This window comes from Streptomyces triticisoli, assembly GCF_003270085.1.
Classification (GTDB): Bacteria; Actinomycetota; Actinomycetes; order Streptomycetales; family Streptomycetaceae; genus Streptomyces; species Streptomyces triticisoli.
In genome coordinates this window covers 1-41,949 of record NZ_QFDQ01000278.1, presented here as the reverse complement: position 1 = coordinate 41,949, position 41,949 = coordinate 1, and the positions used below count along the sequence as shown (strand labels likewise).

Sequence of the window (41,949 nt, the reverse complement as noted above, 5' to 3'; positions counted from 1 at the left end):
TCGGTCGTGATGATCGCCTTCTCGGGCTCCATCATCTGGGCCCTGTGCGTGGCACCCCCCGAGGAGCCCCCCGCCTCCGCCGGCCCAGCGCCGCGCGTCCCGTGAGGCGCAGCACGTCGACGGCCGCCGCGGCCGGGGCGCATCGGGCCGATCCCGCAGGGGCCAGGAGAGGGCACCAGGAGACGGAACGGAGAGACGGTGGACGCGACACGGGCGGGGGATGCGGGCTCCGCCAGGGAACGACCGGCGGAGCAACAACCGGCAGGACACCGTGGAGCGCAGGCCGCATGGGCCCGTCTGGCCCTGCTCGCACTGCTGGCCGCCGTCCTCCTGCCGCTCGCGGCCGCGGGTGTGAAGAGCGTGTTCTGGCTGTTGGCCGGAGTCGCCGGACTGACTCTGACCGTCGTCGCACTGTGGTGGACCGTGGCGTATGCCCGCGTCGTCCGGGCAACGGGGCTGCTGCTGGCGGTGACGTCGCCACTCGCCGTACTGGCCCTGTACGCCGCGAACGGCATGCTGGCACCGGCCTGCCTCTCGCTGGGCCTGCTGGTACTGGCCGTGGCGGCCGCACGGATCGCGGTGACGCCAACGGGCGCGGCTGCCGCGCGCGCCTGTACACCGCGCCCCACCGAGGCACCTCGGCACCCCTGGATCCTGATGAACCCGCGCTCCGGCGGCGGCAAGGTCGACCGGTTCGGGCTGGCGGAAAAGGCCGGAGCGTCCGGCGCCGACGTCGTCCTGCTGGACCCCGGGCTCCACCAGGACGTGGCGGAACTGGCCCGGCGTGCGGTGGACGACGGAGCCGACCTGCTGGCCGTGGCGGGCGGGGACGGCACCCAGGCGCTGGTCGCCGAGGTCGCGGCCCGGCACGACCTGCCCTTCCTGGTGATTCCGGCCGGTACGCGCAACCACTTCGCCCTCGACCTCGGCCTCGACCGCGAGGATCCGGCTGCCGCTCTGGAGGCGCTCACCGACGGCGTCGAGGTCCGTGTCGACCTCGGGTACGCGGCCGATCGGGTGTTCGTCAACAACGCCTCCTTCGGCACGTACGCGGCCGTGGTCCGCGACCCGGCCTACCGTGACGAGAAACTCCGCACGACCCTGCAGGTGCTGCCCGGACTCCTCACGGGTCCCACGGCGCCCAGGCTGCGGATACGGGCCGGAGCGTTCCGGGCCGACGGTCTGCAGGCGCTGCTCGTCAGCAACAATCCCTACCGGCGTGCCGTCGACTCGTTGCACCCGGGGCGCCGGGAGTCTCTGAACTCCGGACGGCTGGGCGTGCTGTGCGTACGTGTGGACAACTCCGCCCAGGCGGCAGATCTGCTGCGTGGCCCCCACTCGTCGGGCGTCACCCGGATCACCGCGCCGGAGGTGGTCGTCGAAGCGGATGCGGCCACGGTTCCCGCCGGCATCGACGGCGAGCCGGTCCTCCTGCCCGCCCCCGTGGTCTGCCGCATCGCCCCGGGAGCCCTGCGGGTCCGCCTCCCGCGCCGGCACACCCCGACCCCCACGAGCAGACCACCTGCCGACTGGCCGCGCGTGCTCCGGCTGGCGCTGCCCCGGTGCGGAGCGACCGGGCGAGGACCGGGCCCGGTCGACGGGGAACGCGGATAGGCCGACGCGCGTGGCCCCCACGAGCATCCGCGTCCGACGACTGGGTCGGCACGGTCGCGGGCATCAGCACTGGGAGCGAGCGGCGCGGTGCTCGGCGTACTCGCGGCCCACGACGGCTCCGAGGTGGATGACCACGCCCACCGCCACCAGCCACGACAGGATGACCATGACCACGCCCACGGGACCGTATTTCTGGTCATTGGCCACGATCGTCGCGGAGAAGTAACGGGCGGAGAACAACCCGAGGCCTGTCCAGCCGACACTGGTGGCCAGGGCCGCGGGCAGCAGGAAGCGCCAGGTGGCCGTTCCGTCGAGCAGTAGCCGCATCGTCCCCCACCAGAAAAGCAGCGCCATGACAAAACCGGACAGGCCCCTCAAGGGCAGCGATGCGAGCGCCGAGCCGACCCCGGCCTGTGCCGCGCCGTACGCGACCAGCGCCGCCAGCCATGCGAGCCGAGCCGCGAGGTCCCGCCACCACCGTGCAGGGACGTCGAAGAGGACCTGGTACCAGCTTTGAAGGGTGCCGGCCACGGCGACCGCCCCCACGATCAACAACAGCGCGCTCACCAGGGTGAGGGTGCCCGAGCCAGGACCTGGTTTGAAAAGGGCGGACACGGCCTGGGCCGCCTGTTGGTTCAGCCCGAGCCATCCCGCCAGGACCTTCGCCGCGTCCTGGCCGACCGCAGCGGTGATGAGGATCAGAAACGGGAAGAAGCAGAGGAAGGCGAGCGCCGACAACTGGAATGAATGACCGAAGAAGTCCGCCGCGCTGAGACGCCCCCACAACCGTCCCGCCGCACTTGCCGCAAAGCGCCTGCCTTGCGCGTGCCATCTGCCGGCCGGCCCGGTCAGCCACGTGGCCCTGCAGCCGTCTTTGCCGGATGTTGTCGTGCGCCTGCGCATACCAGGAAGTCAACAACGTCGGGCGCGCAGCGGCGCGCCGACGCGGGGAGCGTCCGCCGAGGCCGTCCGTGTGGAGATCGCTGCCGATGCCGATCGGTGCTGCGCGGACCATTGACGTGCAAGTGGTTCGATCGAAACACGCCCTGGGCGCCGGTATCGTGCCACGAGCCCTGCGGGGTCGGTCAGAGCGCGTCCACGGCACTCACCTTCCAGCCGGACGCGGTACGGGTCAGTGTCATCCGCACCCGGTTCAGATCCACGCGGGACCCGGACACCTGGGTGCTCCGGGTGACCTGGTTGACGAACAGCAGCACGACGGCCCGGTCCGGCATGGCCGACACCACCGAGGCAGCCGGGACACCGCCGTCCGGGGGTGCCGCCACCGTCGCCTTCACCACCGCGTGGTACTTCCGCGCGGTCGGTCCGACCACCGTCCTCGTGGTCTTCAGGTACTCGTCGCGGAAGGTGCCGGTCAGGTGGGTGCGGGCCCGCGCGAAGTCCCGGTCCAGATGACGATAGTCGTACGACAGCACCACCGGGGCCGCCTGCCGCGCGGTCGCGAGCGCTTGTCCGCGCGCCTGCTGCGCCCGCCTTCCTTCCTGGTACCGCCCCCCCAGCACTGCGACCGAGACCAGGCCCGCCACGAGGAGGACGCACAGCGCCACGGTGAGCAGTCTCCGACCGGACCACCACGTCGGCTCCCGCTGCTCCGGTTCCTCCTCGGCGGTCTCGGGGGACGGCTCCAGCGGGTCGTCCCAACCGTCCGGCGGCGGCTCGACGGGCAGCATGCGCCCGGAGGGGACCTTCTCGACAGGGGTACCCTGCTCCTCCTGCTCCCGCTTCTCCTCCGCTGTCGGCCGCTGGGCGCGCTTGGCCGCCGCACGGGCTGCCGCGGTCAGGGTGCGGCGGGCGGGGGAGCCTGCACCGCGGACTCGGGTGGTCGGGTTCGCCACGGTCTTTCTCCTCACTGGTGGTGCCTGGTGGTGCGCGGCAGGCGATGATGCGCGACGCGGCCGGGCGCGGTCATCCCACGAACTCGACGTCGGAGGTCAGCCAGCGGCCGCCCTGACGCACAAGGTCGAGCTGGAGCCGGTAGGTGCGCGCCTGACCCTCGGGTACGGCGGTGTTGGTCACCTTGCTGTCGGCGACGACCAGGACCCGGGCCGTGCGCTCGTCGCAGCGCACGATGCCCGCATCCAGGACCTGCCCTTCGGACACCGACTTGTTCTGGGCGACGAGCTTCGTCAGTTCATCGGTCTGCGCGGCGAACTGCTTCTTGAACTCGCCGGTGGCGCCGCGCAGCACGTTCCGGCTGTCCTGGGCGTAGTGCCGGTAGTCGAGCGAGGTGAAGTTCAGCGCCGACTGGCGGGCGGCGGCCAGGACGTCCTGCCGGCGCTGCTCCGCCGCCCGTTGGTCGGCCACCCGCAGCCCCAGCCAGACGGACAGCGCGGTCACCAGGACGGTCGCGGCGACCAGCCCCGCGCGCAGCAGCGCTTCACGGCGCCCCCGGTTCATGCCATCGGTCCCACGAGCAGCCATTGCCACGAATCCTTTCCGAACACGGCCCGTTCGCCGCCCGTCGAGCCGATCTCGACGGGCGTCCCGTCCGGGCCGGCGGCGGTGCCGGTCTCCGGGTCGTACGGGGCGACGTGGACGGCCCGGTCGGCACCGCCCGAACCGGCCCGCGCACCAGGGGCGTTCTGCGCTCCGCGCACGGACGTCTTGCCGCCGCGCGGCGCCGTGCAGCGGGCGTCGGTGTTCGCCGGACGTCTGCTGGTGTCGGCGGGGTCGCGGTGCCGGGTGCCGTAGCCCTGGGTGCAGGCCGGAGGGTCGTCGACGTTCACCACCAGCCCGAAGTGGGTGGTGCCGTCGCCGGGCACGACTGTGTGACTGCCCGCCACCGTCACCGGGAGGGTGACCAGGGCCTGCTCCACGCCTGGCAGCCGGGCCAGAGTGACCTGGCCGCCGCTGATGAGGTTGGCCAGCAGGACCGGCAGGTGCGGCCGGGTGGACTTCAGCAGGGAGTCGATCTGCTCGGCGGCGGGCGCCGCGTTGCCGATCAGCCGCCGCAGGTCCCCGTCGCTCGACTTCAACTGCTCGGTGAGCGCTGCCAGGTCGCGGGAGAACGACTTGATGGCCGAACCCTGGTCGGCCTGCGTCTTCAGCACCGTTCGCGAGTCCTCGATCAGGGAGACCGTCTCCGGCAGGGAACCGGACGCCGACTCGACGAGCGCGTTCCCGGAGTCCACCAGGCGGCTCAGGTGCGGTCCGGTGCCGGCGAAGGCCTTGCCCAGCTCGTCCACGGTGGTGCGCAGATCCTCCTTGCCGACCGAGTTGACCAGCCGGTCCAGGCTGAGGACGAGGTCGGTGACAGGCAGCGGGGTCCGGGTGCGGCTGCGCGGGATGGGGCTGCCGTCCCGCAGATACGGCCCGTCGGACCGCCTGGGCTGCAGGTCGACGTACTGTTCTCCGACTGCCGACCGGTTGGCGACCACCGCCAGAGTGTCGGCCGGGATCCGCGGCGCGCCGTCCTCGATCCGCAGCGCCACCGACACCCCCGATCCGGTCAGCCGCAGATCACCCACCCGGCCCACCGGCACCCCGCGATAGGTGACCTCGGCGCCCGGGAAGACGCCCCCGGAGTCGGCGAAGTCGGCACGGACGGTGTAGCCGCGGCCGAGGACGCTGTCGACCAGGCCCGTGTACGTGGCGCCCACGTACGACACCCCGACGGCGGTGATGGTGGCGAAAGCGAGCAGCTGGGCCTTGACCGCACGTGTGATCACGGCTGTATCCCCTTCAGCATGAGCTCGGCGAGCGCGAGGTCGACTCCCGGCGGAAAACGGTGCGCGGTGCCCGGGGCGCTGTGACGCACGGTGCAGACCGGCGGACACAGCACATCGCCGCCGCCCGCGGGCGGCGAAGACCGGCCGGTCGGCTTCGGCGCCTTCGGCAGGCCCGGGGCGCTCGGCAGCGCGGTGGGCACCGCGGTGGGCACCGGCACGCCTGGCAGGCTCGGCAGCGCCGGCGGGCTCGGCAGGTCCGACAGCGAGGGCGCCGGGCCCGGCTGCTTCCCGGAGCCACCACCCTTGCCGGACTCGTCGGTGAGGTTGCCGTAGATGCCCGCCAGGTCGAGATCGGCGGTGATCATCAGGTTGACGTAGTCGCCCTTCACCGCGTCCGTCGCGTTGCGCGGGAACGGGTAGGTGGTCAGCAGCTCCAGCGAGTCGGGCAGGTCGTTGCCGGCCTTGTTCAGCTGCTCCAGGATCGGGCGCAGCTGCTTGAGGTTGGCGACGGTGTCGTCCCGCGAGGCGTTGACGACCTTGGTGCCGGTGATGCCCAGCCTGGACAGTGCGGTGAGCATCCTCGTCAGGTCGCGGCGCTGGTCGGCGAGGACCTTCAGCGCGGGCGGGATCGCCTCGACGGCCTCGGCGATCGTCTTCTTCTCGTCCCCCAGCCGTTTGGCCAGCCGGTCGATGCCCTCGAGGGCGCGGACGATCTCCGCGCGCTGCCCGTCCAAGCCGCCGAGGAACGTGTCGAGTTCCTTCAGCAGGGACTTGACCCGGTTCTCACGGCCCTCAAGGACCTTGTTCAGCTCCACGGTGATCGTCTTGAGCTGCGCCACTCCGCCGCCGTTGAGGAGGGCGGACAGGGCGGAGAGCACCTCCTCGATCTCCGGGTTGCGGCCGCTGCGGGACAGCGGGATCACGTCGCCGTCGCGGAGCCGCCCGGTGGACGGGGTGTCCGCCGGAGCGGACAGTGCCACGTACTTCTCGCCGAGCACGCTGGTCTGCTCCAGGCCGGCGACCGCGTTGGCCGGCAGCCTCACCGAGTCGGCCACGCGCAGCCGCACCCGCGCGTGCCAGCCGTCCAGCTCCACCTTCTCGACCGCGCCCACCGTCACGTTGTTCGCCTTGACCGCGGACTGCGGCACCAGATCGAGTACGTCCCTGAACTCGACGGTGACGTGGTAGGCGTGGCCGTCCGCCGCGGCTCCGCCGGGAAGCGGGATGTCGTACCAGCCGTTGAAACCACAGCCGGACAGCAGCAGTGAACCGGCCGCCGTCCACGCCGCCACCACGCGGCCCCGGCACGGCCCGCTCATGCCCGGGCCCCCAGGATTCCACCGAGTGTCCGGTCGACGGTGCCCTGGCCGGCCGGGACCGCCGGGGCGGCCGGCAGATCGGGCAGCGAGTCGAAGAGCTTGTGCAGTTCCTCGCAGTCGGGGTTCCGGCCGCCCTCGTCGCCGGTCGTCCGCAGCAGGGAACACAGCAGCGACGCCGGATCCTGCGGGTTCTGCGGGTTGTTGCGGGTGTCGAGGGTGCCGGCGGCCGAGTTGTAGGCGTTGGCCAGGTTCGACAGGCCCGTGGGAGCGACCGTCAACAGCTCCTCCAGTGCGGCGCGTTGGGTGACGAGGACCTTGGTGACCCTGCTGAGGCCCCGGACGTCCTTCGTCAGCGATTCCTTGTTGTTCTTCACGAAGTCGGACACGTCCCCGAGCGCCTTCGCCAGGTGCTTCAGCGCCGCCGCGAGGTCGGCGCGCTCTCCGGAGAGCTGCCTGGCCACCCTGGCGAGATCGGCGTTGAACGACCGCACGTTCTTGTCGTCGGCGGCCAGGGCGGCGGTGAACACCTGCAGGTTCTGTACGGTGCCGAACAGGTCGCCCCGCCCGTCGGACAGCGTGGTGACCGCCTGGGAGAGGTCCTCGACCGTCTGGTTGAGGTCCGCGCCCTGGCCCTGGAGGTTGTCCGCGCTCACCCCGAGCAGCCGGGACAGGGAGCCGTCCTTGTTCGCGCCCTTCGGGCCGAGCGCGTCGGCGGTGGTGTACAGGCTGTCGAAGATCCGGTCCAGTTCGACGGGGACGGCCGTGCGGGAAGCGGGGATGACGTCTCCGTCCCGCAGCACCGGGCCCTTGCGGTACACCGGCAGCAGCTGCACATAACGGTCACTGACCACCGAGGAGTTGATGATGGCGGCCTGAGCGCCCGCGGGGACCTTGCGCCCCGCGTCGTACGACAGCTCCACCCGCACCCGGCCGCCCTCCGGGGTGATCTCCTCGACCTTTCCGATGCGCACGCCGAGGACGCGGACGTCCGAGCCGGGGTAGATGCCGACGGTGCGCGGGAAGTACGCCGTGACGCGGACAGTCTCGGCGCGCGGCCACAGCACGACGGCGAGCGCGGCGAGCACCGCGAGCGCCGTGAGCAGCGCCAGGGTGCGCCGGACGGGGAAGCGGCGGAAGGGGAAGCGTGCGGTCATCGTGAGCCTCCCGTGCGCGGCACGACCGGGGCGGCGACCAGGTTCTGCACGTAGGAGTCGAACCAGCGGCCGTTGCCGAGGGTGTTGGTGAAGACACGGACGTAGGGCGCGAGCAGTTCGACGCTGCGGTCGAGACTCGCCTGGTTGCGTTCGAGCATCGTGACGAAGGTGTTGAGGTTCTTCAGGGCGGGCCCGATCTCCTTGCGGTTGTCCTGGACCAGGCCGGACAGTTCGATGCCCAGCCGGGCGGAGCTCTTGAGCAGTGCGTGGATCGCCGCGCGCCGCCTGGTGATCTCCTGGAACAGCTTGTCTCCGTCCTTCACCAGCGCGGAGAAGTCCTTGGTGTGGCCGGCCAGCACCTTGGTGACCCCGTTGGCGTGGTCGAGCAGGTCGCGCAGCGCCTTGTCGCGCGAGGCGATCGTCTTGGAGATCCTCGACAGTCCCCTGATGGAGGCCCGCACCTCCGCGGGCGAGTCCTGGAAGGTGGTGGAGATGGTGTCCAGCGCCTTGGCCAGCCGCTGGATGTCGACCTGCTCCGTCGTGGTGGTCAGGTCGCTGAACGCCTGCACGACGTCGTACGCCGACACCGTCCGCGCGATCGGGATCTCGCTGCCGGGTTTCAACTGGCCGGGCCCCTTCGGCTGCAGCGCGAGGTACTTGGCGCCGAGGACGGTCTTGACCCTGATCGCCGCGCCGGTCCCGGTGCCGAACGCGGGGTCGCCCTTGACCTTGAACGTCACCTTGACGTGGTCGCCGTCCAGGTCGACGTCCTCGACCTTGCCGACCTTGACCCCGGCGATCCGCACCTCGTCGCCCGGCTTGAGTCCGCCGGCCTCGGAGAAGGCCGCGCTGTACGTCCGCCCGCCGCCGATCAGCGGCAGGCTGTCGGCGTTGAACGCGGCCACGGTCAGCAACGCCAGCACGGTGAGCCCGACGGCACCGATCACGACGGGATTCCGTTCACTGAACGGCTTCAGCCGTGGCCGTCGCCACCGGATCGCCGGCAGCTTCGGTGGCAGCACGCGCACCTTGAACAGGGGTTCGGGGCGCCGGCCCCTTCGCGGGACACGGATGCTCATCGGCCGCACCTCGCCTGCGCCACGTGCATCTCCGGGGTGAGCACCTGCCGCGTCTTGGGCAGCACGATGCGGCCGTCGAAGTCGCAGAGGTAGAAGTTGAACCACGAGCCGTAGGACGCGGTCCCCGTCAGCGTGTTGAGCTTGTTCGGCAGCCGCTTCAGCACACCCTCCACGGTCTTCTCGTTCCTGTTGAGCGTTCCGGTGAGCTCACTCAGCTCGGCGATGTCGTCCTTCAGCGGCCCACGCGCGTCCTTCAGCAGCCCCGAGGTGGCCTGGGCGAGGCCGCCGATGCTCACCAGGGACTCCCCGATGGGTTTGCGGTCGGCGGACAACCCGGAGATGACCCGGCGCAGCTGGGTGAGCAGCGCGGAGAAGCGGGCCCCGCGCTTGTCGAGCGTGGCCAGCACGGTGTTGAGGTTGTCGATCACCGAGCCGATCAGCTGGTCGCGGTCGGCGAGGGTCGAGGTGAGCGATGCGGTGTGCGCGAGCAGGCTGTTCACGGTGCCGCCCTCCCCCTGGAGGGTTTTGACGATCTCGGTGGCGAGCTGGTTGACGTCGTGGGGGCTGAGCGCGGCGAACAGCGGCTTGAAGCCGTCCAGCAGCACGTTGAGGTCCAGCGCCGGCTGGGTCCGCCGCAGCGGGATCGTGCCGCCGGGCGGCAGCCGGGTGCCGTCGCCCGCGCCCTCGGTCAGCGCGATGTACCGCTGCCCGACGAGGTTGCGGTAGCGGACCACCGCGTGGGTGCTGGTGAGCAGGGGACGGTTCGCGGCCACGGTGAAGGTGACCTCCGCCAGCGTCCGGTCCTTGATCCGGATGCCCTCGACCTCCCCGACCCGCACCCCGGCGACCCGGATGTCGTCGCCGTCCTCCAGACCTGTCACATCGCTGAACACCGCGTGGTACGTGTGCTTTCGAGTGAAGGAGACGTTGACGATGGTGGCGGCGAGCAGGGCCGTCGCCACCATCGTGACCAGCGCGAAGAGGCTGAACTTGAGCAGCGGGGCGGCCGTCTGCCGGGCCCGTGTGGTCCTCATGCGACGCTCACCGCCGTTCCGCGGGCCAGCGGCCCGAACAGCAGGGTGGCGACGGGCGGCACCCGGTCCGCGGACACGCCCATGACGGGGGCCAGGAGCAGGTCGACGGCCCGCTGTTCGGCCGCGGTGGCGGACATGTTGACCCCTCCGGGCGGGCCGCCGCCCGAACCACCGGAGGACGTACCGTCGTTGAGTTTCGGTTTCGTTCCGGGCACTTGCGGATGGGGCAGGCCCCGGCAGTTCGGCCCCGACCGCTCGGCGTACCGCGGCTCCTCGCCGGGCCGGTACGCGTCCTGCGGGCGGACGGCCTCCAGGGTGATCCGCATCCGACCGCCCCGGAACGCCTCCTGAGAGGCCAGATCCTGGCGGACCAAGCCGTTCAGCAGGCAGGGGTACTCGGGGGAGTAGCGGGCGAGGAGCTCCAGAGTGGGGCGGGAGACCCGGCCCAGGGTGATCAGCCGGTCGCCGTTGTCGTCGAGGTAGCCCCGCCCGGTGCCCGCGACGGTCGCGGTCGAGCGCAGTGCCGCGGCCAGCCGGTCCTGCTTCTCCACCAGGGTGCGGCTGGTGGTGACGGTGTTGCGCAGGACCCTCAACAGGTCGGGGGCCGCGTCGCCGTACACCTCGGTGACGTCGGCGAAGCGTGAGATGTCCTCCTGGAGGGAGGGCAGATGCGGGTTCAGCTGCCGCAGGTATTCCTCGACCCGGGTGAGGTTGTCGCCGATCCGGTCGCCGCGGCCCTCCAGCGCGGTGGCGAACGCCGAGAGAGTGGCGTTGAGTTCGGCGGGCCTCACGGTCTCCAGCAGCGGCAGCAGGTCGTTCATCAGCTGCTGCACCTCGATGCCGGCCTTCGTACGGTCCTGGGTGATGACGTCCCCGGCGCGGATCGGCCGCACCGTCGACGGGGCGGCGGGTACCACGAGGTCGACGTACCTCTCGCCGAACAGCGTCTTGGGCAGCAGCCGTGCCCGCACGTCGGAGGGGATGTCGGGGACGTGCTCGGGCTTGAGCGCCAGGTCGAGGGTCGCCTTCGCACCGTCCGCGTGCACCGCGCGCACCTCCCCGACCAGCAGGCCGCGCAGTTTCACATCGGCGCGCGGATCGAGCTGGTTGCCCAGGCTGTCGGCCTGGAGCGTGACACGGACGACGGACGTGAACGCCTGCCGGTAGACGGCCACGGACAGCGACAGCAGCAGCGCCAGCACGGCGATGAACGTGATGCCGTACAACCTCAGTCTCAGTGCTCGCACCGGCCTCACCCCGCGATCCGTACGGTCGTGTTGGCGCCCCAGATCGCCAGGCTCAGGAAGAAGTCCAGGATGTTGATGGCGACGATCGACGTACGCACCGCGCGGCCCACCGCGACGCCGACACCCGCCGGTCCGCCGCTCGCGTGGTAGCCGTAGTAGCAGTGCACCAGGATGATCAGGACCGCGAACACGATCACCTTGCCGAAGGACCACAGGACGTCGACGGGCGGCAGATACTGGTGGAAGTAGTGGTCGTACGTGCCCGTCGACTGCCCGTAGTAGCCGGTGGTGATCGTGCGGGCGGCCAGGTACGAGGACAGCAGCCCGACCACGTACAGAGGGATCACCGCGACGAACCCGGCGATCATCCGGGTCGTCACCAGGAACGGCAGTGAGGGGACACCCATCACCTCCAGCGCGTCGGTCTCCTCACTGATCCGCATCGCGCCGAGCTGCGCGGTGAACCCGGCGCCGACCGTCGCGGACAGCGCCAGGCCGGCCACCAGCGGGGCGATCTCCCGGGTGTTGAAGTACGCCGACAGGAACGCCACGAAATTGGAGGTGCCGAGCTGGTTGAGGGCCGCGTAGCCCTGCAGGCCGACCTCGGTGCCGGTGAAGAACGACAGGAAGGCGATCACACCGACCGTGCCGCCCACCACGGCGAGTGCGCCCCGGCCGAAGCTGACCTCGGCCAGCAGCCGCAGGACCTCCTTCTTGTAGCGGCGCAGGGTGCGGCCCGTCCACGCCAGCGAGCGGCCGTAGAAGGAGAGCTGGGTGCCCAGCTCCTCGAGCGAGCGCAGAGGGCGCTCAAGTGGCTTCATTCTCAACCCCTCTGCGGGACGACCTGGAAGTACACCGCGGTCATCACGAAGTTGGTCACGAACAGCAACATGAAGGTGATCACCACCGACTGGTTGACGGCGTCGCCGACGCCCTTCGGGCCGCCCTTCGCGGTGAGCCCCTTGTACGAGGCGACGATCGCGGCGATCGCCCCGAACACCAGCGCCTTCACCTCGGCCGCCCACAGGTCGGACAGCTGGGCGAGGGTGGTGAAGGACGCCAGATAGGCACCCGGCGTGCCGTTCTGGAGGATCACATTGAAGAAGTAGCCGCCCGCGACACCGACCACGGACACCAGCCCGTTGAGCAGCACGGCCACCAGCATGGAGGCCAGCACCCGGGGCACGACGAGCCGGTGGATCGGATCGATGCCGAGCACCTGCATCGCGTCGATCTCCTCCCGGATCTTGCGCGCCCCGAGGTCCGCGCAGATCGCCGTACCTCCCGCGCCCGCGATCAGCAGCGCGGTGACGATCGGCGAGGCCTCCCGCAGCACCGCGAGCACCGAGGCCGCGCCGGAGAAGGACTGGGCGCCCAACTGCCGCGTCAGGCTGCCGATCTGCAGCGCGATGACCGCCCCGAAGGGGATCGACACCAGGGCCGTGGGCAGGATGGTGACGCTGGCGATGAACCACGCCTGCTGGATGAACTCCCGTGCCTGGAAAGGCCGTCGGGGCAGCGTCCGGATGACGTCCAGCGCCATCGCGAACAGGCTGCCCGAGTGCCGCAGCGCACCGGTCGGGGACAGGCTCATACGTCCGCCACCTCACTTCGGTGCAGCGCGGCCTCTCGTCTCGCGATCGCCTCCCAGCGGGGTGGCCGGGTGATGCCGGGGCCCGGCAGCAGGCGGGGGGTCAGCGGCCCGCTGCCGGGGGTCTGTGCGGTGGCGCGGTCACCCAGTTGCGCCAGCTCCTGCTCGACCTGGGCGGCGTCCTTCTCCTCCGCCATGCCGATCGGCCCCTGCATCCGGCCGTTCAGGAACTGTCGTACGACCGGTTCGTCGCTGGTCAGCAACTGCTCACGGGGGCCGAACATCACCAGCTCGCGCCGGAACAGCAGCCCGATGTTGTCGGGCACCTGGCGGGCCGAGGCGATGTCGTGGGTGACGATCAGGAAGGTCGCGTCGATCTGCGCGTTCAGGTCGACGATGAGCTGGTTGAGATAGGCCACCCGGACCGGGTCGAGGCCCGAGTCGGGCTCGTCGAAGAGGATGATCTCCGGGTCGAGCACCAGCGCGCGGGCCAGGCCGGCCCGCTTGCGCATACCGCCGGAGATCTCGCCGGGCAGCTTCCCCTCGGCGCCGATCAGTCCCACCATGTCCATCTTCTCGAGCACGATCCGCCGGATCTCGCTCTCGGACCTGCGGGTGTGCTCCCGCAGTGGGAAGGCGATGTTGTCGTAGAGGTTCATCGAGCCGAACAGCGCGCCGTCCTGGAACAGCACGCCGAACAGCTTGCGGACCTCGTACAGGTCGCGTTCACGCAGCTTGGTGATGTCGCGGCCGGCGATGGTCACCGATCCGCGGTCCGGCTTGAGCAGCCCGACGAGCGTCTTGAGGAACACCGACTTGCCCGTCCCCGAGGGGCCGAGCATGACCGAGACCTCCCCGGCGGGCAGCGTCAGCGAGACGTCCTGCCAGATGACCTGGGGGCCGAAGGACTTGGTCAGCCCTTCCACACAGATCTCGACACCCATCCGGTCCACCCTTCGCCCGTGCGAGCAGCTCCCACACCTGCTCTACGGGGAGGAGCGGGGTGTCCGTCGCGGGAAGGCGAATGTTTTTTCGCGGACGGGTTCGCTGGGGTTACGGCAACTTCACGGAGGACGCGCTCGGCGTCGGTACCGGGTGCGGAGCGGATGGTACGGCGGACTTGACCGGCAGGTCCGGCGCGGTCGGCAGATCAGACGTCGTCGGCAGGCCGGGCGCGGTCGGCAGGTCGGGGATCTCCGGCGCAAGCAGCCGGACCGACGGGACCGCCGGGAGTGACGGCACCTCGGGTGCGGTCGGCACCTCGGGCACGGTCGGCACGGACAGCGGCAGGAACGTTCCGTCGGTGGACGGGCCCGTCGGGCCGGCGCCCGTGCCCCGACCGGGGGCCGCGGACGTCGGGGCGGCGGCCTTGCGCGTCGCCGAGACACCCACCCTCTGGCCGGTGTCGTCGGCCCGGACCGCCCGCGCATCGCTGGACGGGGCCGGCTTGGGGACCGGAGTGTGCGCGCCGTCCCCGCTTGCATCGAGCGTGTGCGGCAGCACGAACCCCGCCACTGCCAGGGTCGCCGCCGCCGAGGTGACGGCCACCGTCTGAGCCTTGCTGCCCGCGCCCGCCCGGCCGCGTCCGAGGAGGAACAGCGCGAACCCGAGCGTCCCGGCCAGTGAGGCGCGCAGCGTGCGCCGGGCCCGGGCCAGCAGCGACTCGACGGTCCGGTAGCTCAGCCCCATCCGCGCCGCAACCTGGCCGACGTCCAGGTCCTCGGACTTCAGCCGCAGTGCCTCGGCCTGGCGGGCGGGCAGTTCCCCGCTCCGCACGGCCAGCCACCTGGCCTCGGCCCGGTCGCACACCGCCTCCTCGACGGGCACCGGGCCCGGCGCGACGAGCGTGGGGTTGCCGTGCACCTCGGCTTCCCGGTTGACCTGGCGGTGCCGGTCGACGCACAGCCGCATGGTCACGGTCGTCAGCCAAGCGCCGAGGCGCTCGTCGTCGAGGTCCGGGCGCTCGGCGGCCCGCAGCATCGCCTCGTGCACCGCGTCCTCGGCGTCCTCCAGGCTCATCGACCGCCGCCGGGCCACCTTGAGCAACTGCTCGCGGTGGCTCCACATGAGCTGCCAACGATCGTGGACCGCCTTTATGTCCGCCTGTATCTCTGCCTGTATGTCTATCTGTATGTCCGCGGATGTCTCCGCGGACTTGTCCGTCGCCATGAGGACCCCCTCGCGCTTACCCGCCGGTCTCGTGCCGCCCGACGGATGGCGACATTACCGCCGAGTATCAGCGGTTGTGGAGGGGGAGGCGCCCATCGTCACCTCACTGTTGCTGGTCAGCGGCACATCGCTGGGCAGCGTGACGCTCAGCGTGGGAAGGGGCAGGGGCGGCTGCCGGGTTCCCCCGGACTCCTGAGCCGTACGTGTGGGCGACGGGGTGGGGGAGGGGGTGGGCCGCGGCGTGGCCGGCGCGGGGGCCGCGGACCGCCCCGTTCCGGGGTGGCCGGCCGACGGCTTCGGCACGGACTTCGGGCGTCCCGGCCGCGGTCCGGACGGCTCGGGCCGCACCACGGGCCCGGCCGCCGGGTCGGGCACGACCCGGTGCCCCGCCAGGAAGTAGGCGTACCAGGCCCTGACCGTCCGCAGATACGCCCGCGAGTGGTTGTAGCCGAGGACCGCCCGGTCCAGGTCGGCGGGGTCGGACAGGTCCCGTCCGCCCGCGCACAGATAGCGTCCCGCGGCGAGTGCCGCATCGTAGATGTTGTTCGGGTCGGCCCGGCCGTCACCGTTGCCGTCCGTGCCCCAGCGGGCCCAGGTCGACGGGATGAACTGCATCGGGCCGACCGCGCGGTCGTACACCACGTCCCCGTCGTACGCGCCGCCGTCGGTGTCCCGGATGGACGCGAAGGCACCGCCGTCCAGCCGGGGGCCGAGGATCGGCGTCACCGTCGTCCCGTCCGGGGTCACCCGGCCGCCGCGGGCCTGCCCGGACTCCACCTGACCGATCGCCGCCAACAACTGCCACCGCAGCCGGCAGCCGGGCGCGGTCCGCGCCAGCTCCGCCTCGGCGCGCCGGTATGCCGCGTACACGGTCGCGGGCAGGGCGTCGCCACCCGTGTCTTCCGCCGCGGTGTCCGCTGTCGCCTTCCCGGCCCGCAGCGGCGGGAGTTCGGTGCGGTACGGCGTGTCCCCGGACACACTGGGGCCGGTTGCGGCGGGTGCCGCCCGCCGGGGGGCCTGCGCAGCCCCGGCCGGGAAAGCCCCCGGTGCCTGAGAGGCGGTGAGAACCGCCATGGCCGCCGCCGCGATCGCCGTACCTCTGGTCCCTCTGAGTGCACCCTTGACTGCGCGCCCTGCCATGGTTGCCTCCCCTTCCTGCGCGGACTTCGTCGTCTGCTCTACGCGGACGGGCGGGACGTCCGTCGCCCCTCGGCGCGACTTTCCGGGCGAGGGCCCAGGGCGCGTCCGTTAGGGTCTCACCGAGTGATGGGGCGGTCCGGCCCCGGTCGACGGCCTGGCGCAGCGCGCGGGCCGGAGCGAATGCCGTGGGGGCACAGTGCGACTGAAAGTGGAGTTCACAACCGAGCCCTTCGACCTCGACGAGACGCCGGCGCATGCGCGGGTGGCCCGTGAGGTCATCGAGGCCGCCGAGCTGGACGCGGTGGACGTCGGCCCGTTCGGCACCATGGCCGAGGGGGACGCCGACGCCGTCCTGGACGCCGTGGACGCCCTGCTGCGCAAGGCCTTGGCCGTCGGCGCCACCCGCATCTCGGTCCAGGTCAACGTGAGGGAGGAGGGCGGGCGATGACCGGCGACGAGCCGTTCGCCGCGGCCGTGAAGCCGCTGGTCGACGCGATCGGAGGCACCATGCTCCCACTGGACGAGGCGGGCCCCGACGACGTGGTGCTCACCTGGCAGGGCGCCGACGCCGTCGCCGTACGCCTGCCCCGGCTCGCCGACTCCCTCGACCGCATCCTGGCCGCCATGGAGCGCGGGAAGGGCATACCGCTCGCGGATCTGGACCGCAGGGCCAAGCAGGAGGTCGTACGGACCCTGGAGGCGCGCGGCGCCTTCTCCGTACGGCACGGGGTGGAGACCGTGGCGAGCGCGCTGGGCGTCAGCCGCTTCACGGTCTACAACTACCTCAACCGCGAGAGGGAGGGCTGAGAGCGCCGCCGGGCCTGGGGGCCCGGATCTTCAACAAAGCGTTGACGGGCTGTCGCGGAGGGTGTTGGCTGTCCACAGCCCGTTCAGCACGAAAAGTCCGTACGCGGCCCGTGGAGGCCCCGTGACTTCGACGCCCATGCCGCCGGGCCTCGCCCGATTCAACGTCCTTCCGGACGACACGGTCCGCGCCGCCCTTCTGGAGGCGTGCGCCTCCCCGGTGTGGGCCGAGCGGCTGCTGGCCGCCCGCCCCTGTGCCATCCCCGACGACCTCTACGCCGCCAGTGACGCCGCCATGGCGGAGCTGACCGGTGCGGACCTGCGGGAGGCGATGGCCGGCCACCCGCCGATCGGCCGCCCCGAGCCGGGTGACTCCGCCTCGGCCCGCGAGCAGCGCGGAATGGCCGGCGCCTCCGACGCACTCCAGGCCGAGATGCTCGACCTCAACCTGGCCTACCAGGAGAAGTTCGGCCACGTCTTCCTGATCTGCGCCACCGGCCGGACCGGCGAGCAGATGCGCGACGCCCTCAAGGAGCGGACCGGCAACACGCCGGAGCAGGAGTACGAGATCGTCCGCACCGAACTGGGGAAGATCAACCGTATCCGCCTCGCCCGACTGCTCGAAGACACGTTCGAAGACATGAGCGGCCGCCTGAACGCGTGAACGCTCCCGGAGGAAACGTATGAGTCCCGAGCCCCCCGCCTCCGTCTCCACGCACATCCTGGACACCTCCGCCGGCCACCCCGCCGAGGGCGTCACCGTCCACCTCTCCGCCCGCCAGAGCCGGGACGCGCACTGGCAGGCACTCGGCGGCTCCACGACCGACGCCGACGGACGGTGCAAGGACCTCCCGGCCGTGCCGGAGGGGACCACCCACGTACGGCTCGACTTCGAGGTGGAGCCGTACTTCGGGAAACCCGCGTTCTTCCCCGAGGTGGCGGTCGTCTTCGCCGTCGTACCCGGCGAGCACTACCACGTACCGCTGCTGCTCAACCCGTTCGGGTATTCCGTATACCGAGGGAGCTAGCCGGAGATGCCCACGATTCTGGGACAGAACCAGTACGGCAAGGCCGAGACCCGAGTCGTCGGGATCACGCGGGACGGCGCCACCCACCACATCAAGGACCTGAACGTGTCCGTGGCGCTGAGCGGCGACCTGGAGGAGGCCCACCACTCCGGCTCCAACGCCAACGTCCTGCCGACCGACACCATGAAGAACACGGTGTACGCCTTCGCCAAGGAGCACGGCATCGAGTCCGCCGAGCAGTTCGGCATCCACCTCGCCCGCCACTTCGTCACCGCGCAGGAGCCGATCCACCGGGCCCGCATCCGCGTCGAGGAGTACGCCTGGGAGCGCATCGGGACCTCCGCCGCCACCGAGGGCACCGGGGCCGGGCACTCCTTCGTCCGCAAGGGCCAGGAGACCCGACTGGCGCAGATCACCTACGACGGCCGGAGGTGGGAGGTGGTCTCCGGGCTGAAGGACCTCACGGTGCTCAACTCGACCGACTCGGAGTTCTGGGGCTACACCAAGGACAAGTACACCACCCTCCAGGAGACGCACGACCGCATCCTCGCCACGGACGTCGCCGCCCGCTGGCGGTTCCACTGGACCGACGACGAGCAGGAGACGCCCGACTGGGAGAAGTCCTACGAGCAGACCAGGAAGCACCTGCTCCAGGCCTTCGCCGAGACGTACTCGCTCTCGCTGCAGCAGACGCTCCACACGATGGGCGCACGCGTCATCGACCACCGAGGCGAGATCGACGAGATCCGCCTCTCCCTCCCGAACAAGCACCACTTCCTGGTGGACCTGGAGCCGTTCGGCCTGGAGAACGACACCGCCGACGGAGCTGTGTACGTCGCCGCCGACCGCCCCTACGGCCTGATCGAGGCCACCGTGCTCCGGGACGGCTGCGAGGCACGGATCCCGGTCGACTGACCGGCAAGGAGAGAACCATGACAGCAGCCCAGCGCACCGTCATCGAGAACTGCGCGATCGCGACGGTCGACGCGCACGACACCGAGTACGCCGACGGCCACCTCGTCCTCGCCGGCAACCGCGTCGAGACGCTCGGCGCGGGCCGGGCCCCCGAGGGCCTGGAGAACGTCGTACGCCGCATCGACGCCTCCGGCCACCTCGCCACCCCGGGCCTGGTCAACACCCACCACCACTTCTACCAGTGGCTCACCCGGGGCCTGGCCACCGACCACAACCTGTTCGACTGGCTCGTCGCGCTGTACCCGGCCTGGGCGCACATCGACGAGGAGATGGTGTACGCGGCGGCCCGGGGCTCGCTGGCGATGATGGCCCGCGGCGGCGTCACCACCACCGTGGACCACCACTACGTCCACCCGCGCGGCTCCGGCGACCTGTCCGGCGCGATCATCCGCGCCGCCCGCGAGACGGGCGTCCGCCTCACCCTGGCCCGCGGCTCCATGGACCTCGGCGAGTCGGACGGCGGCCTGCCACCGGACTTCGCCGTGGAGAGCCTGGACGACGCGCTGGCCGCCACCGAGGCGACCGTCGACGCACACCACGACGCCTCCTCCGACGCCATGACCCAGGTGGCCGTCGCCCCCTGCTCACCGTTCTCCGTGACCACCGACCTGCTCAAGCAGAGTGCCGAACTGGCCCGCCGGCTCGGCGTGCGGCTGCACACGCACGGCTCGGAGACGAGGGAGGAGGCGGAGTTCTGCCACGAGCGGTTCGGCATGGGCCCCACCGACTACTTCGAGTCCACGGGCTGGCTGGGTGAGGACGTGTGGATGGCGCACTGCGTCCACATGAACGACTCCGACATCGCCGCCTTCGCCCGCACGCGGACCGGCGTGGCGCACTGCCCCTCCTCCAACGCCCGCCTCGCGGCCGGCATCGCACGGGTGCCCGACCTGCTGGCGGCCGGCGTTCCGGTCGGTCTCGGCGTCGACGGCACCGCCTCCAACGAGTCCGGCGAACTCCACACCGAACTGCGCAACGCACTGCTGATCAACCGGCTCGGCCCGCACCGCGAGGCCGCCCTGAACGCCCGTCAGGCACTGCGTCTGGGCACCTACGGCGGCGCCCAGGTCCTGGGCCGCGCCGGCCGGATCGGCTCCCTGGAGCCGGGCAAGCTGGCCGACCTCGTCCTGTGGCGGATCGACACCCTCGCCCACGCCTCGATCGCCGACCCGGTCACCGCCCTGGTCCTCGGCGCGGCCGCACCGGTCACCGCCTCCTTCGCGAACGGCCGGCAGATCGTCGAGAACGGCCACCTGCTGCACACCGACGAGGACACCCTCGCCCACTCCACCCGGGCCCAGGCACAGCGCCTGGCCCGGATCACCGCGCAGGGCTGACAGGTTCCGGTGCCGGTCCGGGAGGACCCGGCCAGGCCATGAGGTTGGCGAACAGTTCGGCCTGCTCGACGGCGTCGTCGAGGGCGTGATGGGTGTGCCGGCGCCTGGAGAGCAGGTGGCGGGGCATCGTGCCCTTCGCCACCGCCCGCAGCGGCAGCCCGGCCTTCGTCGCGTACAGCGTCTTCATGTCCATGCAGCCCGAGTGCCCGAAGGGGCTCGAGCCGGTGAAACGGATCAGGTACCAGTACAGGAACGTCCAGTCGTACGAGGCCGGGTAGCCGCACATCACCGGCTGCGCGCCCGCGCCGACCTCCCGCACCCAGCCGGTGAACTCGGCCATCGCGGCGGCCGGTTCGGTACCGTCCCGGCTCAGCCGCTCCCGGTCGAGGCCGCTCACGGCCAGCGCCTCGGGCACGAACTCCTCGCTGATGGGCCGGAGCTCGCAGTAGAAGGTGTGCTGCTCGGGGTCGGCGGCCGTGAAACCGTCGGCGTCCTGCACTCCGGCGACCGCGGCACCGAGGCTCAGCATGGAGTACGGGCCGGGAATCGGACCGTCGGCCTCGATGTCGACGGAGACGTAGAGGCTGGGCTTGCTGCGTCGTACGGCCATGGAACCGCAGCATCGCAGGCGACCGGGACGGTGCGCGACCGAATTCCCGGCGGTCGCGCACCGGCGGTCTCAGCCCCGCCGTCCGGCCGTTCGGCTCAGAGCCCGAAGAGGCCGGGGTCCGACGTCAGCTCCTTGAAGAGACCCTGGGGATTGGGGACCAGCTTCCTCGCCTTGAGGTCCATCAGCCCGCCGACCGCCGCGATCTCGGCCGCCACCGTGCCGTCGGCCTTGCGTATCTCCTGCTGGATCCGGAAGGTCTTGCCGTCGCTCCACTCGAAGGCGCACGTCACATCGACCTCGTCACCGGCCAGCAGCTCCCGCCGGTACCGGATGGTCGTCTCCAGCGCCACCGGCCCCACGCCCCGGGCGATCAATCCCGCCTGGCTGATCCCGGCCGCCTGCAGCAACGACCAGCGGGCGTGCTCCGCGTAGTTGAGGTACACGGCCTGGTTGAGGTGCCCCTGCACATCGGTCTCGTACCCGCGGACGGTCACCCGAACGGAAAACGGCTCACTCACGGCATCCCCTTCTTTCCACCGGCTCTCGAATCACCGATGTTGGCACAGCCCTCATACCCTGCGCGGTGACGCCAGCAGGTACCGGGCCCTCGTCCGTGGCTCCGTGTGCTCCCCGACCTGCCAGCCCGCCCGCTCCAGCGTGGCCGTGCACGCCCGCAGCGCAGCACCGTCCGGCCCGTACACGGCGACCGCCTCCGGCTGCGGTGTCGCGCGCACCCGATAGCCGTCCGCGTCAGGCCCGGCCGGAGGGTGCCCCGCCGCCTCCAGGGCGAGCGCGGCGGCCCGCACCAGGTTCGCACGCTCCCAGCCGCACGGCCGGTCGGTGGCCCCGTCCGGATTGGTCATCCGGCGCAGCTCCAGCAGCCCCTGCCAGGCACTGTGCACCTCGCGCATCCGCGTGGAGCGGTCGTACGTCTCCTCCTCACCGCCGACGCGAGCGGAGAACACACCGCTGCCGGGGGACGTATCCCCGGCCGCGGGAACCTCGGCCTCCTCTTCCGTCTCCCGTATTCGATGCCCCGCCGGAGTCAGGAAGTGGTCGTGCGGCGGGCGCGGGTGCCGGAAGGCGAGCCCCCGCTTCACCAGGGAGGTGAGCTGGGCCTCCGTACCTCTGAGCCGCCCGGTCACGGGGTCGGCGGTGTCGATGACGCGGCGCTGCGCGGCGGTCGGCGGTCGTGTCACGCGTACTCCTCCCCGAATCGTCTCGTCGATCAGCTCGGATCAGCTCATTCGAAGAGTACGACCCGGGTCCGACAACGGGCCGACCCCGCTCACGGTGAGGGCGTCGGCCGGATGTTCCACCCCGCGATCACCGGCCGCCCGTGCTCGGTGCCCAGCCGGCACACCGTTCCCGTGGCCAGCTGGAACAGCGCCCCCGACGCTGGCGCCAGCCCCAGCCACCGGGCCGTGAGCACCCGCAGGAAATGCCCGTGCGCCACCAGGAGCACGACGCCCTCGGTGTTGGCGAACGCGGCGTCCACCTTGGCCAGCATCCGGTCGGCCCGCTCCCCGACCTGCTCCACGGTCTCCCCGGGACGCTCCGGCGGCCCCGGCGCCACCCCGTCGGTGAACAGGAACCAGCCGGGCCGGGTGCGCTGGATCTCGGGCGTCGTGATGCCCTCGTACCCGCCGTAGTCCCACTCCCGCAGATCCGCGTCGACCTGGACGTCGTCGACCCCGATCAGCTCGGCCGTCTCCCGCGCCCGCTGCAACGGGCTGACGAACGCCGCCCCGATCCGGTGCGACCGGACCAACGGCACCAGCCGCCGCGCCTCCTCCCGCCCGCGCTCGGTCAGCGGCACATCCGTCCACCCGGTGTGCCGCCCGGACCGCGACCACTCGGTCTCCCCGTGCCGGACCAGAAAGAGATCACCCATACACCACAGGCTACGGTCCCACGGCCCCGCTCCCGGCGAACCTGCGCGCACATCGCGGAACAGGCACTTTCGGAGCACGGATCCGCCACGCGGCGCTACGACCGCACCGTGCGCGGGGAACGTAGCGGCATGCGGGCGTGCGGATGCATGAACCTGGACGACATCCTGGTGCACCTGGCCGGACTCGGCCTGAAGGTCACGGCCGTGCTCGCACTCGGCCTGGTCTGCCTGACGGGGCTGCTGCTCAGCGCGATCACCGCCCTCGGACACCTGGCCCGCCGCCGGCAGAGCGACGACCACGAAGACGGCGACGCCGGACCGGACGAGGAACATGCCACCCTCGCCTCCTTCCGCTGGCGAACAGCGCAGGAAGCCGACGACACCCGGTAGGAGCGGACCCCACCGGTACGTCAGCGATCGGCGGCGCAGGAGACAAAGGCGGCCCACTGGGCCGGGCGATCCAACTGCCCTCGCCCGAAGAGGGGTCGGGGTGCGGGCTGCTGCTGGTCGAAGCACCGGCCGACCACGGGCACGACAGGGAGCGGCCCATACTCCAAGGCGGGCCGGTGCGCGATCACTCTCGGGTGACTGTCAGTACCCGCCGTGGCTCAGTCGAGCGGGACTTCCTCGACCGCGGTCTCCTTGGAGCGCCACGAGTCCTGGCGGCCCAGTGTCTCAGGGCCCGGTCAGGAATCCGTACGTGGTCAGTAGGTTTCGCACTTCTGCCAGGGACGCGGCGCACATGTGTGCTTGCCCGAGCGATTCTTCCGGGTGGTTGTCGTCAAGCCGACCACGGGACAGCCGGCCGCCACAGCCGCACGTATGCCTGCGGGCGCGTCCTCCACGACCAGACATGCCGAGGTGGCGAGGCCGAGTCGGGACGCGGCCAGGGCAAAGCAGTCCGGCGCGGGCTTCGCGTGTTCCACATCGTTGCCATAGACCCGCACGGCGGGCAAAGGGAGCCCCGTTGCCACAAAACGGGGTTCGACGAAGGCCCGGTCGCCGGAGGTCACGATCGCCCACGGGCTGTCGGTCAGCGCTTCCAGCAGGTCTGCGGCCCCGTCCACCGGCAGGATGCTGTCCCCTTCCTTGGCCAACAGCTCGTCGAGCACCTTCCGCTCGACGGCCGGGTCCAGATGTGCAGCCGCGTCCTTGACGGTGTCCTCGGGGCGCCGTCCGAAGGTGAGCTGCCACACCTTCTCAGGGTCCAGGCCGCGCGTCTGCGACCAGGAGCTCCAGACGTTCCGGTGAGCGGCTGCTGAATCCAGCAGTACTCCGTCCACGTCGAAGAGCACAGCGGAGATTCTCATCCCGGCATGCTCCCAGGCGGGGGGCAGGCGCGAGACCAAGGAAGTCAGGTACGAGAGCGACGTCACTTCTCAGCTGGGGGCGCGGAAGAAGGCCCGCCCCCGGAGAGCAGGGGCGGGCCGGCGGATCTTCCGGGAAACCGTCAGTAGCCCGGCGGTACCCGTGACGGGCGGCCCGAGCCGCGGGTCAGGGCGTAGCCGCCGATGCCCGCGAGCGCGGCCAGGATGCCGCCCACGCCGGTCCACACCCAGCGGTCGGACCACCAGCCGGAGGACCAGCCGCCGTCGGGCTCGATGCTCGACAGGACGGCCGGCTTCTTCGCGTCCTCGCCGTCGTCGTCCGACTGCTCGGACTTGACCGCGATGCCCGGGGTCAGCGGCTGCGCGAGCGAGCCGTCGACCGCTGCCGCGCCGCCGATGTCCTTGGAGTCGGCCCGCACTTCGGCGTTGATGGGCAGACCCAGGTCGGACGCCGGCAGGCCGATCGCCGTGAGCCGGATGTAGTACGTGCCCGGCAGCGGGTCGTTGGCCCACGGTTCCGACCAGGCGCGGACCGTGCGCAGCACGCAGGCCAGCTCGACGGAGGCAGCGCCCTGGGCGGCGGTGCGCGTCTGGGCGCCGTACTGGCAGGACTGGCGGCGCCGCAGACCGTCGTAGACGTCGATCTGCCAGGTCTGCGAGGCGTGCGACTCGGGCAGCTTCACCGTCGCCCTGACGGTGGGGCGCTGCCCGGCGTCCGCGGCGAACGACCAGTACAGGTAGTCGCCGGTGGAGCCGTCGGCGGTGGCCTGCTGCCCCTGCTCGATCTCCGTCGCCGTACGGAAGGAGGTGCCCGCCTGGGTGGGGGCGCTGCCGCCGTCCGACGGGCTCGCGGACGGCGAGGAGTCGGCCGCCGCGGGGCCCGCGGCCAGCCCGAGGGCCAGCAGGGCCGTGCCCAGTACACGTGTGGTACGCATCAGTTCGTCCTCCAGATCGCGACCCGCCAGCGCGATATCCAGCCCCACAGGAGCCCCGCGAGGAAGCCGGTCAGCACCAGTGCGCCGAGCAGCCACCAGCCGCGCCCGAGGCCGAAGGAGGCCACGTCGCTCGACTTGCCCGGACCGTCCACCACGTCGACGGTCAGCTCCAGCGGCAGACCCGGCGTGGTCTTCACCCCGGCCGCGGCCGAGAAGGAGTTGGTGATCTGCAGGCACACCGTCTCGGCCGGCGCGCTCTCGTCGTCGCTCTCCGGCTTCGGGTAGCGCAGACCCGAGGAGATCACGTCCGTACGGCCGTTGCCCGCCGCCTCACCGCGTACGATCTCCCGTTCGTGCTCGGTCACGGCCCGCACCAGCACCCCGTAGTCGGGGGCGACGGCCCGGTCGGCGGCCACGCTCACCGAGGCCCGCAGCTCCTGGCCGGGGTTGACGTCCACCCGGTACCAGCGCTGCTGCCCGAACTCCTCACGGTCGGTGTAGAGGCCGGACTTGAGCGTCGGCGCCTTCGCGCACTCGCTCGCGCCCTCCGTGGCCACCGGCGTCACCACCGGGTCGGCGGCCCGGTCGACCAACTGGCCGACGCGGTCGCTGAGTTCGTCCTTGTGCTGGACGGAGGTGTAGGTGCCGCCGGTCGCCTCCGCGATGCAGATGAGCTGGTCGCGGGTCTTGGCGTCCGGCACCAGGCCGAGGGTGTCGATGGTCAGACCGATGCCCTTGGCGGCTATCTCGCGGGCCACCTCGCACGGGTCGAGCGGCTGGCAGGTGTCCTCGCCGTCGGTGATCAGGACGATCCGGCGCAGGCCGTTGCCGCCGTCGAGGTCGTCGGCCGCCTTCAGCAGCGCCGGCCCGATCGGGGTCCAGCCGGTCGGCACCAGCGTCGCCACCGCCGCCTTGGCCTCGGCGCGGTTCAGCGGGCCGACCGGGTAGAGCTGCGCGGTGTCCTTGCAGCCTTCCTTCCGGTCGTTTCCGGGGTAGTTGGCACCCAGGGTGCGGATGCCGAGCTGGACCTCCTCCGGCGTCGCGTCGAGCACCTCGTTGAACGCCTGCTTGGCCGCGGCCATCCGTGACTCGCCGTCCATGTCCCGCGCACGCATCGAGCCGCTGACATCCAGGACGAGTTCGACCTTCGGGGCGTCCTGGCCCTCCGTCTCGTCGGCTGCCGCGCCGGCGGGGAAGGCCATCCCGACCGTCAGGGCGGCGAGCAGAGCACAGACTCCTGCCGCCAGCCGTTGTCTTGTGATCATCGGCGGATCCTATTGACCGAACACGCCGGTGGCCAAAACGGCTTGCGGAACGAGCGGGTTGGGCAGTTCGGTCCACTGGTCGCCGGGCGTCCCGGGGGACAGCCGCATCAGCGTCAACGCCTTGGCAGGCAAAGGCTGTTCGCGCAGTGCCGCCAGATCCGGGGTGCGCGGCAGGTCCCGTACGGCGGTCTCCAGCGCCGCCCGCAGCGCGGCCCCCGACCCGGCCGTTCCGGCCAGCGCGCCCGCCACCAGCGAGCCGAACAGCTTGCGGCGCAGCACGGTCGGGTCGTCGGTGAGGTTCCGGTCGGGCAACTCCGGTACGGGGATGCCGTGTCGGGACAGCCGGGCGGGGCTCACACGGATGTCGGCAAGGTCCCGGTAGACCAGCCGCAGGGGAGCCCCCGACCCGGACAGCACGACGAGCAGGTTCTGACCGTGCGCCTCCAGGGCCACGCCCCACTCCAGCAGCCGCATGCACACGGTGAGGGCCAGGCGAGTGAAGTCGGCCAGCCAGGCGGGGGAGTTGGGCAGGTCCAGGGTGGAAAGCGCGGCCACGGGCAGTACGTGTTCCCCCTCGCCGGCATACGTCCGCGGCGACTCGCGCCACAACGCCGCCAGATCGGCGGACCCCGCGCCGGCCGCGCCCAGCGTGCGGGTGATGTGCAGCAGGCCGTCCGAACGGGCCGCCAGATCCGCCGCGAACGCGGACAGGGCCGCCGACGCGGCGATCGAGCCCAGCGAGATGTCCCGCACCGACGACGTCAGCCGGGCACTGAGCGCCGTCTTGACGTGCGGCCCGCCGGGGACGGCCAGGGTACGCAGGGACATCAGCGGGTGCGCCACGAGACCACCGTCCTCGCACGGCCGCCTGAGCACGTGCGCCGCCTGCCAGGGGTGCACGGGGAGCAGCAGCCGCCCGCCGTCCCGCAGCCCTTCCGGCCACACTCCGCTCACCAGACACTCGGACACCCGCACCGGCAGCAGTCCCAGTCCGACCGACGGCCGGTGCTCGGGCCCGTACGCCAGTTGCTCGGCCACCGAGAAGCCGGGCCGGGAACGACAGTTGGGGTGGAAGGGGTGGCCGTCGACCACCCTCTGCTCCCCCTCCCAGTCCTCCACCGGCCACCCTTCCGGATGAGCCCCGGCGGGAGCCGGCTGATCGGCCCGGGACAGCGCCAACGAGGCCACGCTGTGCCCCAGTTCAGCGGCGAGGGAACTGCCGTGCGGCACGGCGAGGTCCGTCATCAGGCGCGCCGGATCGTCGTGGGCCGTCCCGTCCAGGAGCACGGTGGTGACGTACGCGGCCGTGGCGTACGGGTCCGCCGGCGGGCCCTGCAGCCGACGGCCGTCGGAGAGCCGCAGGACGAGCCCGTCCCGTACCCGCTCCCGGCCGGTGACCCACGGCAACGGCTCGAAGGCGAGCGCCCGCCACAGCCGGGTCAGCACGGCGGCCCGCGCGCCGCACAGCTGTGCCGCGTACCGTGAGACCAGGTCGGGGCGCACGGCGGCCAGCTCCTCGGCGACCTCGGTCTCGACGGTCGGGGAACGGCGCACGGTCTGGCTCCTCCGGTACGGGTCCGAGCGTCACGTTAGCGCGCGCCGGGCAGACATACTGATCACCTTCGCACCGTGTGGACGTATGGACCGAATGGACCGAATGGAGCACATGGAGCTCACGCCCCCCACAGACGACATCGCCGAGCGCGCCGACGCCCACGCGGCCGCCCCCCTGCTGAACTGCCTGATCCGCGAGGTGGCGCAGCCCCACCCGGACCCGGACGGGCGGCGGGTGTACCGGCTGCCGGGCAGCGGTCGGCTGCTGCGGGTCGACGGCGGACGCCGGCCCACCGCTCCCGAGGTGCGTACGGCGGTGGGCGGCTGGCAGCGCGTCGGCCACACGGAACTGGTCAAACTGGTGGCCGAGGAGCTGCGCCGGCACACGGGTCTGTCCAACGACGAGCTGCCCGCCGAGATGATCGACAGCCGGGTCGCGGTGGCGGCGCTGCTCGCCGCCCGCGACCGGGCGACGGCGCCCGGCGACCCGTACCTCCGGTCCGAGCAGGCCCTCGTCACCGGCCACCCGTACCACCCGGCGCCCAAGGCGCGCGGCGGCGGCCCGGTCACCTCCTGGCTGCCGTACGCGCCCGAGGCGCACGCCCGCTTCCCGCTGGTGCTGCTCGGAGTGCGCGAGGACATGGTCGTCGAGGAGGGCGACACCTCGGCGCTCGACGCGCTCGGCCAGGCCCCGCCCGGCTACCGGCTGCTGCCCGCCCATCCCTGGCAGCTGGACCTGGCCGGCCGCGACCTCGCCGACGCCCACGCCGACGGCCGGCTGCTGCGGCTGGGCAGGACCGCCGCCGAGGTGTGGCCCACGGCGGCGGTCCGCACCGTCCGGATCCCCGGTGCGGACGGCGCGGACGGCGCGGACCTGTTCCTGAAGTTCAGCCTGGACGTGCGCATCACCAACGACGTACGGCGGCTGTGGCGGCACGACCTGCTGAGACTGCGCCGCACGGACACGGCGGCGGCGACCGCCTTCGCCGGACTGGGCGGCCCGGCGGCCTGGCTGCGCGACCGCGGCTACCGCACCGCCGCCTTCGCCTTCGAGGAGCTGGCCGTCGTCGTCCGCGACGGGCTGGGCCGGCACGTGCTGCCCGGCGCGATCCCGCTGCTCGCCGCGGCCCTCGCCGAGGGCTTCGACGGCAACCCGCTCGACGGCCCGGTGGACCCGGCGGTGTGGTGGGAGGCGTATCTGCGCCAGGTCGTGCCCCCGGCCCTCGGGGTCTTCGCCCGGCACGGCGTCGTCCTGGAGGCCCACCTGCAGAACTCCCTGGTCGCCGTGGACGCCGCCGGCCTCCCCGTACAGGCGCTGTTCCGGGACGCCGAGGGCGTCAGGCTGCTGCCGGACGTCTCCCGGGACGCCGGATGGGAGCGGCTGGTGTACTGCCTGGTCGTCAACCATCTCAGCGAGATCGCCGCCGCCCTCGCCGAACGCCACCCGGGGCTGAACCCCTGGCCCGCCGTCCGCCGCGAACTCGCCCGCCACGACCTGCCCGAGATCCCTGCCCTGCTCACCGCACCCACCCTGCCCGGCAAGACCAACCTCCTGCTGCGCTGGACGGGCGCCGACGGCGCCGCCGCCCACTACCAGCCCCTGCCGAACCCGCTGGCGAGCGCCTGACCGCGGGGGAGTGCCCGAACGCGGGGAAGTGCCCGAACGCGGGGACGGTGCCACGGCTGTCTGCCGTACCGGCTCGGCGCGTGTACGCCTCAGCCCGCCCGGTCCTTGCGCGGGAACGGTCACACCCCGGGCCGCTCTCCGGCCTCTTCAGCGCGCGAAGCCGCGGGCCCGAGGGTGTACTGGAGCGGGTGACGGTGTGAGCAGAGGAGAGAGCGGTGCGGGCGACGTTCGTTCTGGGACGGATCGCGGGGATCCGGGTCGGCGTGAACTGGAGCGTCCTGTTCATCTTCGCGATCATCGCGTTCGGCCTGGCGCAGGGCCGCCTTCCACAGGCGCATCCGGGGCGCGGCTGGCCGGTGTACTGGGCGGCCGGCCTCTGCACCGCCGTGATCTTCTTCGCCTCCCTGCTCGCACACGAGCTGGCGCACGCCGTCGTGGCCCGGCGCAACGGGGTCGAGGTGGACGACATCGTGCTGTGGCTGCTGGGCGGGGCGGCCCGGCTCAAGTCGGAGGCGTCCAGTCCCGGCGCGGAGCTGAGGATCGCCGGTGTCGGCCCGCTCGTCAGCCTCCTGCTGGGCGGGCTCTTCGCGCTTGGTGACTGGCTGCTCGACATGGCGTCCGTGTCCGGGGTCGTGGTGGAGATGGTGGCCTGGCTGGCGGGCATCAACGTGCTGCTCGCGCTCTTCAACGCGCTGCCCGCCGCCCCGCTCGACGGCGGCAGGCTGCTGCGCGCGTTCCTGTGGTGGCGCACGGGGGACCGGCTGCGGGCGACGGCCGGCGCGACCGCGGCGGGGCGGGTCCTCGGGTGGCTGCTCGTGGTGCTCGGGCTGATCGCGTTCATGAGGAGCGGCGCGTTCGGCGGTCTGTGGCTGGCACTGATCGGCTGGTTCCTCATCACGGCCGCCACCGCCGAGGGACGGCAGGCCCAGTTGCGCGGCGTGCTCGCCGGCGTCCCGGTGCGGGAGGCCATGACGCCCGAACCCCTCACGGTTCCCGCGGACACCACGGTCGCGGACTTCCTCACCGGTGCGAGCTACCGCTACCGGCACTCGGCGTTCCCGGTGACCGAGGACGGGACCCCGCTCGGGCTGGTGACCCTCGACAGCGCCAGACGGGTGCCGCAGGCCGAGGCCCATGCCGTGCCGATGAGGGCGGTGATGGTGCCGCTGTCGCAGGTCACCGTGGTGGGGCCGGACAGCCCGCTGGCGGACCTGCTGCCACGCATGCAGCCGGGCGCCGAGCACCGGGTCCTGGTCGTGGCCGACGGCAGGCTCGTCGGAATCGTCTCGCTCTCCGACGTGAGCCGTACGGTGAACTGGCTGATGAACACCGCCCCCGGGCGGCGCGCCGGCCTGTGACCGCGGTCCGGCACCACCGGGGCACCACCGGGCGGGCCGTAGCGGGCAGGAGCCCGCCCGATCGCCGGTCCCTCACGCGGCGGCGAACCGGTCGAGTGCCGCACTTGTCAGCGCGGCGATCGCGGGGCGCAGGGCGCTGCCGACGTGGGGGGCGAAGTGCGGGGAGTGGTTCGGGGCCGGCGGTGAGGCGTCGGGGCCGTCGGCCGTCGCCCGGCGCCAGGCGTCCGCGCCCACCACGCCCAGCATCCAGTAGACCAGCGGGACGCCGTGCTGCCCGTGCACAGCGGCTCCGGCGTCCCCGAACAGCGGGAAGTCCTCCGTGGCCATCGAACCCGGCCAGGACAGGACCCGCCCGGACCCCAGGAGTCCGGCGTGGGCGCGCCGTATCGCGTCGGTGGTGTGCGGATCGCACCGCAGGGCCGCCGAGCGGGAGGCGACGGTCACCTCGGGTTCCCGCGGGGCGCCCGCGGCGGCGCTCTCGGCGAGGACGATACGGCGCACCGCGGTCAGCGCCCGGTCGAGGGACGCCTCGCTCGACGCGCGGACCCCGACGCCGAGTTCGGCGCGGTCCGGTATGACGTTGGCGGCCGTTCCGGCCCGCAGGGTGCCCACGGTCAGCGTCACCTGGTCGGCGGGCGCGGTCTCGCGGGCGACGACGGTCTGGAGCCGGGTGACGACGGCGGCCGCGGCGACGACCGGATCCACCGCCAGGTGAGGGGTGGCGGCGTGCCCGCCCTGCCCGTGCAGCACCACGTCGAGCACCGCGCCGGCCGCCGCCATCGGCGTCCCGTCCGGCGCGTGCGCGACCGTGCCGGAGGGCAGCGGCGCGGCATGCTGGGCGAGGACGACGCCGGGCCTGCCGAACCGTTCGTACAGTCCGTCGCTCAGCATGGCCTCGGCCCCGCTGAGGGTCTCCTCGGCCGGCTGCCCCACCACCAGCAGGGTGCCCCGCCACCGGTCGGACAGGCGGGCGAGCAGGTCCGCGGCGCCGGCCGCCGCGGCCAGGTGCAGGTCGTGGCCGCACGCGTGCATGGCGTCGGTGCGGCGGCTGGCGTACGGCAGCCCGGTCCGCTCGCGCATCGGGAGCGCGTCGAGCTCCGCCCGCAGCCAGACGCGGGGCCCGTCCCCGTTGCGGAGCACACCGACGACGCCGTGGCCGCCCACCCCGTGGGTGACCTCGCAGCCCGCCGCCGCGAGGCGTCGGCCGAAGCGGTCCGCGGTGCGGGCCTCCTGCCCGGACGGTTCCGGATGCGCGTGCAGGTCCAGGTAGAGGGCGAGGGCGGGCCGCAGGACGTCCCCGGCGCGGACGAGGAGGTTCTCCGCACCCGGTGGCGGCGAGCCGCGACCGGACGTGGGCGGGGTGTCGTGGCCGGCCTGTTCCGGGGCCGGTGCCGGGGCGTGGTGGGACGGCGGGTTCATCGGCGGACTCCGGGGAACGGCCGGGCCTCCGCCGCGGCGCGGGGAGGCCCGGGTGAGGGGAGGCGGGCTCAGAGGGGAGGTGGGCTCAGGGGAAGGGGTGCGGGGCCCGGCGGATCTCCGCGTCGGTGAGGTCGCGGTCCCGGTGCCCGCCGCGACGGAGCGCGGTGCGCAGCCGGGGCATCAGCAGGGCCCGCTGCCGGTTCCAACCGAAGTCGATCGGCAGCAGCCCCGGCACCACCGTACTGACCGTCCGCAGCCCCATCCGCTCCTGCTCGGGCGAGGTCTGGTCGACGACGATGACGTCATGACCCGCCCGGACCAGTTCGTCCCTGACCACGGCGACGTCGTCGCGCAGGTCACCGGTGCGGGGGCGGCCGTGGCTCTCCCAGTCCCGGTACACCTCGTCGAAGGGGCGGGCCTCGGACGGCTCCAGATAGCCGCGCGCGTACTCGGCCATGCGGGGCAGCCCGTAGAGCTGGGGGTGGTCCTTCAGATGGCGTACCAGGAAGAAGTCGTCGGCCATGGCCTCCAGTTCGCCGCGGCGTTCGGCGGTCTGCCGGGCCAGGTGCGGGATGTAGCTCAGCACCTCGGACAGCGCCCCCTCGACCGCGGACCTCGGATCCAGCGAGGCCGCCGCCGCGAAGGACAGGGTGCCCGGACCCCCGTCCCGGCGGACGCCGACCACGGTGACGGCCGGGATCGCCAGGTCGATCCGGTTGTCGAAGACGTGCACGTCGTAACCCTGCAGGGCGGCCCGCTCGGCCATGGCGGCGGCCGTGGGACTGCCGACCGTCCCCAGGTCGATGCGGGGCAGCCGGGCCGCGCCGTACCAGCCGTTCAGGAAGGAGTCGCGCTCGACGAGTTCGAGCAGGCCGCCCAGGACCGCCTCCTCGAGGCAGCCGCCGATGGCACAGCCGTTGGAGCACTCGAAGACGAAGTTGTCGTCGGCCAGGGGGATGCTGTAGTAGACCAGCCGCGACGGCACCAGGACGGGACGCTCGTCCCGCAGCGACCAGCCCCACTCCCAGGGGATGCGCCGGCCGGGGTCGAAAGGCTCCACGAAGGGGTCGTCGCGGTAGGTCTCGTCGCTGTACAGGCCGCACACCGCGGGGTCGACCGCGTCGGCCCTCAACTCGTCGTAGGAGCCGACCACCGGCGCCGAGCCGCCGCGCCGGTGGGTGCCCGCGTACCGTTCCAGGCCCTCCAGGAACGCGAGCCGGCGGCTGGTGGCGAAGGAGTTCTCCTGCCCGCTCCAGGTGACGTCGTGGAGCCCCGCGTACCCCCGGACGAACGCGCTGCCGGCCACCGGAGCGGTGGTGGACGAGGTGACGTCGGTCCAGGTGCCGGCCCCCAGGGCGCCGCAGACCGGATTGGCCAGGGCGTCGGTGGGGAGGGGGTACGAGAAGGCCGAACGCAGCCGGTAGGTGCCGGGATCCGGCTTGGGACGCGGGGCGAGGGTGAGCGGCCGGACGTCGTCCGCCGTCTGGGTCCGGGCGCGGGGACCGCAGTCGGGACAGAGCGGGTCGGCGAGCAGCGGGAACGTCCTGACCAGCAGGTTCGTCAGGTCCAGCCGGGTCACCTGGGGCAGGGCGCGGTCCGCCGGGTGTGCGGCGGGAGGCACCGGGCGGGGCCCGCGCAGCAGGGCCTCGCACAGCGCGGCCACGGTGTCCTGGACGTGACCGGTGAGCAGCGGCCAGGCACCGGCCGGGCGGGGCCCGTCGGGGCCGCCGGTCTCCAGGGCGTTGCGCTCGCTGCGGCTGCGCAGCCGCTGCCACCGTACGGAGAGACAGCGGCCGCAGGCGGGCGCGCTGCCGTCGCCGCCCCAGGGGCCGAGCAGGACCGCCGAGGCACTGACGTGGACCAGCGCCGCCGGTCGGTCCGCGGCCCAGGGGTCCGGGGCTCCGGCGTCCCCGCCCCCCGCGCCGACGGTACCGACCGGCACGACCCGCGGGGCGTCGGCGCCGAAGTGGCCGTCCAGGAACGCCTGGAGGGCGTCGCGGGCCTCCTCCATCGGATGCGGCAGCAGCCGGGTCGCGGTGCTCATGAGCTCTTCGTCCAGCGGAAGGTCCGCGCCGCGACGACCCCGAAGACGACGGCGAACCCGACGAGCCCGGCACACCCCACGCCGATGTCGGACAGGTCGCCGCGGCCGGTCAGGGCGGCCGACACCGCGTCGTTGAGATAGCGCAGCGGCATGACCAGGGAGACCTTCTGCAGCCAGTCCGGCATGGCGTCCAGCGGGAAGAACGACCCGGACAGGAAGGCCATGGGCAGCATCAGGAAGTTGGCGATGCCGGCGACCGACTCCGGGGTGTCGGCGATGCTGCCGACGATCACCCCGAGCAGCAGGAAGGTGGTGATGCCGAGGACCATGACGGGAATCAGCAGGGGCCACCGGGACGCGGGCACCAGGTCGAACCCGGGAAGCATCGCCACCCCGACGAACAGCACCGACTGGACGAGCCCCACGCCCAGGGCGAGGACGTAGCGGGACCCGATGACGGAGGACAGCGGGGCGGGCGACATGCGGATCATCCGGAGGATGTCGTCCGCGCGCCACTGCATCAGCGTGAACCCGATACCGAAGACGGCGGCGTTGGCGACGCCCCAGGAGAGCACTCCGGCGGCGGTGTAGGAGAGGTAGGAGAAGCCGCTCTGCTCCACCTCCCGGCCGCGGAAGATGAGTCCGAAGACGACGAGGAAAATCAGGGGGAAGGCGAAGGTGAAGAAGACGGTCGTCTTGTCGCGGACCTGGGCGCGGTAGCCCGCCGCGGTCAGCGCGGAGTAGGCGCTCATGCCTGCTGCTCCTGGTTGTTCGAGGTGTGGGGGGTCTGGGTCTGGGTCTGGGCCTGCGTCTGCCGGGCGGTGATGTCGAGGTAGACGTCCTCGAGGCTGGGGGTGCGGGTCTGCACGCCGTCCAGACCGGTGAGGGGGTCGAGGGCGGCGAGCACCTGGCCGGTGGCGCGGGTCTCCAGGACGAGGTGTCCGCCCTGCACGGTGACGCCGTCCACGCCGGGAAGGGACGCGGCCTTCCGCTCGTCGATCCGGCCGAGCGGGACCAGCAGCCGGCTGGTGGCGCCGAAGGTGCCGATCAGGTTCTGCGGTGCGTCGGTGACGACGAGCCGGCCGGCCACCAGGATGCCCACGCGGTCGCAGAGAGCCTCCGCCTCGTCCAGGTGGTGTGTGGTGTACACGATGGTCCGGCCCTCCGCCTTGAGGCCCCGCAGGACCTCCCACAGATCGCGGCGGCCCTCCGGGTCGAGCGAGGCGGTCGGCTCGTCGAGGAAGATCAGCTCGGGCCCGTGGACCAGCGCGGAGGCGATGGCGAGCCGCTGCCGCTGGCCGCCGGAGAGGTCGTCGACCCGGACGCCGTGCCGCCCGCCGAGGCCCACGGCGTCCAGGGTGGCGTCGACGGCCTCGCGGTCCGCGCCGAACAGCGCCGCGACGGTCCGCAGGTGCTCGTGGACGGTCTGCCGCACGAAGAAGGCCGAGGACTGGGTCTGCACGCCCATGCGCGGCAGCAGGCCGGTGTTGCGCGGCCAGGGCGACTCGCCGAACACCGTGACCGAGCCGGAGTCGGCCTTGCGCAGCCCCTCCATGATCTCCACCAGGGTGGACTTTCCGGCCCCGTTGGGGCCGAGCAGCCCGAAGAACTCGCCGCGCCGGACCTCCAGGGAGACCTCGTCGACGGCCCGCCGGCCGCCGTAACTCTTGGTCACGTCACTGACCGCGACGGCCGGTTGGGCTCCGTGGTCCGGAGTGGGGGAGGTGGAGCTCATAGGGGTACCTCATTCATGAGTTGCGTGATCTTTCGAGGTCGGAACGTCAACGGAACAACAGGAGAAGGACGGCGGTGCAGGTGCCGGCCGCCGCGAGCAGCACCAGGGCGGCCGCCGTGACGGCGTAGGACGTGTAGAGGCGGCGGGCGCGCCGCGGGTAGGCGGCGACGGCGTCCCGCCCGCGCCGGCGCAGGGCCAGGTAGGTCCGGGTCTCCGGGGCGAGGTTGGCGGTGCCCAGGGAGTGGCCGAGGATGCGGTACCCGTCCAGCGGCGGCAGCGGGACCAGGTTGCTCAGGGCCTGCGCGATGCCGACGAAGAGCATCCCGGTGAGCGGCGGGCGGTGCGGGTCGGCCGGGTCCAGCAGCGCCCACCAGAGCGCGAAGGGCAGCAGGAGCACCAGGTTGACGTACGCGCCCGCGGCGGCGACCACCAGCTTCGCCCGCAGGCCGGGCAGGAACAGGTAGTTGTCGACCGTGCAGTACATCATCATCGCCGGGAACCGCCAGCGCAGCCCGATCTCGGTGACCACCCCGCCGTAGTGCCGGGCGGCGATGCCATGGGCGAGTTCGTGCAGGCAGATGCTGAACCAGAGGAAGACCGCGAACGGGATCAGTACGAGGGGTCGGGTGAGCAGGTCCAGCGTGCCGTCGAGGAGCGCCGCCGGATCCGCGAACACGGCGACGATCATAGTCAATACGGCGGCTACCAAGGGAAGTTGGACCCAGGGGCGGAGTAGCGGGCGCAGCAGCCGGTGGAGGCGTCCGGTGGTCCTGTGCGCGTCGGCGACGGTCCGCCGGCTGCCCTTCCAGAAGGTGCCGGTGCGGGCCGGGGGCGGCTCGGGCGGCGCGGGGTCCGGGGAGCCGGCGAGCAGTCCGCGGGTGCCGAGCAGGCCGAGCAGCCGGGTCCACTGCTCCTCGGGGAGCCTGCGGCGGAATTGGGCCGCGTACTCGGACACGACGTCGTCGAGGTTGCGGGTGCCGTCGAGCCGGCTGATGACGAAGTGCTCCTTGGTGCCGACCTCGAACGCGGCGCCGCTGACCGGGTGCTTGATGAGGTGGACGGTGCGCGGGCCGCGCAGCAGCGGCGGACCGATCAGCACGCCCGGGCGCAGGGCGGGCCGGTAGGCGCGGGCGGCGGCGGAAGGGGCCGCGGTGGAAGGGGCCGCGGTGGGACGGTCGGTGGTGGTCCGGTCGTTGGCGGAACGGTCGTTGGCGGTCCAGTCAGTGGTGGTCCGGTCGGCGGCGCGACTGTCGGCGGCGGGGCGGTCGGTGGTGCTCATGAGGCGTCCTGCTGTCCGCCGGCCGGCTCGCGCAGGACCCGGCCCAGGACGAAGGCCAGGTAGGCCTCGTCCCGGATCGTCACATGCAGCCGGTTGTTGGTCATGTGCATGTACGGCGACAGCAGGCGGGGCAGCACCGCCGGCACATGGGTGACGGTCACCAGGGGAGCCGCGTCGGGGTCCTCGGCGCGCTCCTGGCCGGCGTCCTCGCGGGCCGGACCGTCCCAGGCGGGGAAGGCGAGCTCGCCGCGCTCGGTGAGGTCCACCACCCTCTCGCGCAGCTCCAGGCAGTGCTCGGCCCAGCGGCGCAGGAACACCGGCAGCCGGGTCAGGTCGCCGCTCGCCACGGCCTGCCTGAGCTGTGCGAACCGGGCACCGAGGGAGGGCGCCATGCGCGCGTAGGTGCGCTCGTACTCGGTGGACCCGATGAAGTTGGTGCCGGGGAACAGCCGGTGCCAGAAGGCGTAGTAGGAGTCGAGGTAGTCCGCGAGCCGCTCCTCCTCGGGCAGGAAGCAGCTCGCCATCACCATCATCAGCTGGGCGGAGGTCCCCAGCAGCACCGTCCGCAGGTGCAGGTTCATGCTCCGGTACGCCTCCAGGACCAGGTCGCTGGAGTGCCGGAAGTGCCATTCGGCGAGGTCCACTCCGGCCGGTCCGCCGTACTTGGCGTACTCGGGGGCGTAGACCTCGTAGGAGAAGGAGTTGTTCGGCCTGAGGTTCATCCGGCCGTCCGCGCCCATGTACTTGGCCCGGTCCTCGCCCGGGAACTCGATGTCGAACAGGGCGTTGTAGAAGTCCTTGAGGAAGCCCGAGTCGACCTCGTAGAGGGCGGGGCGGGTCTTCAGGAAGCCGTTGATCGCTTCCTCGGCGCGGCGGCGCACCTCGTCCTCGGCGTCGGGGCCGCTCGGGCGCAGGCGCAGCCTGACGTGCGGCCCCTCCAGCCAGTAGTTGATGAAGAAGTAGCCGGACAGCAGGCCGTCCTCGGTGAGCCGGTCGACCAGCGGACGGACGCAGTTGACCAGCAGCGGCTGGGGGTTGGCTGCGTAGAAGACGTGCAGCGCCAGCCAGGGCGAGGGCTCGGTGCCCTCGGGGGCCGGCCGGAAAGCGGCGGGTTCGGTCAGTTCGGGCATGACGGTGCGACCTCCGGTCCGGACTGCGGCAGTTGGCGGGTGGTGAAGGTCTCCACGGCGAGTTCGGCCACGTGCCGGCCGCGCCGGGAGGTGAGGTGGAGCCCGTCCTCGGCGGGGAGCATTTCCCGGAAGGTCACCCGGGTGCCCGGCCTGCGCTCCACCAGGGCGTCGAACGCGGTCAGACAGAGCGGGCTGTCGAAGTCGACGTAGGCGGGCTTGGCCCCGATCGGGCCCTGGTCGGCGTGGGAGACCGTGGCGAAGCAGCGGTCGGGCAGGCCGTGGGCGCGCCGCCAGCGCTGCCACTGAAGGTAGTACTCCTCCTCCCCGGCTCCGGGGCGGCGCTCCGGCAGGACCTCCGCGTCCGCGGTCCAGCTGCGCCGGCCGACCACCACGTTCCCGTGCCGGACCCGGGGCCTGCGGGTGACCCCGCCCTCGGCCGCGCCCTCGGGCACCCCCGCCCACACGTCGAAGGGGGCCATGGTGCTGGGGGAGAGCAGGAGCAGGGTGCGCGGGATCTCGGGGAGCGCGATCGGCACGAGGTAGCCGAGGTAGACCGGCACGACCTCACGGTCGAGGCGGCGGGAACGGAGCACCAGGCGGCCGGCCCGCTCGTCGTGGACGACGTAGAGGTCGTCGAGGTGGATCCGGGCCTCCTCGGGCACGGTACTGGTCTCGCCCGGGCAGACGATCTGGTGGTCGGTCAGCCGGCCGTGCAGGTTGAGGTTGCTGCTGACCGGTCCGCCGGTGACCTCCGCGAACACGGCGCCGTCCGGCCGGCGGGCCGCCATCTCCTCGCGCAGGGCGTCGGAGAAGCCGGGTGCCGCCGGGTCCGCGGCCGGTCCGGTGCCGTCGTAGAGGTGGGTGAACCGGCTGAAGGGGAAGGCCAGTCCGCCGTAGGACTTGTTGAGGACGACCAGGGGCCGGCCACCGGGGGGCCGGGACAGCTGGAGGTGATGGCTCTGCGGTGTGAAGTGGCCGGTGAGCGGCGTGAGTTCACCGGAGGTCTCGGTGAGGAGCCGGTCCGGCAGTTCGATCTCCTCGGCCTCGTGCGCCCCGCCGTGCCGCTCCCACAGGACGCGCATGCCCTCGTGGAAGTGGCGGCGGGCCCGGTCGAGGGCCTTCATCTCGCTCTGCCCGAGCCAGTTCTCCTCGGGCACGTAGGTGCCGTTCTCGTCGAAGGAGGCCCGCTTGGAGGTGAAGGACACGTACTGGTCGAAGAAGTCCTCGTGGAAGTCGTGGACCAGCCCGAGCAGGTCGTCGCAGCGCCCGCCGCGGCCGTGGCGGGCGAGGAAGAAGCCCAGCAGGGTGATGCGCTGGGGGAGCGTCAGGTCGAAGAGCGGCAGGATGCCCTCGACGGCCCGCAGGGACCGGCCGGTCTCCCCGCCCAGCACGGCGGGCCCGCACACCAGGTCGTCGCCCGCGCTGACGTCCTCGTACACCAGGGTCTGCGGAAGGGCCGGCTCGGACGCCCCCAGTTCCCGCTGCGCGTCGAGGAGTTGACCGCGCAGGGTGCTCAACAGGACGCGGCGTTCACCGACGCCGGCCCCGGGGTAGCGGGCGAGGCAGTCGGCCGGGCCGTCCAGCAGACGGGCCAGCCGGTCGGCCCACGGCGCCCCGAGGGAGCGCAGGGCGTCCTGGTAGGAGTGCAGCGGGTCGCGGCCGTGCACGTCCGTGCGGAGCACCGGCACCTGCACCATGCCGAGGTCCAGCAGGGCCGACGCGTACCGTTCGCACGCGTCGCGTCCGGCGTCGTGCTCGCTCTGGAGCCAGTCCACCAGGTCCCGGTGGCGCACCGGCGCCGCGTGGCCGCCGAGCCATTCCAGGAGCCGTTCCAGGGTGCCGCTGCTGCGCAGGAAGAACAGCCGGTCGCGGACCGCGTCGAAGGTGACGGCGGCGCTGTCGTCGCCCGCGGTCATCACATGGCGTACGTAGCGGATGCGGTCGGCGTCGCGCCCCCAGCCCGGGGAGAGGACCACCGGCAGGTCCTGGCGGCGTCCGGGGTCGGCCGTGATCAGTTCGGTCAGCCGGGCCAGTACCACCACGTTGAGCCGTACGTGGCTCACCCAGTCCTCGCCGGTGCGCAGCGCGGCCCCGTCGTCCGCCGGGTCGCCCGCGAAGGTGCCGAGGCCGATGCCGGTGAAGGTGCTGAAGGGGCTGGTCTTGCAGGCCGTGCGGTACAGGTAGGTCAGCGCGGAACGCTCGATCTTGCGCAGCCGGTTGCCGGGTTGCGGGCTCGTGTCGCGCAGGTAGGCGTCCAGCCGGCCGTCGAGGGCGGGCGAGGCGAGCAGCAGGCCGAGGCGCAGCCGGTCGTCGGCCAGTGTGTCGCGCAACGCGCGGCGGCTCTCCCGGAGTTCACCGGCGAGTAGGTCCGCTCCGCCGGCCCGCAGCTCCTCCAGGCGGGCCCGGTCCCGCAGCCACTCCTCGGTGCGCCGGCCGGTTTCCCGGTCCAGTTCCGTCACCAGGCGGACGGCGGCCTCGGGGTCGGCGGGCAGCCGGTTGTTGAAGACCTGCCGCCGCAGGTTGATCAGGCCGCGCCGCACGGCGGCGTCGCCCGGTTCCTCGTCGGGGCCGGTGGTCGACTTGACCAGGGTGTGCAGCAGGTCGCTGAGGGCCGCTCCGGCGGTGGTCAGGCGCTCCTCCTCGTCCAGCACGGCGTCGGCCCAGCGGCGGGTGCCGGGGCAGCGCAGGCCGTGCACGGTCTCGACGGGCAGGCCGGCCGCGCGGAGCATGAAGCGCCTGCCGGGCTCCCAGTGGGTGCCGGGCTCGGTGGCGGGGCCCGCGCCGGTGCCCGTGGTGGTGTTGGTGTCCGTAACGGTGCCCGGGACGGTGCCCGCGTCGATATCCGTGGCGGCGCCCGCGTCGGTGTCCTGGGCGGCGGACTCTGTGGGTGTCATGGGGAATCCTCTGCGGCCGTCAGGCGATCTCGTGGCGGAAGTCGGCGGACCCGGGCCGTTCGTGACCGAGGGCCATGATGAGCAGCGGGGCCTCGTCGCCGTCCGCCAGCCCGAGCCGCTCGACGAACGAGACGTTGTCGAAGCCCAGCGCCACACCGGCGCCCAGGCCCAGGGCGGAGGCCGCCAGGTAGAAGCTCTGCGCCACGGCTCCGGCGGTGCCGACGGCGAGCCGGTAGCCGCGGTCGCCGAGGGCGTCCAGGACGGCGGTGGTCCGCACGGTGGGTACCAGGACCGCGCCGGCCTGCTCCAGGTTGTAGTTGGCCAGGAAGTAGTTCTCCTGGAGGAACGAGCCCTGCGGGCCGGGGGCGACCGGACGCAGGTCGCCGCGGTCGGGGTCGTACGCGTACGCCCCCTGCTCCACACCCTCCACGTGGTTGACGAAGGCGTAGAGCCGGGCGAGCCGGACCTCGCCGGACGGATCGGTGTCGCCGGCCAGCCGGGTCTCGGCGCAGGCCGCCAGGACCGCCGACAGGTGCCCGCCGGCGACCCGGCGCCGGGCGTCGAACCTGCCGAAGCTGGAGCGACGCTCGCGCAGGGCCCGCCGGACGCCGATGTCCGGGAAGGCCGGCTCGGGCAGGGCCACGCGGACGCCGCCGGCGTCGGCAGCGGCGTCGGCAGCGGTGTCGGGGAGGGCCGC

General features: G+C 72.5%; 40 protein-coding genes. 10 read left to right on the top strand and 30 right to left on the bottom strand.

The features are described from left to right. Window positions 1–198: 198 nt before the first annotated feature. Entirely contained in the window at window positions 199–1,614 is a 1,416-nt protein-coding gene (locus tag DEP02_RS31515; RefSeq protein WP_438947815.1) for a diacylglycerol/lipid kinase family protein, read from the top strand. A gap of 63 nt (window positions 1,615–1,677) precedes the next feature. Here DEP02_RS31515 and DEP02_RS31510 read toward each other — a convergent pair whose 3' ends face one another. The 14 genes from DEP02_RS31510 to DEP02_RS31445 all read right to left on the bottom strand — a co-directional run bounded on the left by DEP02_RS31510 (window position 1,678) and on the right by DEP02_RS31445 (window position 16,036). Then, entirely contained in the window at window positions 1,678–2,517 is an 840-nt protein-coding gene (locus DEP02_RS31510) for a YhjD/YihY/BrkB family envelope integrity protein (protein WP_112471081.1), read from the bottom strand. 182 nt (window positions 2,518–2,699) lie between these two features. Beyond that, the gene (locus DEP02_RS31505; protein ID WP_112471080.1) at window positions 2,700–3,470 is read right to left on the bottom strand and encodes an Rv1363c family protein; all 771 of its coding nucleotides are present in this window, start codon (window positions 3,468–3,470) and stop codon (window positions 2,700–2,702) included. A gap of 70 nt (window positions 3,471–3,540) precedes the next feature. Then, window positions 3,541–4,056, bottom strand: a complete 516-nt coding sequence (locus DEP02_RS31500) for an Rv1363c family protein (RefSeq protein WP_232839359.1) — start codon at window positions 4,054–4,056, stop codon at window positions 3,541–3,543. Further along, window positions 4,029–5,303, bottom strand: a complete 1,275-nt coding sequence (locus DEP02_RS31495; RefSeq protein ID WP_112471078.1) for an MCE family protein — start codon at window positions 5,301–5,303, stop codon at window positions 4,029–4,031. The genes DEP02_RS31500 and DEP02_RS31495 overlap by 28 nt, the downstream gene beginning before the upstream one ends. Further along, window positions 5,300–6,622, bottom strand: coding sequence for an MCE family protein (locus DEP02_RS31490; protein ID WP_112471077.1), 1,323 nt, complete (start codon window positions 6,620–6,622; stop codon window positions 5,300–5,302). Before DEP02_RS31490 ends, DEP02_RS31495 begins: the two co-directional genes overlap by 4 nt. Further along, window positions 6,619–7,776: an MCE family protein gene (locus DEP02_RS31485; protein WP_198668686.1), complete on the bottom strand. Its 1,158-nt coding sequence runs from the start codon at window positions 7,774–7,776 to the stop codon at window positions 6,619–6,621. Before DEP02_RS31485 ends, DEP02_RS31490 begins: the two co-directional genes overlap by 4 nt. After that, window positions 7,773–8,855 (bottom strand): MCE family protein, encoded by a 1,083-nt coding sequence (locus tag DEP02_RS31480; protein ID WP_198668685.1) that lies wholly within the window; start codon window positions 8,853–8,855, stop codon window positions 7,773–7,775. The genes DEP02_RS31485 and DEP02_RS31480 overlap by 4 nt, the downstream gene beginning before the upstream one ends. Further along, on the bottom strand, window positions 8,852–9,889 hold the full coding sequence (locus DEP02_RS31475; RefSeq protein ID WP_112471076.1) for an MCE family protein: 1,038 nt from the start codon (window positions 9,887–9,889) through the stop codon (window positions 8,852–8,854). Before DEP02_RS31475 ends, DEP02_RS31480 begins: the two co-directional genes overlap by 4 nt. Next, window positions 9,886–11,136, bottom strand: a complete 1,251-nt coding sequence (locus DEP02_RS31470; RefSeq protein ID WP_198668684.1) for an MCE family protein — start codon at window positions 11,134–11,136, stop codon at window positions 9,886–9,888. The genes DEP02_RS31475 and DEP02_RS31470 overlap by 4 nt, the downstream gene beginning before the upstream one ends. 5 nt (window positions 11,137–11,141) lie before the next feature. After that, the gene (locus DEP02_RS31465; RefSeq protein WP_112471074.1) at window positions 11,142–11,957 is read right to left on the bottom strand and encodes an MlaE family ABC transporter permease; all 816 of its coding nucleotides are present in this window, start codon (window positions 11,955–11,957) and stop codon (window positions 11,142–11,144) included. Between the two features lie 2 nt (window positions 11,958–11,959). Further along, window positions 11,960–12,730 (bottom strand): MlaE family ABC transporter permease, encoded by a 771-nt coding sequence (locus tag DEP02_RS31460; protein ID WP_112471073.1) that lies wholly within the window; start codon window positions 12,728–12,730, stop codon window positions 11,960–11,962. Further along, window positions 12,727–13,671: an ABC transporter ATP-binding protein gene (locus DEP02_RS31455; RefSeq protein WP_112471072.1), complete on the bottom strand. Its 945-nt coding sequence runs from the start codon at window positions 13,669–13,671 to the stop codon at window positions 12,727–12,729. Before DEP02_RS31455 ends, DEP02_RS31460 begins: the two co-directional genes overlap by 4 nt. A 109-nt stretch (window positions 13,672–13,780) precedes the next feature. Further along, complete coding sequence (locus DEP02_RS31450) at window positions 13,781–14,896, bottom strand: RNA polymerase sigma factor (protein ID WP_112471071.1); 1,116 nt, start codon at window positions 14,894–14,896, stop codon at window positions 13,781–13,783. A 54-nt stretch (window positions 14,897–14,950) separates the two neighbouring features. Next, on the bottom strand, window positions 14,951–16,036 hold the full coding sequence (locus tag DEP02_RS31445; RefSeq protein WP_112471070.1) for a lytic transglycosylase domain-containing protein: 1,086 nt from the start codon (window positions 16,034–16,036) through the stop codon (window positions 14,951–14,953). A gap of 196 nt (window positions 16,037–16,232) precedes the next feature. Between DEP02_RS31445 and DEP02_RS31440 the strand changes: the two genes are divergently transcribed. The 6 genes from DEP02_RS31440 (at window position 16,233) to DEP02_RS31415 (ending at window position 20,180) form a co-directional block, all read left to right on the top strand. Next, on the top strand, window positions 16,233–16,484 hold the full coding sequence (locus tag DEP02_RS31440) for a thiamine-binding protein (protein ID WP_112471069.1): 252 nt from the start codon (window positions 16,233–16,235) through the stop codon (window positions 16,482–16,484). After that, window positions 16,481–16,843 (top strand): helix-turn-helix domain-containing protein, encoded by a 363-nt coding sequence (locus tag DEP02_RS31435; protein ID WP_112471068.1) that lies wholly within the window; start codon window positions 16,481–16,483, stop codon window positions 16,841–16,843. Before DEP02_RS31440 ends, DEP02_RS31435 begins: the two co-directional genes overlap by 4 nt. A gap of 121 nt (window positions 16,844–16,964) precedes the next feature. Further along, a complete protein-coding gene (gene uraD, locus DEP02_RS31430; RefSeq protein ID WP_112471067.1) occupies window positions 16,965–17,504 on the top strand; it encodes a 2-oxo-4-hydroxy-4-carboxy-5-ureidoimidazoline decarboxylase in 540 nt (179 codons plus the stop codon). 19 nt (window positions 17,505–17,523) lie between these two features. Continuing rightward, window positions 17,524–17,868: a hydroxyisourate hydrolase gene (gene uraH / locus DEP02_RS31425; protein WP_112471066.1), complete on the top strand. Its 345-nt coding sequence runs from the start codon at window positions 17,524–17,526 to the stop codon at window positions 17,866–17,868. 6 nt (window positions 17,869–17,874) lie between these two features. After that, on the top strand, window positions 17,875–18,783 hold the full coding sequence (gene pucL / locus DEP02_RS31420; RefSeq protein ID WP_112471065.1) for a factor-independent urate hydroxylase: 909 nt from the start codon (window positions 17,875–17,877) through the stop codon (window positions 18,781–18,783). A gap of 17 nt (window positions 18,784–18,800) precedes the next feature. Further along, window positions 18,801–20,180: an 8-oxoguanine deaminase gene (locus tag DEP02_RS31415; protein ID WP_112471064.1), complete on the top strand. Its 1,380-nt coding sequence runs from the start codon at window positions 18,801–18,803 to the stop codon at window positions 20,178–20,180. On the opposite strand, the gene DEP02_RS31410 is transcribed toward DEP02_RS31415, so the two are convergent. The 4 genes from DEP02_RS31410 to DEP02_RS31395 form a co-directional block, all read right to left on the bottom strand. Beyond that, window positions 20,164–20,790, bottom strand: a complete 627-nt coding sequence (locus tag DEP02_RS31410; protein WP_112471063.1) for a 3'-5' exonuclease — start codon at window positions 20,788–20,790, stop codon at window positions 20,164–20,166. The genes DEP02_RS31415 and DEP02_RS31410 overlap by 17 nt on opposite strands. A gap of 95 nt (window positions 20,791–20,885) precedes the next feature. Further along, window positions 20,886–21,308 (bottom strand): acyl-CoA thioesterase, encoded by a 423-nt coding sequence (locus tag DEP02_RS31405; RefSeq protein ID WP_112471062.1) that lies wholly within the window; start codon window positions 21,306–21,308, stop codon window positions 20,886–20,888. Window positions 21,309–21,359: 51 nt separating this feature from the next. Continuing rightward, window positions 21,360–21,989: a hypothetical protein gene (locus tag DEP02_RS31400; protein WP_112471061.1), complete on the bottom strand. Its 630-nt coding sequence runs from the start codon at window positions 21,987–21,989 to the stop codon at window positions 21,360–21,362. An 89-nt stretch (window positions 21,990–22,078) separates the two neighbouring features. Then, window positions 22,079–22,684 (bottom strand): histidine phosphatase family protein, encoded by a 606-nt coding sequence (locus DEP02_RS31395; RefSeq protein ID WP_112471060.1) that lies wholly within the window; start codon window positions 22,682–22,684, stop codon window positions 22,079–22,081. A gap of 147 nt (window positions 22,685–22,831) precedes the next feature. On the opposite strand from DEP02_RS31395, the gene DEP02_RS31390 reads away from it, so the two are divergent. After that, the gene (locus DEP02_RS31390; RefSeq protein ID WP_112471059.1) at window positions 22,832–23,074 is read left to right on the top strand and encodes a hypothetical protein; all 243 of its coding nucleotides are present in this window, start codon (window positions 22,832–22,834) and stop codon (window positions 23,072–23,074) included. A 314-nt stretch (window positions 23,075–23,388) separates the two neighbouring features. Here DEP02_RS31390 and DEP02_RS31385 read toward each other — a convergent pair whose 3' ends face one another. The 4 genes from DEP02_RS31385 to DEP02_RS31370 all read right to left on the bottom strand — a co-directional run bounded on the left by DEP02_RS31385 (window position 23,389) and on the right by DEP02_RS31370 (window position 27,766). Next, window positions 23,389–23,979: an HAD-IA family hydrolase gene (locus tag DEP02_RS31385; protein WP_232839358.1), complete on the bottom strand. Its 591-nt coding sequence runs from the start codon at window positions 23,977–23,979 to the stop codon at window positions 23,389–23,391. Window positions 23,980–24,134: 155 nt separating this feature from the next. Beyond that, window positions 24,135–24,947, bottom strand: coding sequence for a hypothetical protein (locus DEP02_RS31380; RefSeq protein WP_112471058.1), 813 nt, complete (start codon window positions 24,945–24,947; stop codon window positions 24,135–24,137). After that, the gene (locus DEP02_RS31375; RefSeq protein WP_112471057.1) at window positions 24,947–26,212 is read right to left on the bottom strand and encodes a VWA domain-containing protein; all 1,266 of its coding nucleotides are present in this window, start codon (window positions 26,210–26,212) and stop codon (window positions 24,947–24,949) included. Before DEP02_RS31375 ends, DEP02_RS31380 begins: the two co-directional genes overlap by 1 nt. 9 nt (window positions 26,213–26,221) lie before the next feature. Then, a complete protein-coding gene (locus tag DEP02_RS31370; RefSeq protein WP_112471056.1) occupies window positions 26,222–27,766 on the bottom strand; it encodes an IucA/IucC family protein in 1,545 nt (514 codons plus the stop codon). A 103-nt stretch (window positions 27,767–27,869) separates the two neighbouring features. On the opposite strand from DEP02_RS31370, the gene DEP02_RS31365 reads away from it, so the two are divergent. After that, window positions 27,870–29,393: an IucA/IucC family protein gene (locus DEP02_RS31365; RefSeq protein ID WP_112471055.1), complete on the top strand. Its 1,524-nt coding sequence runs from the start codon at window positions 27,870–27,872 to the stop codon at window positions 29,391–29,393. Window positions 29,394–29,608: 215 nt separating this feature from the next. Continuing rightward, window positions 29,609–30,751: a site-2 protease family protein gene (locus DEP02_RS31360; RefSeq protein WP_112471054.1), complete on the top strand. Its 1,143-nt coding sequence runs from the start codon at window positions 29,609–29,611 to the stop codon at window positions 30,749–30,751. A 72-nt stretch (window positions 30,752–30,823) separates the two neighbouring features. Here the strand turns inward: DEP02_RS31360 and DEP02_RS31355 are convergent, their stop codons facing one another. The 8 genes from DEP02_RS31355 to DEP02_RS31320 form a co-directional block, all read right to left on the bottom strand. Continuing rightward, window positions 30,824–32,170, bottom strand: a complete 1,347-nt coding sequence (locus DEP02_RS31355) for an amidohydrolase (protein ID WP_112471053.1) — start codon at window positions 32,168–32,170, stop codon at window positions 30,824–30,826. Between the two features lie 85 nt (window positions 32,171–32,255). Further along, window positions 32,256–34,214 (bottom strand): TOMM precursor leader peptide-binding protein, encoded by a 1,959-nt coding sequence (locus DEP02_RS31350; protein WP_232839357.1) that lies wholly within the window; start codon window positions 34,212–34,214, stop codon window positions 32,256–32,258. Beyond that, entirely contained in the window at window positions 34,211–34,966 is a 756-nt protein-coding gene (locus DEP02_RS31345) for an ABC transporter permease (RefSeq protein ID WP_112471052.1), read from the bottom strand. Before DEP02_RS31345 ends, DEP02_RS31350 begins: the two co-directional genes overlap by 4 nt. Then, window positions 34,963–35,949: an ABC transporter ATP-binding protein gene (locus DEP02_RS31340; RefSeq protein ID WP_112471051.1), complete on the bottom strand. Its 987-nt coding sequence runs from the start codon at window positions 35,947–35,949 to the stop codon at window positions 34,963–34,965. Before DEP02_RS31340 ends, DEP02_RS31345 begins: the two co-directional genes overlap by 4 nt. A gap of 46 nt (window positions 35,950–35,995) precedes the next feature. After that, the gene (locus DEP02_RS31335) at window positions 35,996–37,228 is read right to left on the bottom strand and encodes a metalloprotease (RefSeq protein WP_232839356.1); all 1,233 of its coding nucleotides are present in this window, start codon (window positions 37,226–37,228) and stop codon (window positions 35,996–35,998) included. Next, window positions 37,225–38,358: a lantibiotic dehydratase C-terminal domain-containing protein gene (locus DEP02_RS31330; protein WP_112471050.1), complete on the bottom strand. Its 1,134-nt coding sequence runs from the start codon at window positions 38,356–38,358 to the stop codon at window positions 37,225–37,227. The genes DEP02_RS31335 and DEP02_RS31330 overlap by 4 nt, the downstream gene beginning before the upstream one ends. After that, entirely contained in the window at window positions 38,346–41,087 is a 2,742-nt protein-coding gene (locus DEP02_RS31325; RefSeq protein ID WP_232839360.1) for a lantibiotic dehydratase, read from the bottom strand. Before DEP02_RS31325 ends, DEP02_RS31330 begins: the two co-directional genes overlap by 13 nt. Window positions 41,088–41,271: 184 nt before the next feature. Then, window positions 41,272–41,949, bottom strand: a 678-nt coding sequence (locus tag DEP02_RS31320; protein ID WP_198668683.1) for a nitroreductase family protein, incomplete at its 5' end; no start/stop codon positions are given.

Bases quoted from the DNA above. Each gene is read 5' to 3' on its own strand.
- DEP02_RS31485 (WP_198668686.1), bottom strand. From the start codon at position 7,776: ATGACCGCACGCTTCCCCTTCCGCCGCTTCCCCGTCCGGCGCACCCTG.
- DEP02_RS31325 (WP_232839360.1), bottom strand. From the start codon at position 41,087: ATGCTCCGCGCGGCCGGCCTGCCCGTCGAGACCGTGCACGGCCTGCGC.
- DEP02_RS31390 (WP_112471059.1), top strand. From the start codon at position 22,832: ATGAACCTGGACGACATCCTGGTGCACCTGGCCGGACTCGGCCTGAAG.
- DEP02_RS31375 (WP_112471057.1), bottom strand. From the start codon at position 26,212: ATGATCACAAGACAACGGCTGGCGGCAGGAGTCTGTGCTCTGCTCGCC.
- DEP02_RS31455 (WP_112471072.1), bottom strand. From the start codon at position 13,671: ATGGGTGTCGAGATCTGTGTGGAAGGGCTGACCAAGTCCTTCGGCCCC.
- DEP02_RS31345 (WP_112471052.1), bottom strand. From the start codon at position 34,966: ATGAGCGCCTACTCCGCGCTGACCGCGGCGGGCTACCGCGCCCAGGTC.
- DEP02_RS31380 (WP_112471058.1), bottom strand. From the start codon at position 24,947: ATGCGTACCACACGTGTACTGGGCACGGCCCTGCTGGCCCTCGGGCTG.
- DEP02_RS31490 (WP_112471077.1), bottom strand. From the start codon at position 6,622: ATGAGCGGGCCGTGCCGGGGCCGCGTGGTGGCGGCGTGGACGGCGGCC.
- pucL (WP_112471065.1), top strand. From the start codon at position 17,875: ATGCCCACGATTCTGGGACAGAACCAGTACGGCAAGGCCGAGACCCGA.
- DEP02_RS31335 (WP_232839356.1), bottom strand. From the start codon at position 37,228: ATGAGCACCACCGACCGCCCCGCCGCCGACAGTCGCGCCGCCGACCGG.
- DEP02_RS31395 (WP_112471060.1), bottom strand. From the start codon at position 22,684: ATGGGTGATCTCTTTCTGGTCCGGCACGGGGAGACCGAGTGGTCGCGG.
- DEP02_RS31330 (WP_112471050.1), bottom strand. From the start codon at position 38,358: ATGCCCGAACTGACCGAACCCGCCGCTTTCCGGCCGGCCCCCGAGGGC.
- DEP02_RS31365 (WP_112471055.1), top strand. From the start codon at position 27,870: ATGGAGCACATGGAGCTCACGCCCCCCACAGACGACATCGCCGAGCGC.
- DEP02_RS31450 (WP_112471071.1), bottom strand. From the start codon at position 14,896: ATGGCGACGGACAAGTCCGCGGAGACATCCGCGGACATACAGATAGAC.
- DEP02_RS31460 (WP_112471073.1), bottom strand. From the start codon at position 12,730: ATGAGCCTGTCCCCGACCGGTGCGCTGCGGCACTCGGGCAGCCTGTTC.
- DEP02_RS31465 (WP_112471074.1), bottom strand. From the start codon at position 11,957: ATGAAGCCACTTGAGCGCCCTCTGCGCTCGCTCGAGGAGCTGGGCACC.
- DEP02_RS31410 (WP_112471063.1), bottom strand. From the start codon at position 20,790: ATGGCCGTACGACGCAGCAAGCCCAGCCTCTACGTCTCCGTCGACATC.
- DEP02_RS31355 (WP_112471053.1), bottom strand. From the start codon at position 32,170: ATGAACCCGCCGTCCCACCACGCCCCGGCACCGGCCCCGGAACAGGCC.
- DEP02_RS31480 (WP_198668685.1), bottom strand. From the start codon at position 8,855: ATGAGCATCCGTGTCCCGCGAAGGGGCCGGCGCCCCGAACCCCTGTTC.
- DEP02_RS31435 (WP_112471068.1), top strand. From the start codon at position 16,481: ATGACCGGCGACGAGCCGTTCGCCGCGGCCGTGAAGCCGCTGGTCGAC.
- DEP02_RS31415 (WP_112471064.1), top strand. From the start codon at position 18,801: ATGACAGCAGCCCAGCGCACCGTCATCGAGAACTGCGCGATCGCGACG.
- DEP02_RS31350 (WP_232839357.1), bottom strand. From the start codon at position 34,214: ATGAGCACCGCGACCCGGCTGCTGCCGCATCCGATGGAGGAGGCCCGC.
- DEP02_RS31500 (WP_232839359.1), bottom strand. From the start codon at position 4,056: ATGGCTGCTCGTGGGACCGATGGCATGAACCGGGGGCGCCGTGAAGCG.
- DEP02_RS31445 (WP_112471070.1), bottom strand. From the start codon at position 16,036: ATGGCAGGGCGCGCAGTCAAGGGTGCACTCAGAGGGACCAGAGGTACG.
- DEP02_RS31340 (WP_112471051.1), bottom strand. From the start codon at position 35,949: ATGAGCTCCACCTCCCCCACTCCGGACCACGGAGCCCAACCGGCCGTC.
- DEP02_RS31475 (WP_112471076.1), bottom strand. From the start codon at position 9,889: ATGAGGACCACACGGGCCCGGCAGACGGCCGCCCCGCTGCTCAAGTTC.
- DEP02_RS31510 (WP_112471081.1), bottom strand. From the start codon at position 2,517: ATGCGCAGGCGCACGACAACATCCGGCAAAGACGGCTGCAGGGCCACG.
- uraH (WP_112471066.1), top strand. From the start codon at position 17,524: ATGAGTCCCGAGCCCCCCGCCTCCGTCTCCACGCACATCCTGGACACC.